General features: G+C 70.3%; 53 protein-coding genes (2 of these 53 running past the window's edge). 24 read left to right on the forward strand and 29 right to left on the reverse strand.

Features of this window, described 5'->3' with window-relative positions:
- On the reverse strand, positions 1-206 hold the beginning of the coding sequence (locus F8566_RS15190; RefSeq protein WP_151560843.1) for a cupredoxin domain-containing protein. The gene continues 226 nt to the left of window position 1, outside the view; 206 of the gene's 432 nt are visible here — the first part of the coding sequence; its start codon is at positions 204-206; the stop codon falls past the left edge of the window.
- Between the two features lie 165 nt (positions 207-371).
- Between F8566_RS15190 and F8566_RS15195 the strand changes: the two genes are divergently transcribed.
- Both F8566_RS15195 and F8566_RS15200 read left to right on the forward strand, forming a co-directional pair.
- Entirely contained in the window at positions 372-2,222 is a 1,851-nt protein-coding gene (locus tag F8566_RS15195; protein WP_151560844.1) for a hypothetical protein, read from the forward strand.
- Positions 2,219-2,401, forward strand: a complete 183-nt coding sequence (locus F8566_RS15200) for a hypothetical protein (protein ID WP_151560845.1) — start codon at positions 2,219-2,221, stop codon at positions 2,399-2,401. Before F8566_RS15195 ends, F8566_RS15200 begins: the two co-directional genes overlap by 4 nt.
- Positions 2,402-2,517: 116 nt before the next feature.
- Here F8566_RS15200 and sbnA read toward each other — a convergent pair whose 3' ends face one another.
- From sbnA to F8566_RS15230, 5 genes are read right to left on the reverse strand one after another with little or no spacing between them, the layout of a single operon-like run.
- Positions 2,518-3,516, reverse strand: a complete 999-nt coding sequence (gene sbnA, locus F8566_RS15210) for a 2,3-diaminopropionate biosynthesis protein SbnA (protein WP_151560846.1) — start codon at positions 3,514-3,516, stop codon at positions 2,518-2,520.
- A gap of 36 nt (positions 3,517-3,552) precedes the next feature.
- The gene (sbnB, locus tag F8566_RS15215; protein WP_151560847.1) at positions 3,553-4,623 is read right to left on the reverse strand and encodes a 2,3-diaminopropionate biosynthesis protein SbnB; all 1,071 of its coding nucleotides are present in this window, start codon (positions 4,621-4,623) and stop codon (positions 3,553-3,555) included.
- Entirely contained in the window at positions 4,620-5,624 is a 1,005-nt protein-coding gene (locus tag F8566_RS15220; RefSeq protein WP_151560848.1) for a TauD/TfdA family dioxygenase, read from the reverse strand. The genes sbnB and F8566_RS15220 overlap by 4 nt, the downstream gene beginning before the upstream one ends.
- Before the next feature lie 11 nt (positions 5,625-5,635).
- On the reverse strand, positions 5,636-8,209 hold the full coding sequence (locus tag F8566_RS15225) for a non-ribosomal peptide synthetase (protein ID WP_151560849.1): 2,574 nt from the start codon (positions 8,207-8,209) through the stop codon (positions 5,636-5,638).
- Positions 8,206-10,830 carry a Pls/PosA family non-ribosomal peptide synthetase gene (locus tag F8566_RS15230; protein ID WP_225993194.1) on the reverse strand — a complete coding sequence of 875 codons (2,625 nt, stop codon included), beginning with the start codon at positions 10,828-10,830 and terminating at the stop codon, positions 8,206-8,208. The genes F8566_RS15225 and F8566_RS15230 overlap by 4 nt, the downstream gene beginning before the upstream one ends.
- 610 nt (positions 10,831-11,440) lie before the next feature.
- Between F8566_RS15230 and F8566_RS15235 the strand changes: the two genes are divergently transcribed.
- On the forward strand, positions 11,441-12,136 hold the full coding sequence (locus F8566_RS15235; protein WP_151560850.1) for a response regulator transcription factor: 696 nt from the start codon (positions 11,441-11,443) through the stop codon (positions 12,134-12,136).
- Here F8566_RS15235 and F8566_RS15240 read toward each other — a convergent pair.
- A complete protein-coding gene (locus F8566_RS15240; RefSeq protein ID WP_151560851.1) occupies positions 12,118-12,624 on the reverse strand; it encodes an Hpt domain-containing protein in 507 nt (168 codons plus the stop codon). The genes F8566_RS15235 and F8566_RS15240 overlap by 19 nt on opposite strands.
- An 83-nt stretch (positions 12,625-12,707) precedes the next feature.
- Between F8566_RS15240 and F8566_RS15245 the strand changes: the two genes are divergently transcribed.
- The 5 genes from F8566_RS15245 (at position 12,708) to F8566_RS15265 (ending at position 18,661) form a co-directional block, all read left to right on the forward strand.
- Complete coding sequence (locus tag F8566_RS15245; RefSeq protein ID WP_151560852.1) at positions 12,708-14,039, forward strand: hypothetical protein; 1,332 nt, start codon at positions 12,708-12,710, stop codon at positions 14,037-14,039.
- Positions 14,036-15,415: a sensor histidine kinase gene (locus F8566_RS15250; protein WP_151560853.1), complete on the forward strand. Its 1,380-nt coding sequence runs from the start codon at positions 14,036-14,038 to the stop codon at positions 15,413-15,415. The genes F8566_RS15245 and F8566_RS15250 overlap by 4 nt, the downstream gene beginning before the upstream one ends.
- Entirely contained in the window at positions 15,412-15,852 is a 441-nt protein-coding gene (locus F8566_RS15255) for a response regulator (RefSeq protein WP_151560854.1), read from the forward strand. The genes F8566_RS15250 and F8566_RS15255 overlap by 4 nt, the downstream gene beginning before the upstream one ends.
- The gene (locus F8566_RS15260; protein WP_225993195.1) at positions 15,825-17,765 is read left to right on the forward strand and encodes a response regulator; all 1,941 of its coding nucleotides are present in this window, start codon (positions 15,825-15,827) and stop codon (positions 17,763-17,765) included. The genes F8566_RS15255 and F8566_RS15260 overlap by 28 nt, the downstream gene beginning before the upstream one ends.
- Positions 17,766-17,869: 104 nt before the next feature.
- Positions 17,870-18,661: an SDR family NAD(P)-dependent oxidoreductase gene (locus tag F8566_RS15265; protein WP_151560855.1), complete on the forward strand. Its 792-nt coding sequence runs from the start codon at positions 17,870-17,872 to the stop codon at positions 18,659-18,661.
- Between the two features lie 24 nt (positions 18,662-18,685).
- Here F8566_RS15265 and F8566_RS15270 read toward each other — a convergent pair whose 3' ends face one another.
- From F8566_RS15270 to F8566_RS15305, 8 genes are all read right to left on the reverse strand, one after another.
- Positions 18,686-19,159: a TIGR00725 family protein gene (locus F8566_RS15270; RefSeq protein WP_151560856.1), complete on the reverse strand. Its 474-nt coding sequence runs from the start codon at positions 19,157-19,159 to the stop codon at positions 18,686-18,688.
- Positions 19,159-19,458: a 4a-hydroxytetrahydrobiopterin dehydratase gene (locus F8566_RS15275; RefSeq protein WP_151560857.1), complete on the reverse strand. Its 300-nt coding sequence runs from the start codon at positions 19,456-19,458 to the stop codon at positions 19,159-19,161. Before F8566_RS15275 ends, F8566_RS15270 begins: the two co-directional genes overlap by 1 nt.
- A gap of 37 nt (positions 19,459-19,495) precedes the next feature.
- Positions 19,496-21,484: a glycosyltransferase family 39 protein gene (locus F8566_RS15280; RefSeq protein ID WP_151560858.1), complete on the reverse strand. Its 1,989-nt coding sequence runs from the start codon at positions 21,482-21,484 to the stop codon at positions 19,496-19,498.
- A 6-nt stretch (positions 21,485-21,490) separates the two neighbouring features.
- On the reverse strand, positions 21,491-23,578 hold the full coding sequence (locus tag F8566_RS15285) for a glycosyltransferase family 39 protein (protein WP_151560859.1): 2,088 nt from the start codon (positions 23,576-23,578) through the stop codon (positions 21,491-21,493).
- Positions 23,575-24,906 carry a bifunctional glycosyltransferase family 2/GtrA family protein gene (locus F8566_RS15290; RefSeq protein WP_151560860.1) on the reverse strand — a complete coding sequence of 444 codons (1,332 nt, stop codon included), beginning with the start codon at positions 24,904-24,906 and terminating at the stop codon, positions 23,575-23,577. The genes F8566_RS15285 and F8566_RS15290 overlap by 4 nt, the downstream gene beginning before the upstream one ends.
- An 81-nt stretch (positions 24,907-24,987) precedes the next feature.
- On the reverse strand, positions 24,988-26,430 hold the full coding sequence (locus F8566_RS15295; protein WP_151560861.1) for a HAMP domain-containing sensor histidine kinase: 1,443 nt from the start codon (positions 26,428-26,430) through the stop codon (positions 24,988-24,990).
- A 4-nt stretch (positions 26,431-26,434) separates the two neighbouring features.
- Complete coding sequence (locus F8566_RS15300) at positions 26,435-27,160, reverse strand: response regulator transcription factor (protein ID WP_151560862.1); 726 nt, start codon at positions 27,158-27,160, stop codon at positions 26,435-26,437.
- A gap of 85 nt (positions 27,161-27,245) precedes the next feature.
- Positions 27,246-28,733, reverse strand: coding sequence for a hypothetical protein (locus tag F8566_RS15305; protein ID WP_151560863.1), 1,488 nt, complete (start codon positions 28,731-28,733; stop codon positions 27,246-27,248).
- A gap of 404 nt (positions 28,734-29,137) precedes the next feature.
- On the opposite strand from F8566_RS15305, the gene rsgA reads away from it, so the two are divergent.
- Together rsgA and F8566_RS15315 are read left to right on the forward strand one after the other, a co-directional pair.
- Entirely contained in the window at positions 29,138-30,100 is a 963-nt protein-coding gene (gene rsgA, locus F8566_RS15310) for a ribosome small subunit-dependent GTPase A (RefSeq protein WP_225993196.1), read from the forward strand.
- A gap of 9 nt (positions 30,101-30,109) precedes the next feature.
- Positions 30,110-30,616, forward strand: coding sequence for a GNAT family N-acetyltransferase (locus F8566_RS15315; protein ID WP_151560865.1), 507 nt, complete (start codon positions 30,110-30,112; stop codon positions 30,614-30,616).
- A 58-nt stretch (positions 30,617-30,674) separates the two neighbouring features.
- On the opposite strand, the gene F8566_RS15320 is transcribed toward F8566_RS15315, so the two are convergent.
- Positions 30,675-31,529, reverse strand: coding sequence for an ABC transporter permease (locus F8566_RS15320; protein WP_151560866.1), 855 nt, complete (start codon positions 31,527-31,529; stop codon positions 30,675-30,677).
- On the reverse strand, positions 31,526-32,509 hold the full coding sequence (locus tag F8566_RS15325; RefSeq protein ID WP_151560867.1) for an ATP-binding cassette domain-containing protein: 984 nt from the start codon (positions 32,507-32,509) through the stop codon (positions 31,526-31,528). The genes F8566_RS15320 and F8566_RS15325 overlap by 4 nt, the downstream gene beginning before the upstream one ends.
- A 97-nt stretch (positions 32,510-32,606) precedes the next feature.
- On the opposite strand from F8566_RS15325, the gene F8566_RS15330 reads away from it, so the two are divergent.
- Positions 32,607-33,401, forward strand: a complete 795-nt coding sequence (locus F8566_RS15330) for a TetR/AcrR family transcriptional regulator (protein WP_151560868.1) — start codon at positions 32,607-32,609, stop codon at positions 33,399-33,401.
- Here F8566_RS15330 and F8566_RS15335 read toward each other — a convergent pair.
- Complete coding sequence (locus F8566_RS15335) at positions 33,346-33,750, reverse strand: ABC transporter permease (protein WP_151560869.1); 405 nt, start codon at positions 33,748-33,750, stop codon at positions 33,346-33,348. The two genes, F8566_RS15330 and F8566_RS15335, sit on opposite strands and share 56 nt — an antisense overlap.
- Positions 33,751-33,797: 47 nt before the next feature.
- Here F8566_RS15335 and F8566_RS15340 point away from each other — a divergent pair, with 47 nt between their 5' ends.
- The gene (locus tag F8566_RS15340; RefSeq protein WP_151560870.1) at positions 33,798-34,277 is read left to right on the forward strand and encodes a TetR/AcrR family transcriptional regulator; all 480 of its coding nucleotides are present in this window, start codon (positions 33,798-33,800) and stop codon (positions 34,275-34,277) included.
- Here F8566_RS15340 and F8566_RS15345 read toward each other — a convergent pair.
- A complete protein-coding gene (locus tag F8566_RS15345) occupies positions 34,267-35,256 on the reverse strand; it encodes a helix-turn-helix transcriptional regulator (protein WP_151560871.1) in 990 nt (329 codons plus the stop codon). The genes F8566_RS15340 and F8566_RS15345 overlap by 11 nt on opposite strands.
- A 62-nt stretch (positions 35,257-35,318) precedes the next feature.
- Between F8566_RS15345 and F8566_RS15350 the strand changes: the two genes are divergently transcribed.
- The 3 genes from F8566_RS15350 (at position 35,319) to F8566_RS15360 (ending at position 37,950) form a co-directional block, all read left to right on the forward strand.
- Complete coding sequence (locus tag F8566_RS15350) at positions 35,319-36,473, forward strand: winged helix DNA-binding domain-containing protein (RefSeq protein ID WP_192809682.1); 1,155 nt, start codon at positions 35,319-35,321, stop codon at positions 36,471-36,473.
- 78 nt (positions 36,474-36,551) lie between these two features.
- A complete protein-coding gene (locus F8566_RS15355; RefSeq protein WP_151560873.1) occupies positions 36,552-37,193 on the forward strand; it encodes an ArsR/SmtB family transcription factor in 642 nt (213 codons plus the stop codon).
- A 1-nt stretch (position 37,194) separates the two neighbouring features.
- On the forward strand, positions 37,195-37,950 hold the full coding sequence (locus F8566_RS15360) for an SRPBCC family protein (RefSeq protein WP_151560874.1): 756 nt from the start codon (positions 37,195-37,197) through the stop codon (positions 37,948-37,950).
- A gap of 80 nt (positions 37,951-38,030) precedes the next feature.
- On the opposite strand, the gene F8566_RS15365 is transcribed toward F8566_RS15360, so the two are convergent.
- Positions 38,031-38,864 carry an NAD(P)H-binding protein gene (locus tag F8566_RS15365; RefSeq protein ID WP_151560875.1) on the reverse strand — a complete coding sequence of 278 codons (834 nt, stop codon included), beginning with the start codon at positions 38,862-38,864 and terminating at the stop codon, positions 38,031-38,033.
- Positions 38,865-38,961: 97 nt separating this feature from the next.
- Between F8566_RS15365 and F8566_RS15370 the strand changes: the two genes are divergently transcribed.
- A complete protein-coding gene (locus F8566_RS15370; RefSeq protein WP_151560876.1) occupies positions 38,962-39,345 on the forward strand; it encodes a winged helix-turn-helix transcriptional regulator in 384 nt (127 codons plus the stop codon).
- Between the two features lie 15 nt (positions 39,346-39,360).
- On the opposite strand, the gene F8566_RS15375 is transcribed toward F8566_RS15370, so the two are convergent.
- Together F8566_RS15375 and F8566_RS15380 are read right to left on the reverse strand one after the other, a co-directional pair.
- The gene (locus F8566_RS15375) at positions 39,361-40,395 is read right to left on the reverse strand and encodes a tyrosine-type recombinase/integrase (RefSeq protein WP_225993197.1); all 1,035 of its coding nucleotides are present in this window, start codon (positions 40,393-40,395) and stop codon (positions 39,361-39,363) included.
- A gap of 202 nt (positions 40,396-40,597) precedes the next feature.
- The gene (locus tag F8566_RS15380) at positions 40,598-41,293 is read right to left on the reverse strand and encodes a TetR/AcrR family transcriptional regulator (protein ID WP_151560877.1); all 696 of its coding nucleotides are present in this window, start codon (positions 41,291-41,293) and stop codon (positions 40,598-40,600) included.
- A gap of 126 nt (positions 41,294-41,419) precedes the next feature.
- Between F8566_RS15380 and F8566_RS15385 the strand changes: the two genes are divergently transcribed.
- From F8566_RS15385 to F8566_RS15395, 3 genes are read left to right on the forward strand one after another with little or no spacing between them, the layout of a single operon-like run.
- Positions 41,420-42,874, forward strand: a complete 1,455-nt coding sequence (locus F8566_RS15385; protein WP_151560878.1) for an MFS transporter — start codon at positions 41,420-41,422, stop codon at positions 42,872-42,874.
- A gap of 57 nt (positions 42,875-42,931) precedes the next feature.
- Positions 42,932-44,773 carry an ABC transporter ATP-binding protein gene (locus F8566_RS15390; RefSeq protein ID WP_151560879.1) on the forward strand — a complete coding sequence of 614 codons (1,842 nt, stop codon included), beginning with the start codon at positions 42,932-42,934 and terminating at the stop codon, positions 44,771-44,773.
- A complete protein-coding gene (locus tag F8566_RS15395; RefSeq protein ID WP_151560880.1) occupies positions 44,770-46,485 on the forward strand; it encodes an ABC transporter ATP-binding protein in 1,716 nt (571 codons plus the stop codon). Before F8566_RS15390 ends, F8566_RS15395 begins: the two co-directional genes overlap by 4 nt.
- A 69-nt stretch (positions 46,486-46,554) precedes the next feature.
- Here the strand turns inward: F8566_RS15395 and F8566_RS15400 are convergent, their stop codons facing one another.
- On the reverse strand, positions 46,555-47,025 hold the full coding sequence (locus F8566_RS15400) for a winged helix-turn-helix transcriptional regulator (RefSeq protein WP_151560881.1): 471 nt from the start codon (positions 47,023-47,025) through the stop codon (positions 46,555-46,557).
- A gap of 58 nt (positions 47,026-47,083) precedes the next feature.
- Between F8566_RS15400 and F8566_RS15405 the strand changes: the two genes are divergently transcribed.
- The 4 genes from F8566_RS15405 to F8566_RS15420 all read left to right on the forward strand — a co-directional run bounded on the left by F8566_RS15405 (position 47,084) and on the right by F8566_RS15420 (position 49,364).
- Positions 47,084-47,632 (forward strand): SRPBCC family protein, encoded by a 549-nt coding sequence (locus F8566_RS15405; RefSeq protein WP_151560882.1) that lies wholly within the window; start codon positions 47,084-47,086, stop codon positions 47,630-47,632.
- Position 47,633: 1 nt separating this feature from the next.
- Positions 47,634-48,329, forward strand: a complete 696-nt coding sequence (locus F8566_RS15410) for an SDR family NAD(P)-dependent oxidoreductase (RefSeq protein ID WP_151560883.1) — start codon at positions 47,634-47,636, stop codon at positions 48,327-48,329.
- Positions 48,330-48,683, forward strand: a complete 354-nt coding sequence (locus tag F8566_RS15415; protein WP_151560884.1) for a VOC family protein — start codon at positions 48,330-48,332, stop codon at positions 48,681-48,683.
- 267 nt (positions 48,684-48,950) lie between these two features.
- Positions 48,951-49,364, forward strand: coding sequence for a VOC family protein (locus F8566_RS15420; RefSeq protein ID WP_151560885.1), 414 nt, complete (start codon positions 48,951-48,953; stop codon positions 49,362-49,364).
- Between the two features lie 197 nt (positions 49,365-49,561).
- Here the strand turns inward: F8566_RS15420 and helR are convergent, their stop codons facing one another.
- From helR to F8566_RS15445, 5 genes are all read right to left on the reverse strand, one after another.
- The gene (gene helR / locus F8566_RS15425; RefSeq protein WP_151560886.1) at positions 49,562-51,709 is read right to left on the reverse strand and encodes an RNA polymerase recycling motor ATPase HelR; all 2,148 of its coding nucleotides are present in this window, start codon (positions 51,707-51,709) and stop codon (positions 49,562-49,564) included.
- Positions 51,710-52,004: 295 nt separating this feature from the next.
- A complete protein-coding gene (locus F8566_RS15430; RefSeq protein WP_151560887.1) occupies positions 52,005-52,598 on the reverse strand; it encodes a dihydrofolate reductase family protein in 594 nt (197 codons plus the stop codon).
- A 33-nt stretch (positions 52,599-52,631) separates the two neighbouring features.
- The gene (locus F8566_RS15435) at positions 52,632-53,582 is read right to left on the reverse strand and encodes an NAD-dependent epimerase/dehydratase family protein (protein WP_151560888.1); all 951 of its coding nucleotides are present in this window, start codon (positions 53,580-53,582) and stop codon (positions 52,632-52,634) included.
- Between the two features lie 90 nt (positions 53,583-53,672).
- On the reverse strand, positions 53,673-55,010 hold the full coding sequence (locus F8566_RS15440; RefSeq protein WP_151560889.1) for an FAD-binding oxidoreductase: 1,338 nt from the start codon (positions 55,008-55,010) through the stop codon (positions 53,673-53,675).
- 55 nt (positions 55,011-55,065) lie between these two features.
- Positions 55,066-55,908 carry a helix-turn-helix domain-containing protein gene (locus F8566_RS15445; protein WP_151560890.1) on the reverse strand — a complete coding sequence of 281 codons (843 nt, stop codon included), beginning with the start codon at positions 55,906-55,908 and terminating at the stop codon, positions 55,066-55,068.
- Between the two features lie 91 nt (positions 55,909-55,999).
- On the opposite strand from F8566_RS15445, the gene F8566_RS15450 reads away from it, so the two are divergent.
- Positions 56,000-56,626: a formylglycine-generating enzyme family protein gene (locus F8566_RS15450; RefSeq protein WP_151560891.1), complete on the forward strand. Its 627-nt coding sequence runs from the start codon at positions 56,000-56,002 to the stop codon at positions 56,624-56,626.
- Between the two features lie 8 nt (positions 56,627-56,634).
- Here F8566_RS15450 and F8566_RS15455 read toward each other — a convergent pair whose 3' ends face one another.
- Positions 56,635-57,060: the 3' portion of an FBP domain-containing protein gene (locus F8566_RS15455; RefSeq protein ID WP_151560892.1), read on the reverse strand. The gene runs 69 nt beyond the window's last position; only the last 426 of its 495 coding nucleotides appear in the window; its start codon lies beyond the right edge, outside the window; the stop codon is at positions 56,635-56,637.

Raw genomic sequence — 57,060 nt, forward strand, 5'->3', positions numbered from 1 at the left:
TTCTGCGCGATCTCGACCTTGCCCCGGGAGACGGTCGCGCTGACGACGGTGACATCGGGCTTACGCGAAGGACCGGTGAATGTGGCGGGTGCAGACTTCGCCGTCCCCGTCCCGCTCGTGCCGCCGGAACCGCCTGTACCGCCGGACGGCGCAGCGGGCTCGCCGCACCCGGCGAGCGTCACAGCAACCCCTATGGCCACTGCCATCACCACTGTCCTCAGCCGTACGCCCCTCATGCCACTCCTTCCGAACAGGTGTTTCATCCCACAAACCGTGACACTAGACAATGACACATAGTGAAATGACATACTCCGGCCGGGATGGGTTTGTACCCCGTTTTGTCGGCTATGGGAGCACCCGTGTTGGATCGAGTGAGTGACACAGGACTGACCGTCGTGCTGCGGCTGGCCGCCCCCGAGGAGAAGCCCGCGGGCGGCGCGGCCCTGGATCAGATCGTCATCGCCACTGGCGGTGCCGCGCTCCTGACGGCGTTCCTGCTGGTGTTCGGATGGGGGCACCGCACCGGCCGGATCACGCTGCTGACACGGCTGGCCGGGTTCGCCCAGCGCGGCCCCGGCCGTGGCCTGCCCGGCTGGGCCGCGCTGCCGAGCGTGGTGGCGTTCCTCTCGCTGATCACCGCCCTGCTCGGCATGTACTGGGACATCTCCCTGCACATCTCGCACGGCCGTGACGAGGGCCCGCTGGCCAACATCGCGCACTACCCGATCCTCATCGGGCTGTTCGGCATCTTCACCGCCGGCGTCCTGGCGGTGGCGCTGCCCAAGGGCGAGCGGCCCGGCCCGGCCGCCGTCCGGGTCACCCGCGACTGGTACGCCCCGGTCGGCGGGGTCCTGCTGGCCGGCGCCGGGTTCTACGCCCTGCTGGGCTTCCCCCTCGACGACGTCTGGCACCGCATCTTCGGCCAGGACGTCACGCTGTGGGGCCCGACCCACCTCATGCTCATCGGCGGCGCGGGCCTGTCGCTGGTCGCCATGATGATCCTCGAACGCGAGGGCCGCCAGGCCGGACCGGCCGCCGGACAGGCGGCCGCGGTGCAGCCACCGGCCTGGGCACGCTGGATACGCCGAGGCATGATCGCGGGCGGGCTGCTGATCGGGCTGTCGGTCTTCCAGGCCGAGTACGACTTCGGCGTGCCCCAGTTCCGCCTCGTTCACCAGCCCCTGCTGATCGCGCTCGCCGCAGGCTGCGCGCTGGTCGCCGCCCGGCTGTGGGTCGGCCGCGGCGGAGCGATCTTCGCCGTCGTGTTCTACATGCTGGTCCGCGGAGGCGTTTCCGTCGTCGTCGGCCCCGTCATCGGCGAGCTGTGGGCGTCGGTGCCGCTCTACTTCGCCGAGGCCCTGTGCGTCGAGCTGGCCGCGCTCGTCCTCGCCCGGCGCCCGATCGCACTCGGCGCGGTCAGCGGCCTGCTCATCGGCACCGCCGGCTTCGCCGCCGAGTTCGGCTGGAGCCAGGTCGCCATGCGACTGCCCTGGACCGGCGACATCCTCGCCGAAGGCATGATCATGGCCGTGGTCGGCGGTGTCGCGGGCGGCCTGTGCGGTGCGCTGCTGGCCGAAGGGCTGGAAGGCAGGCTGCCGCGCCCGGCGGTCTCACGCGCGCTGTTCGCCGCAGCGCTCGCCGCCGTCGCCGCCGCCGTCGCGAACGGCCTGGTGATCTCCGTTCCCACCGACCAGAAGGCCACCGTCACCCTCACCAACGTCCAGGGCGGTCCCGCCAGCCGCACCGCGCACGCCCGCGTCGAGCTGGCACCCGACGGCGCCGTCGACGACCCGGCCTGGATCGCCATGACCGGCTGGCAGGGCCAGGGCCTGCACGTCGAACCGCTGATCCGCGAGCGCCAGGGCGTCTACCGGACGAGCAAGCCCATGCCGCTGCACGGCGACTGGAAGACGCTGATCCGCCTCCATGACGGCCGGACCCTGGCAGGCGTGCCCATCTACATGCCCGCCGACCCCGCCATCGGCGCCAAGGAACTCCCGGCGCCGCAGAGCTTCACCCGCGACGTTCAGAGCGAGAAGAGGATCCTGCAGCGCGAGCTCAAGTCCGACGTGCCCGGCTGGCTCTGGCTGGCCTCCTCCTCGGTGGTCCTGGTCTGCACGGTGATCCTGGTGATCGCGCTCGGGTGGGGCGTCTCCCGCGTCTCGCGCGTGATCCCGGCGCCCGCCGCCCGGACCGGCGACCGGCAGAAGGTCACCGCATGACAGTGGCCCAGATCCTCGCGGCCCATGTCTCGGTGGCAGACGGCGTGCTCGCCGCTCATCCGCTCATCAGCGCCGTGCCGTTCTTCGTGCCCACGTTCATCGTGGTCGCGGTGATCGCCGTCGTGGTCTGGCGCGACCGCCGCCGGGGCGACGACGAGGAGACCCGCGACCCCACCTAGGTTCTGTTGCTGCAGGTGCTGGCTCGCCGGCCACGCAGACCACATCGCCGCTGTGAACGTACGCGACCGCGCACGCTCGGCCTGGGTGTTCGACCCGAGCCCAAGCTCTCGGTCCTTCAGGACCGGGAGGGTGACAAAGACGCTGATGAGGTCGGCTCCTCGGAGCCGAGCACGTCCTCACCGTAGAGCGCCTGCACCCAGTTGAGCTGGTAGATGGTGTCGAGGTAGCGCTCGCCGAGGTCCGGGGCGATGGCCACCGCGGTGGGTTCGCTCTCGTCATGCTGGGCCAGCCAGTGCGTCGCGGCACTGACCACCGTGCCGGTGGAGCCGCCGAACAGAAACCCCTTTCTGGCCAGACGATGGCAGGCACGGATGGTGTCCGCCTCCTCGACACGTATCACCTCGTCCACGTAGGACTCGACGAGCAGCGGCGGAGGGACGCTCGTGCCCAGACCGGGAATCATCCGGCGGCCCGGGGCTCCACCGAAGGTCACCGACCCGACGCTGTCCACCGCGACGATCCGCACCCGGCGATGCCAGTTCCAGAAGTAGCGCGCACAGCCCATCAGGGTCCCGGTGGTGCCGGCCCCGACGAACAGCACGTCCAGTCGCGGGAAGCTGCGGGCGATCGCCGGCGCCGTCGTGCGGTAATGCGCCGTCCAGTTGCCCGGATTGGTGTACTGGTTGAGCCACACGTACCGGTCGTCGGAGGCGCACAGCGCACGGACGTAGTTGATCCGCGCGCCCAGGAAGCCGCCGTCGGCGTCCGGATCGGCGATGATGTGCACCTGGCTGCCCAACGCCTCCATCAGCCGCCTGGTCCCCAGGTTGCAGCGGGAGTCGGTCACGCACAGGAACTGGTAGCCCTTGCTCGCCGCGATCATGCTCAGTGCCACGCCCAGGTTTCCGGACGAGGACTCGACCAGGATCGACCGCGGCGTCAGGCTTCCGTCCCGCTCTGCGGCCTCCACCATCTCGGTCGCGGCCTTCAGCTTGATCGAACCGGCGAAATTGAAGCCCTCACACTTCAGGAAGAGCGACTGCCCGAAGATCGGCCGAAGGTCGATGTAGAGGTCTTCCTCATTGAAGTCCTGCGGAAAGCAAATGACTGACACGATGGCCCCCTGAATCTGCGTCAATGCACTAGCCGCTCATCCGTACCGGCTCAGCTCGTGGAAGAAGCCATCCACGACGTGCAGTTCGCCGGAGCGGGCCACCTCGTCGTAGACGTACTTGCCGACCGCGAGGTCGAGCACTCCGAGGCCGAAGGGCGAGAACACCAGCGGCCGGTCCGCCGGCACCGTCACCCGCCCGGCCATCACGTCGTCCAACGTGCCGTGCACGAAGTCCCGGTTGCCCGCGAGCTGTTCGGCCAGATGCGCGGAAGTTCCGGCCTTGAGGCAGTGTTCGATGTCGTCGACGATGTTGGCCGAGGCGAGCAGGATCTCCGGCGCGAGGTCGCGCAGCGACACGTGCAGCACCAGCGGATCGTGTTCGAACCACGACAGGTCCCTGACGTGCGGCTGACCGGCGACGGTGGCGAAGACCACCAGGTCGCTGGAGCGGATCAGCTGCTCGGCGCCGTCGTGCACGGTGATCCGGCCGGCGGTGCCCGACCGCTCCAGGTAACCGCGGAAGCCGGCCGCGTTGTCGGCGGACAGATCGTGCACGCCGATCTCGTCGAACGACCAGCCGGTGGCGTCCAGGAAGGTGTGGATGTAGCGGGCGATCAGGCCCGCCCCGAAGAACCCCACGCGCGTCGGGCGCCGCCGGCCGCGGCTGAGCCGGTCGGCCGCCGACGCTGCCGACGCGGCCGTCCTGGTGGCGCTGATGATGGAACTTTCCAGGCAGGCGAACGGGTAGCCGGTGTCGTGGTCGTTGAGGATCAGCACGGCCGAGGCCCGCGGGATGCCGGCCGTCACGTTCTCCGGGAAGCTGGAGATCCACTTCAGGCCGTCCACCCGCACCTGCCCGCCGATCGAGGCGGGCAGCGCGATGATCCGGGCGGACGGGCGGTCGGGGAAGCGCAGGAAGTAGGACGGCGGGTTCACCGAATCACCGGCGCCGTGCAACCGGTAGGCGGCCTCGACCAACTCCACGATCTGCTTCTCGCGGCCCTGGAGCGCCCGTTGGACCTGGGCACCGGAGATCACCGCGAACGGTGGCACGATGATGGGCTCGGGGATCGCGGATTCCGTTGCGATGGAACGGACGGAAGTCATCTGGAGATCACCTCGGTGGTCGGTGAGCAGTCGGCCAGACGCACCGGGTCGGCCATGGCGACGAGCACTTCCCGCGGTCCCTCGAAGGGCTCCCTGCTGTGCGCGGTGCGGACGTTGTCGACGAGCATCAGGTCGCCGGCCTGCCACGGCTCGCGTGCGGTGTTGGCCTCGTAGGCCTGGTTGAGCAGGTCCACGACGTTCTCGCCGACCGGGTCGCCGTTGCCGAAGCGGGTGTTGAACGGCAGCGCGTCGGCCCCGTAGGCGTCCACGAGGAACTCGTGGACCTCGGGGTCCATCGTCCACTCGTTGAGGAACGCGATCTGGTTGAACCAGCAGCGCCGGCCGGTGACCGGGTGGCGCACCACGGCGCTGCGGCGCTGCCTGGTACGCAGTCCGCCGTCGGGCTGCCATTCGAACTCGATCCCGTTGGCGCGGCAGTAGCTCTCGACGGCGCCACGGTCCTCGGTGCCGAACGACTCGGCGACGGACGCCCCGATCTCGTCGTTGTAGGTGCGGGTGAGCAGCCAGCCTTCCCGCTCGAACCGCTCGACAAGCGCAGCCGGCAGCGCGTCGAGCACGGTCGGCGAGTCGGCCACCGCGGTCGCCCCGCCGACGGTGGGCGCCCTGAGGCACGCGAACATCATCAGGCCGGGGAAATCAAGCCTGTAGCTCAGTTCGTGATGCATGCACATCTGCTGGTTCGGGGGCCACTTCGGCGCGGAGTACACCCCGTCGGAGTAGATCCGCCGGGACGCGAAGGACTCCTTCTCGACCATCAGGCTGGTGGCCAGCCGCCGGAAGACGGCGCCGGTCTCGGCCGCGTCGCTCAGCCCCAGGCCGCGGACCAGGACCGAACCGTGCTCGGCGACGACGGCGCGCAACGCGTCCCGATGCCCGGCCGCCCAGTTCGGCGCGTCACCCGTGGCCTCGGCCCGCAGCATCGCAGGCCTGCCGGGTCGCAGATCCAGGTCGAGCAGTGACGCGGTGAATGAGGAGATCATCTTGATTCCCTTCAGTTGCCACTCGAAGAGGAAGCCAACGGCTCGGCGGCGCCCGGGGAGCGCCGCTCGATGTCACCGACCCCGTCCCTGCCGTCGACCAGCCCGGCCAGCTCGGCGAGGATCGGATGCCGGGTGATGTCCTTGAGGGACACCGCACGGTCCAGGGTGATCGCCAGCTTCACCGCCGCCAGCGACGTGCCGCCCCGGTCAAAGAAGTGGTCCCGCCGTCCGATCTGGTCCTGCGGGATGCCGAGCACCTTCGCCCATGCGGCCGCCAGCCGCCGCTCGGTCGGCGTGCTCGGCGCGAGGGGATCCTCCCCGGCGGCGTCGAGCTCTCCGGCGAGAGCCGTCAGGGCCTTCCTATCGATCTTGCTGTTGCCGGTCAGCGGCAGACCTTCCCGCCAGTGGAAGGCCGAGGGGACCATGTACTCGGGCAGCGACTCGCCCAGCCGGTCCCGCAGGAAGCCGACCTTGAGCGGCCGCTGACCGGAGTAGAAGGCCACCAGATGCCTGCTCTGGCCGGCACGCTCGGCGACCACCACGGCGCCGTCGCGGACACCGGGCACCCGCAGCAGGGCATTCTCGATCTCGCCGATCTCGATCCGGAAGCCACGGATCTTGACCTGGGTGTCCCTGCGGCCGAGGTACTCCAGCTTGCCGTCGGGCCGCCAGCGGCCGTGATCGCCGCTGCGGTAGAGCCGCCGGCTTTCGCGGTGCGGATCGGTCATGAAGGCCGACCGGGTGCGCTCGGGGTCGTTGACGTACCCGCGGCCGACGCAGATCCCCGAGAAGACGATCTCGCCGGGGGCGCCCAGCGGCACCGGTGCCAGGTGCTCGTCGACGACGTAGGCGTACACGTTGTTGACGCAGCGACCGAGCGGGACCCGTTCGCCGTCCGGTGCCCGGTCCATGACCTCGTGGTTGGTGTCGTCCGAGGTCTCGGTCAGCCCGTAGGCGTTGACCAGCCTGATCCCGGGCTCGGCCGCGAACCAGCGCTGCGTGAGCTCCTGCTTCAGGGCCTCGCCGGTGACCGACACGCACCGCAGGTCCGGCAGCTCGCGGGGGTGCCGCCCCGAACGGTCGTGCCGCTCCAGGTACGACAGCACGGCTTCGAGGTACGACGGCACGACCTGGAGCACCGAGACCCGGCCACGGGCGATCGTGTCGACGAACCGCTGGACGTCCAGGATCACCTCCTGCCCGACCAGCAGGGTCCGCCCCCCGACCAGGAGCGCGGAGACCAGTTGCCACAGCGAGATGTCGAAGCACTGGGGTGCGGTCTGGGCGACCACCTGGCCCTCGCCGATCTCCAGGTCGTCGATCTTGGCGTAGAGGTGGTTGAGCATGCCCGCGTGCTCGCACATCGCGCCCTTGGGCTCACCGGTGGAACCGGAGGTGAAGTAGATGTAGGCGAGCTGGTCCGGCGCGACGTGGACACCGAGATCGTCATCGGCATGGTTGTCGTAGGCCGCGTCGACGAAGAGCGTCTGAACTCGGGGCAGCGATCCGAGGGCCGCCTTGAGCGTGGTGGCGCTGCCGGCTTCGGTGAGCACGAGGCCGCAACCGGCGCGAGAGACCGCGGTCGCGATGCGCTCGGCCGGGAAATGCGGCTCGATGGGCAGGTACACGCCACCGGCCTTGAAGATCGCGAGGACGGCGGCCATCCAGTCCAGGTTGCGCTCGGTCACCACCGCGACGACACCTTCGCGGCGCAACCCCCGCGCCAGCAGGGCTCGTCCCAGCCGGTTGGCACGGGCGTTGAGCTCCCGGTAGGTCCACCGCCGATCGCCGTGCACGGCCGCGACGGCGTCCGGGTGTGCCCGCACCCGCTGCTCGAACAGCTCGTGGAAACGGCGGTCCGGCAGCTCCCGGCGCGGTCCGGCGAGCCCGTCGAGCTGGAAGCGGAGTTCCTCGGCGGACAGCAGGCTCTGCCGCCCATGGTCGGCATCCGGATCGGCGGCGATCAGCGCGAGCGCGGTGAGGTGGTAACCGGCCACCCTGGCGGCGCCGTCAGCGTCGAGCACGTCGGTCCGGTACCGCAGCCGCAGGGCGAGCCCGCCGCCGTGTGGATCGTGTGGATCGTGTGGCGAGACCCCCACCGACAGCACGGTGTCCTCGGCGAGGTCGCCGCCGTCGCCGGTCGGATCGAACACGGTCTCGAACGATGGTCCGGTCAGGCCCAGCTCGCGCCTGAGATCGGCGACCGGAAAGTCCTTGCGCGACTGCAGCTCCGACTCGACGCGACGGGTGTCCAGCAGCAACGTCCGCCACGAGCCGGGTTCGGTCGTCACCCGGCAGGGCAACGGCCGGCCGCCCTCCACGGCGACGTAGCCGGTCAAGACCTCGCGCTCGCCGGACAGCGCGGCCAGCACCTTGGCGTGCGCGGCCAGCAGCACCGAGCTGAGCGGCATCGCCGGCTCGTCCACCGGCCTGCGCAACGCCGCCACGAGGTCGTCGGGGATCGTCGCCTCGTGCTCGGCGATGCCCGGCACAGGATCAAGGGTCCATCGCGGGATCGCAGTGCGGCCGCCGGCGACGAGCACGCCGCGCCAGAACTCGCGGTCGGCCTGCCCTAGCTCTTTCATTGGACCTTCCCTCCACTCACCGTTGCCGAGGGGCCGTTCGCCTCTGGTCGTCCAGCCGGTTGAGCGCGCTGGGCGAGATGGTTCCGCTGCCCGTTCAGCGCTGCCGGGGCCTGGTTGTGGGCATCTCGCATCCCCCTGGCTGGGTTTCCGCCCCACCGTTCGTGCGGTGGGACTTCTTCGCCCTTCATCAGGAAGCAGCCGGCGGTGAGCACGGCGCAGTCGCCGATCGTCACGCCGTAGTGGACATGGGCGCCGATCCCGAGGGTGACCTGGGAGCCGAGGGTGGAGTGGTCGGATTTGAAGGTGCCGTCCTCCTGCGAGTGGCACTGGATCGTGCTCATCTCGTTGAGCGTGCAGCCGTCCCCGATGGCGACCAGCGCCCGCTCCGGCATGCCGCAGCCGTCGTTGAAGACCCTGCGGCCGACCCTGGCACCCAGCCGCCGCAGGATCACGTTGATGAACGGAGTACCGACGAAGGCCGCGAGGTAGGACATCGAAGGCACTTTCCAGTACCGTTCGTGCCGCCACATGGCGGGTTCGTAGATCGAGCAGAGCAGCACAGGCAGGGGCTTGAACCCCGTGACGACGCGTTCGACCAGAACCCAGTAGGCGGCGCCGGACAGGAGGGTGGAGACGATCCCCAGCGCGATCACCGCCGCTCCGAGCGCGTGGTAGAGGTCCGCGGCGATGCCCGCAAGCAGGATGGTCACGAAGACGAACATCCACCGCGTCAGCAGGCACAGCCCGATGCTGGCGATGTTGTGCCTGTTCTTGGCGGCGAGGCGGCGGCGGAACTCCTCCCCGGTCTTCAGATGGTCGAAGCTGCTGTCACGCTCGACCGACCGCGGAATCTCGAAAGCAGGTGAGCCCAGGAGCCCGACGTTCTCCCGGACCTTCCCGTCGATGGGTACCATGACCTTCGTCGCGAGCAGGCAGTTGTCGCCGGTCTTGCCCTTCGAGGGATAGGCGACGCCGTTTCCGAGGAAGTTGTGTGCCCCGATCGACGCCCGGGACACCCGGAAGGACGTGCTTGAGAAATCGGCGTTCATCATCGACAGCGCGTCGGCGACCATCGTTCCGCTGCCGACCGAGCTCAGGTACGGGCTCTCGTGCTTGACGTTGCCGCCGAAGTTCGCCCCGGTCTGGACGACCTTTCCGAGGTCGTATCCGATGCCGCGCAGATAGTGGACGATGTAGGAGCTGTCGCCGAACAGGTTGCTCAAGAACTTGACATTGGTCAGCCGCACGATCGTCCGGTGGACCCCGTAGTGGAAGCCGTACAGGGGATAGACCTTGTCCGCCTTGATCGCGAGATTGAGCACGCGAGGGACGGTGCAGACGACGACGAGGCCGACGAGCACTGAGCCGAAGAACAGCACGAAGGACATGGCCAGGGCGTCGAGGTAGAACCTCCAGCCTGTGAGTGCCAGGGCCCCCTCGCCCATGAGCGCGTTGAGCTTCGGGACCTCAGCCAACAGCATGGCCAGGCCGCCGATCCCCAGCGGAACATACACAAGGATCACGCTCAGCAGCTGTGAGACGGTGTAGACGGCTCTCCGCAGGGTGCCGCAGCCGGTGGGATCGCACTCCAGGAAGTCCACGTCGGTCCGCTGCCCAGGGGTTCCGTGCCAGTGCTCGCCGTCGGGCACGGCCTGCCCGGCGAGCAGCGAAGAGGCATGGCCGAGTTGCGCCCCGTCGCCCATCGAGGTCTCGATGTCGATCACCGTCGACTCGCTGACCACCACGTCGCTCCCGAGGGTGACCGCGCCGGTCTGGATGAGCCCGGCGTGGGCTCGGTAGCCGTTGAAGTAGGAGTCCTTACGGATGACCGTGCCGTCGCCGACGGTCAGCAGGTCGGTGCACACCGGCACGTGCCTGGAGAAGATCGCGACGCCTCGCCCGACTTTCGCGCCCAGCGCCCTTATATAGAGCACGTAGAGCGGCGAACCGGCGAACAGGGCCAGCGGGTTCGACCGGACCAGCGTCTTGACGGTCCAGAAGCGCACGTACGCCAGGCTCCAGATGCGGATCTGCCGGGGCTTCCACCGGCCAATGAGAATCCATTTCGCCAGGATCGGCAGGATGCACACACCGAGGAAGCTCGCGCCACCGAAGACGACCGACCGCAAGTAGATCCCGATCGAACCCGAGCCGGCGGAGATCCATTCGTAGCCTCGAGCGGCGACAAGTGCGGCAAGGTAGGAATATCCGAGGAAAATCAGGAACTGCAGCGTCCCGCAGAGGACGTACGGCAACGTGCCGACCGGTGCAGCCACCTCAATCGGCGCCGGGGCCGGCGACTTGACAGGGGTGGGCCCGGCGTCCGCGAGGGCCGTCGCCAGGCTTCTGACCGTCGGGTACCGGTAGATGTCCCTCATCGACACCGACGGCAGGTCCGCCTGCTTCCTGACCCGTGCACAGAAATGGGCCATCACCAATGAGTCAGCACCCAGGTCATCGAAGAAGTGGCCATCGACCGGCACCTGCTCGACGCGCACGACGTCGGCCAGCACCTCGGCGAGGATCCGCTCGGTGCGGGTCGCCGCGCCCGCGTGGCCGCTCTGGCTGGTTGAGGGTCCCCCCAGATCGGCTGTCGAGATCTCGCCGGATTTCCCCAACACCTCAGCTCCTTGACAGTAATTGCCAATGCCTATGTGTCCACACTCGGAACCGGATGTTCAGCGCTCCTCAACGACTCGTCAGCATTGGCTCATCTTGCCAAGATGGCCACGTCCAGCCTTGATCATCATCAGGAGGGCATGACCATCCGATCGAACTCCTCATCGGCTATCGAGCCATGGCAGCCATGATTTAAGACGAGCCCGGTCACTTTTGGTAAGAACGTCCTCGCCGGGCGAGATACCGTGCTCGACATCAACACCGCACGGCCACGTAAAATCACGGCCACGTAAAATGGAGACCTCGGCACCTGGCCTTCCAGGGATGCCCTGGCGATGCCCCTCGTGCTGTTCTTCGGCGGCGGCCTGCCCGCCGGGCTCGTCTCGTGCTCACCGTGCCTCGCCTGGCGCACCTCGCACGGTGTTCGACGCCCGGAAGCGAATGTTCAGCGATCCTCAACTGCCCCTCATTGGTGCCTCAAACTTCCCTGCCACGGGTGGTCGGGGGCAGGCCGCCGGGGGACGATTGGACTGGTCAGGGATTGTTTTCGCTACGCCGTGGTGTGGCAAGTGACGCTGAGGCGCAGTCCATGGCCCGGTTGGGGGGCGGATTGTGGAACCGCATCGGGCGCTGGTGATCGAGGACGCGGCGGACGTCCGGCTGCTGCTGTGCGAGGTGCTGCAGAAGTCCGGCTTCGAGGTATGGGAGGCCGCGACAGGACAGCGGGGCCTCGACCGCGTCGACGAGGTGGAGCCCGATCTGATCACGCTTGACCTCACGCTGCCGGACCTGGACGGGATCGAGGTGTGCCGGCGGCTTCGCACCATGACCACCGCCTACATCGTCGTGCTGACCGCCCGGCTGGAGGAGGCCGACCGGCTAGTGGGCCTGGAGGTGGGCGCCGACGACTACGTCACCAAGCCTTTCTCGGTGCTGGAGTTCCGGGCGCGTGTGGCGGCGATGTTCCGTCGGCCCCGCACTGCGGCGACGTCGGAGGGCCGCAAGCCCAAGACCCTCCGGTTCGGCGAGCTCGCGATCGACGAGGAGAGCCGGGAGGTGCGCCTGTCCGGCCGGCTCGTGGACCTTACAAAGATCGAGTTCGAGCTGCTGGCGATCCTGGCCTCGAATCCGCGGCGGGTGTGGGAGCGGGAGACACTGACCCGGCTGGTCTGGCGGACCGAGTGGCCGGGAAACGACCACGTCATCGACGTCCACATCGCCAACCTGCGGCGCAAGCTGGGCGACGACGCCCGGTCGGGCCGTTGGATACGCACGGTGCACGGCGTGGGCTACAGATTGGGGGAATGATCGCCCATGTGCTCGCGCGGCCCTTCGTTCTCGCCCACCACGGCGGCCACGTCCACCGCCTCACGCCGCATCTGGCCGAGGAGGCCGGCGGCGTCGGCGGTCCGGCCCCGCCGGACGAGCGCCTCCATCTCGCCCATCAGCGCGGCCAGGCGGGCGGCCCCCATCATGGCGCTGCCCGACCGGAGATCGAGCATGACGCGGCGCGCGTCCGCGGCGTCGCCGCGTTCGAGGGCCAGCTCGATCTCGGCGAGCCGCCGGGGCAGCAGGTCCAGGTACGTCCGGATGAACGCCTTCAGGATGTTCTCTCCGACGTCCCGGCGCAGGCTGTCCAGCACGCAGCGGTCGATCGGGGGATCGCCCCGCCGCCCCACCGGGTTCAACGGTCCCGCCTCGCCGCGATCCCGGCCCGCCGGGCTGCCCGCGGTCTCATCGGCGGCCTGGGATCCATCGGGTACCTCTCCGCAGGCTCGGCGCGTGAGTACCACCACAGGCTCAGATGCCGACGTTCACCGAACGTCTCGCCAGAATCATGCTTCCGTCAAGAAGCCGAGGCCATAAGAGGGGATCCACGGTGTTGCTCGAACCACTGAACCACTGGGTCCTGACCGAGCTGCCGCGGCTCAACCGGTCGATCCTGGCGGGAGCGAAGCCGCCCGGGACACTGGTCGCGGAATTCTCACGGTCGGTCCTGGCCGACCTTCCGCCGCCGGAGGAGCTCGACCCCGCGGACGCACGGCGGCTCACGGTGCTGCTGGGGCTGTCGGGATCGTGCGTGGCGCGGCACTTCCAGGAGGAGGACCTGTCGCGCAAGGCCAGGCCGCGCGAGTCGTTCGCGGCCCTGCGCGCGGGGTCGTGCGGCATCCCGTTCCCCGACTACTTCGCCCGGCTGACCAGGACGACGCGCACCGGGCATCCGGCGCGGGACTGCTACGCCTCGCTCGTCCGCTGGAACGTTCCGACCATCGAGGTCAGGATCGGCGGCGGCCCGGTCGTCTCCGTCCTCCCGGGGTGCTTCGCCGACCTGCGCGTCAGGACTTACACCGGCGATCCCAGTGAGGTCTCGTTCTTCGAGCTGCTGAAGAAGTCGGAGGCGCTCGAACTCGCCGCCAACCAGGCGCTCGCCCCCATCGCCGACGGCGACGTGCACATCCTGTCAGCCGAGGCGGAGCGGCGGACCAGGCTGGCCACGGCCCTGCTGCTGGACGTCGCCCACCTGAACCACGACTTCGCCAAGCGGCCTCCCGACCGGGGCGGGCTGCGTCCCGGCCACTTCATGGACGTCTTCCGGCAGTTCGCCGTGCACTGGGAGCGCGGCGACGTCCCGCCCAGCGGCGCCCAGGACCCCGAGTTCCACCGCCGCGACTTCCTCCTCGGGATCGCGTTCCCGGACTATGACACGCACATCAGGCGCAACTTCCCGGCGATGCTCGACGAAGAGCGCAGGACCCTCACCGCCCTCATGGGCCGCCCGTCGCTGACGGCGGCCCTGCTGGAGGCGCTCGGGCTGGACGACGCGACGCTGGAGGCGATGACGTTCGAGCAGACCCGCGCCGCCCTCCGCCGCCACCCGATGCTCGGCGCGTGGTACTGCCTGCTCAACGCCAACGCCAAGGTCGGCGCCGTCCACCTCATGCTCGCCGAGAAGTACCTCTTCAAACCGCAGCACATCCGGGACACGACCGGCGTCGGTGACCGGCCCCTGGTGTCGAACCGGACGGGCACGACGGGCATGGACGAGCCGATGCTCGTCCGCCTGGCCAGAGCGCGCCAGCGCCACGCGCTGCGCCGGTTCGGTCCCCCGACGGTCCGCAGGCCCGACCGTTCCCTGCTGAACGCGCCGGACCTGGAGGACACCCGGCCGGGGTTCACCGCGGACGTCACGCTCGTGGGATCGCGATCATGATGGGCGCGAGCCACCGGGTCGTCGCGATGGTGACATTGGTCGTGACCGTCGCCATCGCCGTGCTGGCCGCCGGGTTGGTCATCGGCGACGCCGCGGCGCTCGGGCTCGGGCTGCCGGCCGTGGCGGTGCTCGGCGGGGCCGGGCTGCTGATTGCGCGCACCGCGGCTCGCGACGAGCACGCCCTGGCCCACGCCCGAGCGGTAGAGCGGGAGGCGCGCGCCGACGCCGACCGGCTGCTCAAGGTGATCGACAACACCTCGGCCGTCATCTACATGCGCGACGTCCGCGGCCGCTACCTCCTGGTCAACCGCCAGTACGAGCAGCTGTTCGGCGTCCGGCGGGAGGACCTGGTGGGCCTGACCGACCACGACCTGTTCGCCAAACCGGTCGCCGACGCCTTCCGTGCCAACGACCTCAAGGCGCTGGCCCAGGAGACGCCGACCGTGATGGAGGAGGCCGCGCCCCAGCCCGACGGGACCCACACCTACATCACCGTGAAGTACCCGATCACCGACGTCGACGGCCACCCGTACGCGGTCTGCGGCATCTCCACCGACATCACCGACCGCAAGCGCGCGGAAGAGCAGGTGCGGCGGCTCAACGCCGAGCTTGAGCACCGGGTCAGGGAGCGGACCGTGGAGCTCGAGGCCTCGACGCGCGAGCTGGACGCCTTCGCCTACTCGGTGTCGCACGATCTCAGGGCGCCGCTGCGCACGCTCAACGGGTTCAGCGAGGCGCTGCTGGAGGACTACAGCGCCCGCCTCGACCAGACGGGCCGGGACTATCTGCGCCGGATCGGGGCCGCCGCCGACCGCATGGGCGGGCTGATCGACGATCTCCTCAATCTGTCCCGCGCGTCGCGGGCCGAACTGCGCCGCCGGCCGGTGGACCTGACCGCGCTGGCCGAACAGATCGCCGACGAGCTCAGCCACGCCGATCCCGACCGGAAGGTCGAGCTGACGGTCCAGCGGGGACTGGCCTGCATGGGCGACTCCGCGCTGCTCGAACTCGTGCTGCGCAACCTGCTCTCCAACGCCTGGAAGTTCACCTCCAGGCGCGCGACCGCGCGGATCGACGTCGGCGCGGTCCGCGACCGCAGCGCGGACGACGGAGCCGTCAGCGATGACGGCGCGTCCGGTGTCTTCTACGTGCGCGACAACGGCGTGGGCTTCGACGAAGCCTACGCGCACAAGCTGTTCGTCCCGTTCCAGCGCCTCCACCCCGCGATCGACTTCAGCGGCAACGGCGTCGGGCTCGCGATCGTGGCCCGCGTCGTGGCCCGCCACCACGGCCGGATCTGGGCCGAGGGCACGCCTGGTCAGGGTGCGGCGTTCTACTTCACGGTGGACGCCCGGCCCGGAACGGACGGGTCATGAGAGACGCGCCGATCCTGCTGGTCGAGGACAATCCCGACGACATCACGCTGACCCTGCGGGCGTTCGCCAAGAACGGCGTCGGCAACGAGATCGTCGTGCTGACCGACGGGGAGCTGCTGCTCACCCGGCTGCTGCCCGCGGACGGCACCAGCCCGCTGCGGCCCGCGATCATCCTCATGGACATCCACCTGCCCAAGTTCAGCGGGCTCGAGCTGCTCCAGCGGATCCGGTCGGACGAACGCACCCGGTACGTCCCGGTGATCATGCTCACCACGTCCACGGAGGAGCGCGACGTCGTCGCGAGCTACCAGCTGGGCGCCAACAGCTTCGTGTGCAAGCCGGTCGCCTACGACGAGTTCCTCCGGACTGTGCGGACGCTCAGCGCGTACTGGCTCGACATCAACAAAAGGTGCCCGTCGTCGGAGTGCCCGCCATGACGGCCCCGGTCCGCCTCCTGCTCTGCGAGGACGACGACGACGACGCGGTCCTCATCGTCACCCACCTCCGGCGCGACGGCCTGGACGTGACGTACGAGCGGGTGGAGACGGCCGAGGCCGCGGCGCGCGCACTGCGCGGCCACCCACCCGACATCATCATCTCCGACTACCGCATGCCCGCCTTCACCGCGGAGGACGCGCTGCGGCTGCTCCACGAGACCGGCCTCGACATCCCGTTCATCCTGGTCTCCGGGCAGATCGGCGACGAGCACGCCGCAGCGCTCATGAGGGACGGCGCGCACGACTTCATCAGCAAGGACCATCTGACCGGGATCGCCCCCGCGGTCCGCAGAGAGCTCCAGGACGCGCAGGTGCGGCGCCGCCGGCGAGAGGCGGAGAACGCCCTGCGCAAGAGCGAGCAACGCTTCCGGCTGTTCGCCGAGAACGCGCCGGACATCATCTTCCGCTACCGGTTGCTGCCCAGTGAGGAGCTCGAGTACGTCAGCCCGGCGGCGGCCCTCATCCTCGGCCACCGTCCGGACGAGTTGTGCGGCGACCCCGGCCATGTGCTGTCCTTCGTGGATCCGGCCGACCGGCCCGCTCTGGAGAGGTCCTGGCACTCCGCGGCGCCCGAGCCGCTCGTCGTCCGCTGGCACCGCCCCGACGGGACGACCGTCTGGACCGAGCAGCGGGCCGTCGCCGTCCGGGATGAGCACGGGCGGCCGGCAGCGGTCGAGGGCATTCTGCGCGACATCACCGCGCAGGTGGCCGCGCAGCGGGAACGGGAACGGCTGGAGCACCGGCTGCGCCAGGTGGAGCGGCTCGACTCCCTCGGCAAGCTCGGCGGCGGCGTCGCCCACGACTTCAACAACCTGCTCATGGTCATCCTCGGCCACGCGGAACTGGCGCTGGAGTCCGCGCCGGACGACAGCGCCGTCCGGGACGATCTCGAACGCATCCAGCGGGCGGCCGAGCGCGGCGCCTCGCTCACCCGCCAGCTCCTCATCTTCAGCCGCCTGGAGCCCTCGCGGCCGGAGATCCTCGACCTCAACGCGGTGGTCGAGGACACCGGGCAGCTGCTGCGCCGCACGATCGGCGAGGACGTCGAGCTGATCGCCGAGCTCGAACCCGGTCTCAACACGGTCAGGATGGACCGCAGCAAGCTGGAGCAGATCTTGCTCAACGTCCTGCTCAACGCCCGCGCCGCGATGCCCGAGGGCGGCCGCGTGACGATCCGCACGGCCGGCGTGGAGGCCGCGGGCGTGCCGCCCATCGTGCGCCTCAGCCTCACCGACACCGGCTTCGGCATGTCGCCCGAGGTGGCCGAACGCGCCTTCGAGCCGTTCTTCACCACCAAGCGACGGGGCCAGGGCACCGGGCTCGGCCTGTCCACCGTCTACGGCGCCGTGAAGGAGGCGGGAGGCGAGATCGGCATCGAGTCCGAACCAGGTGAGGGCACGACCGTCACCATCGACCTGCCCGCCACGCGCGAGCCCGCGCCCGCGGCGGTTGATTCCGGTCCCGCGCGGCCGCATCGCCGGGACGCGACTGCCCTCGTGGTGGAGGACGACGGCGAAGTCCGCGACCTCGTGGAGACCATGCTGGCCCAGTCGGGCTACCAGGTGATCGACACCGCCTCGCCCATCGAGGCGCTCCGGATCGCGGATGCCGGCGAGCCCTGGATCGACGTCCTGCTCGCGGACGTCGTGATGCCCGGGATGTCGGGCGTCGAGCTCGCGGAGCGGATCAGGCGCGCGCGCCCGGCCGTCCCCGTGCTGCTGATGTCCGGGCACACCACCGGCTCCCTGCCGAGCGGCGTCGTCCTGCCGCCGCGCACCGCCCTCATCCGCAAGCCGTTCACCTCCGCCGACCTGCTGGCCCAGCTCGACGCCATCCTCGGACCCGGAGGATGAGTCACGAGCTGATCAGGCGCGAGCAACACGGCCGCCCGCAGTTCGCACGGCCCGCGACCACTACCACTGACTTCGTACTACTCCGTCTCGTCTAGGGTGCGGGCATGACATCGCAGCCCGGCTCCCCCGGCTATCTCACGGAGCTGTTCTCCCTGAAAGGCCGGGTGGCCCTCGTGACCGGCGGCAGCTCGGGCATCGGCCGCGCCATCGCCGAGGCGCTGGCGCGGGCGGGGGCGAGCGTCGTGGTGGTGGCGCGGCGTGAGGCCGAGCTCGCCGCCACGGTCTCGGCGCTGGAGGACCACGGCTGCCGGGCCGCGTGGGTCAGCGCCGACCTGGGCTCCCGCGACGGTGTCCGCGGCGCCGCCGAGGAGGCCGTCAAGCCGTTCGGCGAACCCGACATCCTCGTCAACTCGGCGGGTATCAACCTGCGGCCCCCGATGGGCGAGATAGGCGACGAGGTCTGGGACGCCACGATGGCGGTCAACCTGCAGGCCCCGTTCCTGCTGGGTGAACGGTTCGGGCCCGGCATGGCGCGACGCGGCTTCGGCCGGATCATCCACGTCTCCTCCCAGCAGGCCTTCCGAGCGTTCGTGCAAAGCGGCGCGTACGGGGTGTCCAAGGCCGGGCTGGAGGGCCTCGCCCGTTCCCAGGCCGAGGCCTGGTCACCGCACGGTGTCACCTGCAACACGCTCGTGCCCGGGTTCGTGATGACACCGCTGAACGCCCGGCTGTCCAGCGACCCCGAGAAGGTGGCCGCGCTGGCCGCCCGCACGATGGCCGGCCGCAACGGCCTGGCCGAGGACTTCGCAGGCGCGGCGGTGTTCCTGGCCAGCCGCGCGTCCGCGTACGTCACGGGCCAGGCGCTCTTCGTCGACGGCGGGCTCTCCAGCCATTGAGCTGCCGGACGAGCCGCGCTTGTGTCAGGACCACAGGCCGGTCAGCTCGAGCGCCTGCCGCGGCGTGCTCGCATGGCAGATGCCCGACAGCGGGCGGCCCTGCTCGTCCAGGACGTGCCACCCGCCGAGCTGGACGACGGGCACCCGGCCCGACCGCATCGCCAGCGCCAGCTCCGACAACGTCCCCCACGACCCGCCGATGACGATGACGGCGTCCGCGGCGTTGACGATCACGTTGTTGCGCGCCTCGCCGAGACCGGTGGGGATCGCGACCGTGAGCGCGGGATCGGCGGAGGAACGGTCTGCGGCGGGCAGCACGCCCACGACGATGCCGCCCGCCGACCGCGCGCCACCGGCCACGGCGGCCATCACGCCGCCCTGCCCGCCGCAGATCACGACGGCCCCCCGTTCGGCCAGCAGCCGGCCCGTCGTGCACGCGTCCTGCCATTCCTCCTCCGAGCACATCCGCGGCCCGCACACCGCCACCTGGAGCGGCACTACTGGGCCGCGTGCTCGGTGGCGATCCGGTCGATCCGCCGGGCCAGATCGAAGTCCTTGACGGTCAGCCCGCCGGCGCTGTGGGTGCTCAGCGCGAACGTGACGGTGCGCCAGCGGATGTCGATGTCGGGATGGTGGTCGGCCTCCTCGGCGGCCCGCGCGACCTCGACCACCAGATCGATGCCCGCCAGGAACGAGGGAGCCGTCAGCTCCCGGCGGATCTCGTCCCCGGCGCGGGACCAGTCGGGCAGCTCCTTGAGATGGGTGGTGATGGCGTCGTCGTCGAGAGTGCCGGCCATCGCTCTCTCCTTTCGGTATGCCTCGCTCCCGAGTACATCACCCCGAGCTCGTGAGGTCATAGATCGTCACGCCTCCGACGGTCCTGGGCGTGAAGTTGGCCGTGACCCAGGTGCTGATCTGCTGCGCGGCGTCGCTGCCGCCCGAGGACCGCCCCATCCCGCCGCCCAGGCCCCAGCCCGTGCCGCCGCCGATGAAGTAGTGGATCTTCTTCTCCCGGACGTACTGCTGGAACCGGGCGAGCGTGGGCGCCGGGTCGGTGCCGTTGAACCCGCCGACCGCCATCACCGGCTCACCGGTCGCCAGCTGGTACCCGGCCGCGTTGTTCGACCGGACGGCCGCCGCCACCCAGGTGTAGGAGCCCGCGTCGGCCTTCAGCAGGGCCGTCAGCTCCGCGCTCGGCGTCGTGGCGTTCAGCAGGCCGCCCGGACCGCCGCCCATGCCGCCTCCGCGGGCCCCGCCCAGGCCGCCCGGCCGTTGACCCCGGGCCTGACCTGCGCCGCCGCCGAAACCATCGCCGTCCTGCCTTGGCGCGAAGCCTGTTTGCATGCCCGGCGGCCGGCCGCCGGGGAAGCCGCCCCGAGGCCCGCCGGGTCCACCGCCCGGACCGCCGCCCGTCGACGGCCCGGCCGTGACGATCGCTCCGCGCTTCGGCGTGGTCACCGTGTCCACGGCGTACGCGGCCGGGCCGGCGAACGCCGTGACCATCGCCAGCACCGCGGCGCCCGCCACCACCACGCGCGGCAGCCACACCGTGGCGAGCAGGAGCCCGGCGGCGACCAGTCCGCCGAGCAACACGACCGGTCCCAGCCACGGGTGCCAGTCCTGCGTGCGGCCGAGCAGCACGTACGACCACACCGCCGTCACCGCCAGCGTGCCCGTGAGGACGGCGGTGGCCGCCGTGGTGCGCCGTCGCTGCCACAGCAGAGCCGCGCCCATGCCCACCAGCGCCGCCACCGCCGGGGCGAGCGCGACCGTGTAGTACTCGTGGAAGATCCCCTGCATGAAGCTGAAGATCAGCGCGGTGACGAGCAGCCAGCCGCCCCACAGGGCGAACGCCGCACGCGCCGGATCGGGACGCGGCGCGCGCCGGGTGATCCACAGCCCGGCCGCCAGCAGGATCAGGGCGGCGGGAAGCAGCCAGGAGATCTGGCCCCCGATCGTGTCCCCGAACATGCGCAGCCAGCCCGCGTCCTGGTTGAGGTTGCCCAGCCCGCCGGTCTCGTCGCCGTTCAGCCGTCCGAGCCCGTTGTAGCCCAGCGCCAGCTCCATCACGCTGTTGTGCTGCGAGCCGCCGATGTACGGGCGAGACCCGGCGGGGACGAGCGCGACGACCGCCACCCACCAGCCCGCTGACACCACCATCGCGGCACCCGCCAGGAGCAGTTGCCAGATCCGGCGCCGCACCGGGGTCGGCGCCACCGCCAGATAGACGAGCGCGAACACCGGAACGACCAGGAACGCCTGCAACATCTTGGCCAGGAACGCGAACCCCACGCACGAACCCGCCAGTACCAGCCAGCCGGTGCGCGCGTTCTCCTGGGCCCGCACCAGCGCGTACGCCGCCACCGTGAGCAGTAGGACGAGCAGCGCGTCGGGATTGTTGAAGCGGAACATCAGGGCGGCGACCGGCGTGAGCGCCAGCGCGGCGCCCGCCAGCAGCCCGGCGCCCGCGCCGAAGCCCCGGCGGACGGTCGCGTACAGCGTGCCGACGGTGGCCACGCCCATCAGCGCCTGCGGGACGAGGATGCTCCAGGAGTTGACCCCGAACACGCGCGCCGTCAGGGCCATCGGCCACAGCGCGGCCGGTGTCTTGTCGACCGTGATGGCGTTGGACGCGTCGGAGGAGCCGAAGAAGAACGCCTTCCAGTCCGACGCCCCGGCCTGGACCGCGGCCGAGTAAAAGGAGTTCGCCCAGCCCGACGAACCCAGATCCCACACGTACAGGACCGCCGTCAGCGCGAGCAGGGCCAGCAGCGCGGGCTTGGCCCAGCGTGCGTCATGTGTCGATGTCGTAGTCGATGTCATGTGAGATCAGCCCAGGTGGTAGAGCTGCGCGCCGTCGCCCGACGTGGACGAGGTCGAGCTGCCGTAGGTGGCCGGATCGACGAGGGTGCCGTTCTTCTTCACCCATGCGGTGACCTCGGTGCCGCCCCCGCCACCGGGCCCGCTGCGGCCCTCACCGTTGATGAGGATGTAGCGCAGCTTGCCTTCCTTCACGTACTCCTGCAGCTTGGCGACCGTCATCGCCGGATCGCTGCCGGAGAAGCCGCCCATCGCGATGACCGGCTCGCCCGTCTGGAGGATCAGCGACGCCGCCTGCTGCGCGCTGCCGACAGCGACCAGCCACTGCGCGCTCCCGCGGTGCTGCTCCAGGTAGGAGACCAGTTTCGAGTCGACCTGGCCGCGCATGCCGCCTCTGAAACCGCCGCCGTCCGGCCTTTGACCGTTGGACGCCTGACCGTTCGGCGCCTGAACGCCACTGGGCGCCTGGCCCGACCTCAGGCCGGGTGGCATCCCGCCGGGCATTCCATCCGGGCCACCGCGCATGCCGCCCGGTCCGCCGAAGCCAGATCCGCTGCTCGGGCCGGCCAGCGGGTTGGTGCCGTTCGCGGGCTCGGACGCCGCCGACACGGCGTACGCACCCGGCCCGGCCAGCCCCGCGACGAGCGCGACCACAAGCGCGGCCATGGCCGTCCTGCTCTTTGTGGCTGGACGACGCACCCGCCCGGCCACGAGGAGCAGAACGGCCGCCACGGTGAACCCCACGACGACCCAGCGCAGCCACGGGTTCCAGTCCGGAGTGCGGTTGAGCAACACGAAGGACCACGCACCCGTGACGGCGACCCCGGCCGGCAGGGCAAAAGCCCAGGCCGCCGAACGCTTGCCGGCCTCGTACAGCAGGACCACGCCCGCACCGGTCAGCGCGGCGATGGCGGGCGCCATCGCGGTCGAGTAGTAGGGGTGGAAGGTGCCCTCGGCCAGGCTGAACACCAGGTAGTGCACGGCCAGCCAGCCGCCCCAGATCAGCAGGCTCGCCCGCGCCAGATCGGCACGCGGCCGCCTCCACACCAGGATCAGGCCCGCCACCAGCGCGATCGCGGCGAACGGCAGCAGCCATGAGATCTGACCGCCCAGGATGTCGTTGAACAGACGCCCGACTCCGGACTCGCCGCCGAAGTTCGCGCCCCCTCCCCCGCCTCCGCCCCCGCCTCCGCCGCCGCCGCGACCGCCGTCGCCCTGGCCGAAGATCCGGCCGAGGCCGTTGTATCCGATGACCAGGTCCCACACCGTGTTGTCGGTGCTGCCGCCGACGTACGGGCGCTTCGACGCGGGGATCAGGTCGATGACGAGCATCCACCAGAAGCTGGACGCCGCGAGCACGACACCGGCGCCGACGAGGTGCGCGATCCGTCGCGGCAGGCCGGACTTCGCCGCGATCAGATAGGCGAGCGCCAGCGCGGGCACGACGAGGTAGGCCTGGAGCATCTTGGTGTTGAAGCCGCAGCCGACGAAGAACGCCGAGGCCAGCAGCCAGCGCACCCGGCCCGACTCGATGGAACGCTGGACCGCCCAGGCCGCCAGGACGAGGAACAGCACCAGCAGTGTGTCGGGGTTGTTGTCCCGGTTGATCGCCACGGTGATGGGCGTCAGCGTGAGGACGGCCGCCGCGACCAGCCCGGCCTTGTAGCCGAATGCGCGCCGGACGGTGGTGTAGAGCATGGCGACCGCCGCGACCCCCATCAGCACCTCGGGGAACAGCAGGCTGAACGTGGAGAACCCGAAGACCCGCCCGAACAGCGCCTGCGCCCACAACGCCATCGGGGGCTTGTCGACGGTGATGAAGTTGCCGGTGTCCAGCGAGCCGTAGAAGAACGCGCTCCAGCTCTGAGTGCCGCTCTTCACAGCCGCGGAATAGTAGGAGTTGGCGTGGCCGCTCGCCGACATCCCCCACGCGTACAGCACGCCCGCGACCAGCAGGACTCCCCACAGCGCGGGCCGGACCCAGGCCGGATCCTCAGGCCGCCCCAGGAACAGCCGGACGCCCCGGCTCCTCCTCGGCACCTCGGCGGGCGGCGCCTCCGCCACCTGCGGCGTGGCGATCGTTCGGAAGGTGGTCATCGGTTCTGGCCCCCGGTCATGTTCGGCTGCGTGGTGTTGGGCTGTGTGAAGTCGGCTTGCATGGAGTTCGGCTGAACGTGGTGGGCCTGCCGGGTCTGCCGTGCCTCCACCCGGCGGGGATGGAAGACCCAGGCACGCATAAGAAGGAAGCGGACCAGCGTGGCGACGCCGTTGGCGCAAATCAGCGCGGCGAGTTCGACGACCCGCGAGGAGCCGGGCGCGACGGCGTGGAGCAGCGCGAGGCCACCGGTGCTGAGGGTGAGGCCGAGCAGGAACGCCACGCCGCCCTCGATCTGCTGCCGGAAGGCGCCCTGCGTGCCGGTGACCCCGAAGGTGAACCGGCGGTTGGCGGCGGTGTTCCCGATCGCGGTGATCACAAGGGACAGCGCGTTGGCGGCGAACGGCCCGGTGACCGTGCGCAGCAGCACGTACAGCAGCAGCTGCGCGAGCGTGCTGATGACGCCGACGATGGCGAAGCTCGGCAGCTGCCGGGCCATGCCGTTCGGCAGCTTCGGCCGCTGCCGGCCGCCGACGGGCGCGCGGAACGCGCCGGTCAGCATTCGCCGCCCGACCCGGGCCATGCCCTTCAGGTCGTCCAGCGCGGTGTGCAGGACGTCGACGCGGCTGTCGGGGTCGTCGACCCAGTCGACCGGCACCTCGTGGATGCGCAGCCCGTTGCGCTCGGCGAGCAGCAGCAGCTCGGTGTCGAAGAACCATTCCTCGTCCTCGACCGAGGGCAGCAGCGCCTGCACGATCTCGGTCCGCGCGGCCTTGAAGCCGCACTGCGCGTCGGAGAAGCGCGCCGCGAGCGTGGTGCGCAGCAGCAGGTTGTAGCAGCGGGAGATGATCTCACGCTTGGGCCCGCGCACCACCGCCGAGCCGCGCGACAGCCTGCTGCCGATCGCCAGGTCGCTGTGGCCGGAGATCAGCGGCGCGACCAGCGGCAGGAACGCGTTCAGGTCGGTGGACAGGTCCACGTCCATGTACGCGACCACGTCGGCGTCGCTGCCGCTCCACACATGGCGCAGCGCGCGGCCGCGGCCCTTGCGGTCCAGTCGCACCGCCCGCACCCGCGGGAGTTCGGCCATCAGTTCCTCGGCGACGTGCCAGGTCGAGTCGGTGCTGGCGTTGTCGGCGATCGTGACGCGGAACGGGTAGGGGAACGTCTCGGTCAGGTAGGCGTACAGCCGCCTGACGCTGGCTTCGAGGACGTGCTCCTCGTTGTGGACGGGCACGACGACCTCCACCAGGCGCTGCCGTCCGCCGTTGTCCGGGCGGCCGGGTTGCGTCGCGGCGGGAGGTGCCGTGTCGGTGACCAGTTGGCTCATGGGACAACCGTCGCCAGCCGGTGTGGGAGTGGCCTGAGCCGATCATTAAGCGCGGATGAGAAAGCCCCAGAGGGGAGAGCGTCAGGCGGTCGGCGCCACGGCGCCGGGGAGGCGGACGCGCGCGAGGGTCCCGCCGCCGTCGGCGGGGTCGAGCCGCACCTCTCCCCCGCTCTCGTGCACGATCCGCGAGACGATCGACAACCCGAGCCCGGAGCCGGGCAGGCTGCGCGCCGATGTCGAACGCCAGAACCGCTCGAAGACGTGCGGCAGGTCCTCCGGGTCGATGCCGGGGCCGTGGTCGCGCACCGTCAGCTCGCCGTCGGCCAGCCGCACCTCGACGGTGCCGTCCGGCGGGCTGAACTTCACCGCGTTGTCGAGCAGGTTGACCACGGCGCGCTCCAGCGAGCCGGAATCGCCGTGCACGTACCACGGCTTGGTCTCGGCCTGGATGTGCAGGCCCGGGCCGCGCAGCCGCGCACGCTCCACCGCGCGCTCGACGACCTCGTGCAGGCCGACCTCCTCCTGGACCGGCTCCTCCTGCTCGGGCCGCGCCAGTTCGAGCAGGTCACCGACGAGGCTGGAGAGCTCCTGCATCTGCGCCTTGACGCTCACCAGCATCCGGTGCCGGGTCTCGGGCGGCAGCGGCCTGCCGGTGTCCTCCGACCGCATCAGCAGGTCGATGTTGGTGCGCAGGCTGGTCAGCGGGGTGCGCAGCTCGTGCCCGGCGTCGGCGATCAGCTGCTGCTGCCGTTCGCGTGAGGCGGCCAGCGCCGCCGTCATCGTGTTGAACGAACGGCTCAGCCGCGCGATCTCATCGACGCCCTCCGCCGGGATCGTGGTGTCCAGGTCCTCGGTCCGCGCGATGTGCTCGACCACGTCGGTCAGTTCGTCCACCGGCCGCAGCGAGGCCCGCGCGATCACCAGGCCGGCGGCCGCCGAGACCAGGACGCCCAGCGCCGAGACGGCGATGAGGAGCCACGCGAGCGTGCTGAGCGGTCCTTCGACCTCGTCGAGAGGAAGGGCGTAGGACACCGCGGCCCGCGTGCCGTCGTCCGCCTCGAACTGCACGGTGTAGACGCGCACGCTGACCTGCTCGCCGTACTTGTCGATGCCCGTGCAGTCGTGCAGCGAGTCACGCCGCTGTCCCTTCGCCACCTCGACGTCCGCGTCGGTCACCGCGAGCGAACCGGCATAGGGCACCGCGCAGGGGCGGCCGTCGGCGGTCACCAACTGCAGGATCTGGTACGGCCCGGGCGGAGGAGGTTTGCTCCCCTGGTTGGTCGCCGTCGGCTGGCAGTTTTGCAGGTCGGAGGTGAGCTGCTGGGTGAAGCGCCAGAAGCGCGGTGGCGCCTCGCCCGGGGGACTCGGCGGGCCCGCGGCGCTCTTGAGCCGCCGGTCGAGTTCGGCGTAGAGCTGGCCGCGCACCAGGAACCAGCTGGTGATCGCGCACGCCGCGACCGCCAGCGCCACGGCCGTGGCCGTCAGCAGCGCCAGGCGGGCGCGGAGCGTGAGGCGTTTCGTCACGTGATCACGCCGCGGAGCGCAGCACGTAGCCGACGCCGCGGACGGTGTGCACGAGCCGCGGCAGCTCGTCGACCTCGGTCTTGCGGCGCAGGTACATCACGTACACGTCGAGGGAGTTGGAGGCGGGCTCGAAGTCGAAGCCCCACACCGTCTCCAGGATCTGCTCGCGCGTGAGGACCTGGCGCGGGTGCAGCAGGAACATCTCCAGCAGCATGTACTCGGTGCGGGTGAGTTCCAGCGGCTTGCCGGCCCGGGTGACCTCCCGGGTGAGGGTGTCCATCCGCAGGTCGTCGAAGGTGAGGATCTCCTCGGCCGGCCCGCCTCCGGCCGGCGCCGCCATCGCGCTGCGCCGCAGCAGGGCGCGGATCCGCGCCAGCAGCTCGTCCAGCTCGAACGGCTTGACCAGGTAGTCGTCGGCGCCGGCGTCCAGGCCGGTCACGCGGTCGCCGACCATGTCCCGGGCGGTCAGCATGAGCACCGGCATCGTCGCCCCCTGGGCGCGCATGCGGCGGCACGCGGTCAGGCCGTCCATCCGGGGCATCAGCACGTCCAGCACGACGAGATCGGGCTCGTCCCGGGAGACCCGGTCGAGCGCCATCGCCCCGTCGGCGGCCTCGGTCACCGCGTAGCCCTCGAACTCAAGGCTCCTGACCAACGACTCCCGTACGGCGGGTTCGTCGTCCACGATCAAGATGCGGGCCGGTGCCGCCCCTTGCGTTCCAGGCTCCATGCACCCACCGTATCCAGCGGATACCGCGGCTCGGCACGCCCCGGCCCGTTTCTCATCGATCTCTCACGAAGTTCTGAGCGGCCGCTTACGAGGCGCGATCGGTGCGATCGGTGCGAGAGGCACGGTCCGTGCCGATCGTGGTGCGGACGACGGCCGTGGTGGCGTCGCCGGCGGCGCCGGCGACGACAGTTATGATCGCCGCGGGCAGCGCAGGGGCGGTTTCCAGCCGGTTGCGGCGGGACCCCATCCGGTACCGCGAGGCGTTCTGGAGCGTGCTGACCGCGATCTTCGGCATCGCGCGCGGCGCCGTCCGGGTCGTGGCCCGCACGGCGATGCCGGTGGCCGAGCTCACCGCGCCGCTCGTGGCGGGATTGTCGGCCACCAGGGTCGCGGTGGCGCGGGCAGCGCGGGCGACCAGGTCGGTGACCGAGACGCCGCCGGGCTCGCGCTGGGCCGGGGCGGGCTGAGTCGCCGTCAGCCACGTCGTCTTCATGACGTCGACGACCACGTCCTTGGCGACATCGCGCATCAGGTCGCGCAGCGCGTCCTTCATCGCCAGCTTGAGGGCCTCGCGCATCAGCTCGGCCATCACCCTCTGGATGGCGTAGACGGTGGCACGGTGGGCCGCCTGCGTGAGCAGCCCACGGGCCGTGCGGGCCACGGCGCTGCCCGCGGCGGCGGCCACCAGGCCGGAGGCCGAGCGGGCGGCCTCGCTGCGGGCCGCCTGGCGGGCGACGTCGGTCGCGATCTCGGCGGCGACCGACGTCACCGGGGTGAGCTCGGCCAGCGCCACGGCCTCCTGGGCGCGGCTGCGGACTCCACGGCCCAGATCGCGGGCGGCCTCACGTGCCGCCTGCTGGACGACGGTCACGACGATGTCGCGGCCCACGTCCAGCGCGACCTCGACCGCGACGTCGGCCACCGCGTCCAGCGCCGTGTCGACCACGGCCTTGGTGGCGGCCTGCACGATCGGGGCGGAGACGGTGCGGTCGACCATGTCCAGGGCGGTGGCGGTGGCCGCGCGGGCGAAGGGATTGCGCGCGGCGAGCCTGGCCGCGGCGATCGCCATCGGATGCTGGGCGGCCTGGCCGGCGAGCGTGAGGGCGCTGGTGGTGACCTCCAGGGCGGCGCCGGTGACGGCGTTGGACTCGGCCGCGGCGCGGGCCTCGGCCACCGCCTTCTCGGCCGCCGCGCTCGCCACCTTGACCGCGGCGTCCCGAGCGGCCTGCTCAACGAGATCCATCACGGGGGTGCCGGACACCTGCTCCACGATCTGGACGGCGGCCCGGGCGGCCGCCTCGCGCGCCGCCTGCCGTACCGGCTCGCTGATCGTCGCCGCCGCCCGCGCGGCGCCGGCCGCGGCAGGGGTGAGGGCGTTCCAGATGTCCTCGATCCGGTCGGCGGCGGCCTGATCGAGCTTGGCCAGCTGTGCCCTGTCCGTCTGGTCGAGCTTCGCCGGCTCGGCCCTGTCGGTGCCGCCCGCGGAAGGGAGGCCCGCCGCGGCTTCGCCGCGTTGCCTGGACCGTTCCCCGGGCGCCTGAGCGCCTTCTTCGACCCTGTCGTCCACCACCATGCCCCTGTCCCGGTGAGGTTTCCGCCCTCATTCACCATAACCGCCCAAGGGGACCACAACGAGATATGTCGTGGTTGCTACCGTCCGCACGAGCGGAACATGTATATTTGTCGGCGAACTCTAGGGAGGTGAGGTGTATGGCCGTCGCGGTGATGGCTGCTGCGTGCAGCACTCCGGCCCACCTCATGTCCCGGGCCCTCGGCTGACCCCGTCTTTTTTGACACTGTCCTTCTTGACGATCTGCCGGCCTTCGCCGGCGCCGGGGCCCCTTCACGCAAGGGTTCAATCCGTTGTCTTCATCTGCGTTTCCGCAGGCTCTCACTGCCTATGGCTGGGATGAGAGCCTGGAGCAAGAATTCTCCGCTCATCGCGAGGCAGGGCTGATCCCTGCCCGCATCGCCGCCGTGGACCGCGGGCAGTGCGACGTCATCACCGAGCACGGCCTCATGCGCGCCGACACCACGCCGGTCGCCTCACCCGACGACCCCGTCCAGGGTCCCTGCACCGGAGACTGGGCGGCACTGCGGACCGGGGAACACCCCGCCGTGGCCGCCCTGCTCCCCCGGCGGACGGCCATCGTCCGTTCGTCCGCCTCGCAGCAGTCACACGGCCAGGTCCTGGCCGCCAACGTCGACACCATCGCGATCGCGGTCTCCCTCGCCGCGCGCCTGGCCCTCGGCCGCGTCGAGCGGCTGCTGGCCCTGGCGTGGGAGAGCGGGGCCCGGCCGGTGATCGTCCTCACCAAGGCCGACCGGAGCGACAACCCGGCCGCCGCCGAGGCCGAGGTCGCCACCGCCGCGCCCGGCGTCGACATCGTCACGGTCAGCGCCACGACCGGCGACGGCGTGGACGTCGCCGCCGCCGTGCTCACCGGCACCGTGGTGCTGATCGGCCCGTCCGGCGCGGGCAAGTCCACCCTCGGCAACGCCCTGCTGGGCGCCGAACTCCTCGCCACCGGCGCGGTCCGGGACCAGGACGGGAAGGGCCGCCACACGACGGTCCGCCGGGAACTGCTCCCGCTGCCGCATGGCGGCGTGCTCATCGACACCCCCGGGCTTCGCGGGGTCGGTCTGTTCGATGCCGAGGAGGGACTGCAGCAGACCTTCGCCGAGATCGAGGAGCTCGCGGCGGAGTGCCGCTTCGCCGATTGCGCCCACGAGACCGAGCCGGGCTGCGCGGTGGTGGCCGCCATCGAGGACGGCACCCTGCAGCAACGACGCCTCGACAGTTACCGGAAACTGCTCCGGGAGAACGATTGGGCCGCCTCGCGCAACGACGCCCGGCTGCGTGCCGAGCGCGAGAACAACCGCAAGGCCATCACCAAGTGGCAACGCCAGCACTACAAGGTCCACGGCCGGGACCGGTGAGGGGAAGCCATGACCGACTGGAAGACCAGGCCCGAGACCGATCAGGATGTGCCGGCCGTACGCCGCGTCGTCGAGGCGGCTTTTCCCACCTTGGAGGAGGCCGACCTCGTGGACGCCCTCCGCAAGGACGCGGCATGGCTGCCCGACCTGTCGTGGGTGGCGCAGTCGCCGGACGGCCAGGTGGCCGGCTACGCGCTGCTCACCCGGTGCAAGGTCGGCGACGAGGACGCCCTGGCGCTCGCGCCGGTCGCCGTTCTGCCGGAGTACCAGCGTCAGGGCGCGGGCGGCGCGGCCGTCCGGGCCGTGCTGGAGGCCGCTCGCGAGCGGGGTGAACGGCTCGTCGTCGTGCTCGGGCATCCCGGGTACTACCCGAAGTTCGGCTTCGGGCGGGCGTCGGCGATGGGCATCCGGACCTCGTTCGAGGTACCGGATGAGGCGCTGATGGCACTCGTCCTCGGCGGGTCCGGCCCGGTGCCCGCCGGGACGATCCGTTACGCGGCGCCGTTCGGAGTCTGAGTCGCAACGGTGGCCGGCGGGGTGCCTCCCCGCCGGCCATCACCGTTCACCCGCCTCTTCAGCGGCCCTTGCGCTGGTAGGTGCGGATCGTCAGTGGCACGAACACCACCAGCAGGAACACCGACCACAACAGCGTCGCCGTCACCGGGTGCGCGATCGGCCAGGCGGCGTCACCCGCGGGCGCACCCGGATTGCCGAACAGCTCCCGGCAGGCGGCGGTGAGCGCGCTGACCGGGTTCCAGTCGGCCAGTGTCCGCAGCCAGGCGGGCATGCCGGCCGTGGGCACGAAGGAGTTGGACACCATCGTGAACGGCAGGAACAGCGGCACGAGCTGGTCGGCGGTCTGCTCGTTCTTGACCACCATGCCGAGGTAGCAGCCCACCCAGCTCACCGCGTACCGCATCACCATGAGCAGCAGGAACGCCTGCACGGTCGGCACCAGGCCGCGGTGCGACTGCCAGCCGACCAGCAGTCCCGCCACCGCCATGATCCCTAGTCCGAGCACGCCGCCGAGCAGCGTGTCGGCGCCGGTCTGCCCGAACGGCACCGCCGAGCGGGCCATCGGCATCGAGCGGAACCGGTCCATCACACCACGGGACGCGTCGGTGGCCACCTTCAGCGTCGTGGCCATGATCGAGCTGAAGGTCACCATGGCGAACAGGCCCGGCATCAGGTACTCGCGGTAGTTCCCCCCGCCGGGCACCTGGATCGCGCTCCCGAACACGTACCCGAACAGCACCACCATGACCGCCGGGAAGATCAGGGCGACGACGATCTCGCCGGGCTCCTGCCGCAGCCGGCTGAGCTCACGCCCCACCAGCGTCAGCCCGTCGGTGAACGACCAGCGCAGGCGGGCGGCGAACGAGGAGATCAGGATTGGGGCGGCGGGGGTGGCGGCGCGCGTCGTGGTCATCGGACGACCTCCTTCTCCAAGCCGGACACGCGGCCGGAGCCGGGATCGGCGTCGCGGTCGGTCAGGCGCAGGAACACCTCGTCGAGCGTGGGGCGGCGCAGGCTGACGTCGGCCGCGGCCACTCCGGCCCGGTCCAGTTCCCGTACGACGTCGGCGAGCCGGACACCGCCACGCGTCAACGGCACGCTGAGCGCCTCGGCTCCGGTCATCGTCGGGTCCGTACCGGCCAGCCGGTGCATGACCGTCGAGGCCTCGCGCACCATCGAGGAGTCCGCCAGAACGACGTCGAGACGGTCGCCGATGGTGGCCTTGAGCTCGTCGGGCGTGCCGGACGCGACGACCCGGCCGTGGTCGATGACGGCGATGTCGTCGGCGAGCCGGTCGGCCTCGTCCAGGTACTGCGTGGTCAGCAGGACCGTGGTGCCGTCCGCGACGAGTTCGCGGATGTTGTCCCAGATCTCGCCGCGGCTGCGCGGGTCCAGGCCGGTCGTCGGCTCGTCCAGGAACAGCACCGGGGGCCGCAGGATGAGGCTGGTGATGAGGTCGAGGCGGCGCCGCATGCCTCCCGAGTAGCCGCTGACCTGCCGGTCGGCCGCCTCCATCAGGCCGAACCGCTCGAGCAGCTCGTCGGCCCGGCGGTGCGCCTCCCGGCGCGGCAGGTGGTAGAGCCGGCCGAACATGCGCAGGTTGCCGCGGCCGGTGAGCTTCTCGTCCACGGCGGCGTACTGGCCGGCCAGCCCGATGCGCGCCCGCACCTGGTCGGCCTCCCGGACGACGTCGTACCCCGCGATCCGCGCGTGCCCGGCGTCCGGTCTGGACAGGGTCGCCAGGATGCGCACCGCCGTCGTCTTGCCCGCGCCGTTCGGGCCGAGGACGCCGCAGACGGTGCCCGCCGGCACCCGCAGGTCCAGTCCTCGCAAGGCGTGGGTGCGGCCGAAGTGCTTGTGCAGCCCCTCGGCGACCACCACCGGCTCCTCCATGTTCCCTCCACTGGGTACGTCGTACGCAATTGAGGGCCTCAGAGTAGGTTACTGGGTACGATGTACGCAACTAGACTTCCGGTGAGGAGGTGGGCCGGTGGCCGACGAGGAGTACCCGAACATCTGGATGCGCCCCGAGCGCCCGACCCGGGGGCCTCGCCCCGCTTACAGCCGCGCGCAGATCACCGAGGCCGCCGTCCGGATCGCCGACGCCGAGGGCGTGGAGGCCGCGACGATGCGGCGAATCGCGGCCGAGATCGGCGCGGGTGCCATGTCGCTCTACCGGTACGTGCCGAGCCGCGACGACCTGATCGAGCTGATGGTGGACCGGATCGAGGGCGAGCAGAACCTGCCCGCCAGGCCGACGGGCGACTGGCGGGCCGACCTGGCGCTCTTGGCAGAGGAGACCCGGGCGATGTGGCTGCGCCACCCGTGGGTCGCCACGCTGCAACGTGCCCGGCCCGCCGTCGGCCCCAACCAGCTCCGGATCATCGAGTTCGCGATGGGCACGCTGGACGTGGGGCTTCCCATCGACGAGGTGCTCGGGCTCATCAACATCCTCAACGGCTACATCGAACGGACCGTCCGGGGCGAGCTCATGTGGGTGGAGGAGTCACGCCGGTCGGGCATCGGGGAGTCCGACTGGATGGCGCGCAACGGGCCGTACGTGCGGCAGCTCATGGCCAGCGGCGACTACCCGATGTTCACGCGGATCGTGCTCGATGCACGCCAGCCCCACATGGATCCCGAGGAACGGTTCCGGTACGGGCTGGAACGCGTCCTGGACTGCATCGCCGTCGCGGTGGAGGCCGCTCCCCTGCCGCCGGAGGTGGCGTTCACCCCTCAGGACGGCGATAGCGGCGAACGGCCAGCGGCAGGAAGACCACGATGATCGCCAGCGGCGATGCGACCGCCAGCAGGACAGGGTGCTGCGCCGGCCATGAATCACCACCGGTCCCGGGATTGCCGAACAACTCCCGGGTCGCGCCCACCGTGGCCGACAGCGGGTTCCACGCCGCGATCGCGCCCAGCCAGGCGGGCAGCTGAGACGGCGACACGAACGTGTTGGCCAGGAACGTCAACGGCATCAGCAACATCCACGACGCCCCCGCGGCCTCCGGCGTGATGAGCAGCCCGACGTAGATGCCGACCCAGATCATCGCGAAGCGCAGCAGCATCAGGAGCCCGACCGCCGCCAGCGCGCGCCCCGGTCCCTCGTACCAGCTCCACCCGACCACCAAGCCGCAGCGCCGCCGCGGCCGTCCTCGCCCGCGACCGGTCCGCGACGCTGGCCGACATCGCCGAGGCGGCCGACGTCGGCCGCAGCACGCTCCACCGCTACTACCCCGACCGCGACGTGCTGATCAAAGCCGTCGTCGAGGACTCGCTCGCCGTGGTCCAGGAGGCGACCGAAGGGGCCGCGCTCGACGACGGCTCGCCGCAGGAGGCGATGCGGCGCCTGGTCGCGGCCATGGTGGACGCGGGCGACCGGCTGCTGTTCCTGTGGGGCGACCCGAAGGTCTTCGAGGGCCATCCCACGGTGGACGATCCCGACTGTGACCCTCCGGACGACCCGGTGCTTCGCCTCATCGAGCGCGGGCAGGCCGAGGGCGTGTTCGATCCGGAGCTGAGCCCCGTCTGGATCCAGCATGTGCTGTGGGCGCTGGTCTATACGGCGGTCGAGGAGGCCGACCAGGGGCGCATGCCCCGGCACGGGATCACCTCCACCGTGATCCGCACCCTGGAGAAAGGCGTGCTCAGCCGCTGACCGGCCCGGGCGCGGTCACCCCGCCCGAGGCGCGGGCGGCGCGGGCGCTGAGTTCCCGCAGGTAGTCGATGAGCTCCGGGGGCTCGTGCACCTCGAACTCGCATTCGAGCATCACCAGCGACTGGGCCAGCCACGGCAGCGTGTCGGTGTGGCTGCGGAGCCGGCAGGTGCGGTCGTCGATGGGTTCGATGTCGCCGGGCCGGTCGCCCACGCGTCCCCGGACCTGTTCCACCGGGGCGTGCAGGGTGGCGACGGCGCTGTAGGTGGGTGCGAGCGAATAGAGCTTGCTGGTGACGAACGCGGCGGCGTCCTCCTCGGGGAGCTCGCGCGGCGCGTACCGCTGCCCGATGGGGCGTGGTTCTTGAACGCGGTCGACGCGGAAGATGCGCCATCCGTCCCGTTCGACGTCGTAGGCCACCAGGTACCAGCGCTGATGGGCGGGGACCAGATGGTACGGCTCCACCAGCCGCCGGGTCTCGCCGCCGTCGGCCGCCTCGTACCTGAACCGCAGCCGTTCGTGATTGGTGGCGGCCGCGGCGAGCACGGTCAGGTCCTGCGGGTTCACGCTGGGCCTGCCCGCGTCCGCCGCCACCGGCACCGTCGCGGCGCTCAGCGCCCCGACCCGGTGCCGCAACCGCGACGGCAGCACCTGCTCCAGCTTCGCCATCGCGCGCACGGACGCCTCCCCGATGCCGTCCACGGGATGCCCGGCGGCCGTGCGCAAGCCGACCGCGATCGCCACCGCCTCCTCGTCGTCCAGCAGCAGCGGCGGCATCGCGGTCCCGGCCACCAGCCGGTAGCCGCCGACGGCCCCCCTCGACGCCTCCACCGGATAGCCCAGCTCGCGCAGCCGCTCGATGTCGCGGCGGATCGTGCGCGGGCTCACGCGCAGCCGCTCGGCCAGCTCGCTGCCGGGCCACTCGCGCGGCATCTGCAACAGGGACAGCAGGCTCAGCAACCGGGCCGGAGTGTCGCTCATGTTCCCATCATGCCGTGCAGTTAGGTCATGACCTGACCTAGATGGCCCCTAGAGTCGAGGACATGGACGACCCGCCGCGTTTCTCCTGGACCGACGTGTGCGCCCGGCGGCTGCACCGGCACGCGCTGACCACCCCGTCGACGAGCGCCACGCCCGCCGACATCGCGGCCGCCATGGCGAGCACCCACGCTCAGGTGATGTCGGCGGCCGAGCTGGGCATCGCCATGCGCATCGACGGCGCCACCCGGCTGGACGTCCGCGAGGCCCTGTGGACCGAACGGAGCCTCGTCAAGACGTTCGGGTTGCGCGGCACGGTCCATGTGATGCCGGCCCGTGATCTCTCGCTCTGGGTCGGCGCGCTGTCCGCGCTGCCGGCCTCGGCCAACGTCATGCCGAAGGACATCAGGCTCACCCCGGACCAGACCGAGCAGGTCGTCGCGGCCGTCGCCGCCGCGCTCGACGACGCGGAGCTGACGATCGACGAGCTCACCGAGGCGGTCGTCGACCATGCCGGCGCGTGGGCGGGGGATCTCGTCATGGAGGCGTTCCAGGGCAAGTGGCCGCGCTGGCGGCAGGCCATGCACCTGACGGGGATCCGCGGCGTCCTGTGTTTCGCCCCCAACCGGGGCCGCAAGGTCACCTACACCAATCCGCGGCGGTGGCTGCCCGGCTTCGAGCCGGCCGACGCCGACACCGCCCTCGCATGGCTCGTGCGGAGCTACCTCGGCGCGCACGGCCCGTCCACACCCCAGCGGTTCGCGCACTGGACGGGCACGCAGAGCACGTGGGCGAGGAGGCTTTTCGACTCTTTGGGCGACGAGCTCCAGCAGGTGGAGGTCGAAGGGGACCCGGCCTGGGTGGTGGCCGGCGACCTCGACGTGCCGGTCGTACGGCCCCGTGGTGTGCGGCTCCTGCCGTACTTCGACGGATACGCCTACCGCGTCGGCAACCAGCCGCCCGCGCTGCTCTACCCGGGCCGCGCCGCGGAACGCGTGCTGCCCGGCAACTTCCAGATTCTCCTCGTGGACGGTGTCGTCGCGGGCCTGTGGCACCAGCGCCGCTCCGGCAAGCGGATCGACATCACCGTCGAGCCGCTCGGCGAGCTCGGCGCCGCGCAGCTCGACGACCTGGACGGGCAGGTGGAACGAGTCGGGGAGATCCTTCAAGCACGGCCGCAGCTCACCATCGGACCGGTCACCGTCGGCAGCCACGCCTGACCTCCGGACGTCCGAGACCGATCACCGACAATTATATTTGTCTTGACGTCTCAGCTTGTCGGATGCCAGGCTGAGGCCATGGACGAAGTTGCGGTGATCGAGGACGCGGCGGCGGCCGAGGTGTCGCTCGATCCGATGCGTGCCCGGCTGCTGTCGGAGCTGTCGGAGCCGGCGTCGGCGACGATGCTGGCCGCGCGGGTCGGGCTCGCCCGCCAGAAGGTCAACTACCATCTCAAGGCACTGGAGAAGCACGGGCTCGTCGAGCTCGTCGAGGAGCGCCGCAAGGGCAACGTCACCGAGCGGATGATGCGGGCGACCGCGGTCTCCTTCGTCATCTCCCCCACTGCCCTGTCGGCGGTCCAGCCCGATCCGGGGCGCGCCCCCGACCAGCTGTCGGCCCGCTGGCTGCTGGCGGTCGCCGCCCGGCTGGTACGGGACGTCGGCGCCCTGATCACCGGCGCGGCCAAGGCTGACAAGCGGGTCGCCACGTTCGCCATCGACGGGCACGTCCGGTTCGCCTCGGCGGCCGACCGTGCCGCGTTCGCCGAGGAACTGGCCGCGACCGTCACCTCCCTTGTGTCCCGCTATCACGACGACACCGCTGCGGGCGGACGCGAGCACCGCGTCGTCGTCGCCCTCCATCCGAGCGTTCCCAACGCCACGCCCCAGACCGAGACCAAGCCCGAGACCGAGCAGTCGGGCGAGACCAAGGAGTCCTGACATGGGCCACGAGTTCGAGTTGCAGAAGGAGATCACGCTCGCCGCGAGCCCGGAGGACGTATGGGAGGCGATCGCCACCGGCCCGGGCGTGGACGCGTGGTTCATGGGGCGCAGCGAGTTCGAGCCGCGGGAGGGCGGCGCCGCCACGTTCACCATGGCCGGCCAGACCGAGACGTCCACCATCACCGGCTGGGAGCCGGCCAAACGCTTCGCGTACAACACCGAGCCCGGTGAGGACGGGAAGTTCATGGCCATCGAGTACCTCATCGAGGGCCGCGGCGGCGGGAGCACGGTGCTGCGGCTCGTGCACAGCGGCGTCCTGGGCGACGACTGGGAGAACGAGTTCGAGGCCATGAAGACCGGCTGGGACATGTACCTGCACACGCTGGGCCAGTACCTCGTGCACTTCCGCGGCCGCCACGCGGGCACGGTCACCGCCTTCCGGCCCGGCATCCCGGAAGAGGGTTTCTGGGCAGCGCTCAAGGAGCAGTTCGGACTAGGCGACTCGGTGACTGCGGGCGACCGTGTCAGCCTGTCCGCCGAAGGTCTGGCTCCCATCGAGGGGGTCGTCGACTACGTCGATCTCCCCTCGTTCCTGGGTGTGCGTACCGATGACGCGCTCTACCGGTTCATCTACTCCGGGGAGGAGCGCGGCAGCGTGGGAGTGTGCGGCCACCACCTGTTCGCGCCGGGCGTCGACGCCGGTCAGGCCGAGAAGAACTGGCAGGCCTGGCTCAACGAGCTCCCGGTCGGCTAGCGGACCCGCACCGGCGGGCGCCCGGCGACATGCCGCCGGGCGCCCGCTCGTGCATGTGCCTTCTTGCTTGAGCATGCGCCTTACTTGAAGGCCGCGATGTTCCGCTCCACCCATTCGGCGAACGTGCGGGCAGGACGGCCGAGCACCTTCTCCACGTCCGGGCTCACCTCCTGCTCGGCCGGCGTCGGCTCGCCCAGGATGTCAAGGGTCCCTTCGGCGACCTCCTCGGGCATGAGCTGCCGCAGCTGCGCGGCCGCATCGGCACGGCTCTGCTCGACGAACTCGATCCGCGTGCCCAGCGCGTCGGCGATCACCTGTGTGCGCTCGCGCACCGAGCTCAACTCCGGGCCCGTGAGGACGTAGGTGCGGCCGGAGTGCGACTCGTCCCGCAGGACGGCGGCCGCGACCTCCGCGATGTCGGCCGGGTCGATGACAGGCAGGCCCACGTCGGCGAACGGCGCGACGACCGTCCGGTGCTCCCGGATCGCCTCAGCCCACCAGAACGCGTTGGAGGCGAACCCGCCCGGCTGCAAGATGGTCCACTCCAGCCCCGACCGGCGGACGGCCTCCTCGAAGACTCTCGCCGGGCCGTGCGAGGCGCTGTGCGGCCTGGTGACGGCGCCCTGGGACGTCAACAGGACGATCCGGCGCGTTCCGCTCGCCTTCACGACATCGAGAACGGCGTACAGATCGATCTCGTTGTCGGGGATCATCAGAAAGATCGCCTCGGCGCCGTCGAGCGCGGGCTTGAGGCTCACGGCATCGGCCATGTCGGCCTGCAGATGGCGCACGCCCGCGGGGGCGTCCCCGTCCGCCGGACGGCGCGAGACCGCCGTCACCTTCTCACCGGCCGCCGCGAGTGCCTGGACCAGCGGCCGTCCGACGTTCCCCGTCGCTCCGGTTACGACAAACATGATGAGCTCCTCGTCATTCCATTGCTTGACGAAAGGAAGCTAACACGCTGGTTATAGTAGGTACCTAGGAGAAAGTGACTACCCCGGAGGAGACGCCATGCCGGAGACCGAGTCCTGGACGGCGGCCGCGTCGGCCGACCCGGAGAACGCCTGCCCGATCGCCCCGGTGGTCGAGATCGTCTTCAGCCGCTGGACCACCCCGATCCTCTGGACGCTCCATGCCCATGGCAAGCAGCGGTTCGTGGAGCTCGAACGCCGCATCGGCACGATCACGCCCAAGGTGCTGACCCAGCGGCTGCGCCAGCTGGAGCGGGACGGCCTCGTCGTGCGCACCTACCACCCCGAGGTCCCGCCGCGCGTGGAGTACGAGATCAGCGAGCTGGGCCTGAGCCTGGCGCCGCTGTTCGCGACGCTGAACGAGTGGTCGGCGGTCAATCTGCCCAAGGTGGAGCAGGCCCGCGCGGCGCACGACGCCGGTTGAGAGCCCGCTGGTCTCTCAGGACGTGGGCTCCTGGCTCGGAGCCGGGAAGCGGAGCTTGTCCACGGCGTTGCGCCGGCGACGTTCGGGACGGCGGTCGTAGCGGGCGGTGGTGGCGGGTGAGGAGTGCCCGACCAGCTGCTGCACGGTGACGAGGTCGACGCCCTCGTCGAGGAGGTCGCCGATGAAGGTGCGGCGGAAGTCGTGCGGCGTCATCGACGGCAGCCCCGCCTCGCGCCGCCGCTTGACGACGACGTTGCGCACCGCCGCGTCGGTGAGCGGGCGATGCTGCAGGGCACCCGACTTGTGCACGGGCTTGAACAGAGGACCGGCCAGCCGGTCGTCGAGGGAGAGCCACGTGCCCAGCAGGACGGCGGCCGACTCGTGGAGGTACTCCATGCGTTCCTTGTCGCCCTTGCCGACGATGCGGAGCGCACGTTCACCGGGGTCGTAGTGCTCTCGGCGCAGACCGGCGATCTCCGAACGCCGCGCACCGGTGGTGTAGAGGGTGGCGAGCAGCGCGGCGTCCCGGCGCCCGGCCGGACCGGGATCGAGCGCACAGGCCCGCAGCAGGGCGGCGAACTCGGCCACATGGATGCTGCGGCCGCTCGGCAATCTGGAGCCCGTGAAGTTCTTGACCGCCTTGGCGCGCTGGTAGTCGTCGGTGGACATCTCCCCCAGGCTCCACGCCGCCCGCAGCACGCCGCGCAACGCGGCCAGGTGCTGGTTGCGGTAGGCGGGCGACCAGGGGCGCTCGGCGCCGTCCGGCCCGGGCGACGTCTGCTGACCGAGAAGTGCGCGGATCGCGGCCGTGTGCTCGGAACGCAGGGCGGCCCAGGGGAAGCCGCGTCCGGCGCTCTTGTCCGCGTCTCCTCCCGAGGCCTCAAGGAGGAACGCGGCGATGCGGTCAAGGCAGGCTGCCATGGTCCGCCGGGAGCGAGGGCTTTCCAGGGACGCCACGTACACCAGGTAAGGATTGCGGGAGGCAGGCACCTCCGCGACCGGATGTGTCAGAGGCGCGGCCACCGGCACGACCTCACTCACATGATCCACGCGTAGACCTTAGTGCCGTTTCAGGCAACGTTTGCCCCCTCGTCGGGGGCGATGTTGGCGCCGCCGACAAGGTCGCGGTGCCCAGTGAACCCGCAAAGCGGGCAGTGAAGGGCGCGTCCCGACGTTTGGGGGCGCGCAGGCATCCGCCGAGCCGGCAGGCACGCTGATGCCGCCCGGCGCCGACGCCCTCTCCTGGCAGTGGCTAGTGCGTCTTCGATGTGGCCTGGGTGAGCAATCCGTCCACGAAGACCGGGAGCACCAGGGGATAGATGTCGAGGGAGGACCGGGCCGGCCACTGGTCGCCGAGGGCGGCCAGCTGCGGATACCGGGACGGGTCGAGCTTGCCAAGGCCGAACTCGAAGTCGGCGGCGCCGACGTCGCTTCTCCGGCGGTCGGTGTGGGCGCGGACGAGGATTTCGCCGACGGTGTAGTACCAGATGCTGCGGAAGAGGTCGACGGCTTGCAGCGGCGTGCATCCGTACTCGATGGCTCCGGCCACGATGGTCTCGACGAACCACAGCGCGGAATCGCCCAGGCGCCCGAGGAAGCCGTCGGCGGTGAGGACCTCCGCCCCCCATGGCCAGTCGGCGAGGGCGTCGTGGATCGTGGCCCACGCGACGATGATCCGGTCCCGGGGATTGTCGGGCAGATCTGGGCGTGCGACCTGGTCGACGTGCGCGTTGACGAGCTGAACCACCAGATCGTCCTTGTCTCGTACGTGGTGGTACAGGGTCGTCGGCCCGATATCGAGCTCGGCGGCCAGCCGTCGAATGGTCAGGCTCTCCCAGCCGTCCCGGTCGATGAGCAGGCGAGCGGCCGCGAGGATCTCGGCGCGTGAGGTCGCCGGTGGCCGGCCGGTGCGGCCGGTCGGCCGCGCGACGTCTCGTTGTCTGGGCACCGTCCCATCATGCTGCCCCGCGGTCCGCTCCGGTGAATCGGCGCTCCTCCCCGTGGGCGGACGGGCCCGGTGGTGCTACTTTAGGAACATGTTCCGAAAGTCGTCCATGAAGGGAGGCGCGTTGCGATGACCAACCGGGAAACAGCAAGCTCCGATGCCCGGCCGGGGCTCGTTCTCGCCACGGCGGCCGTGGTGCAGTTCCTGGTGTCGCTGGATCTGTCGGTGGTGAACGTCGGGCTCCCGCAGATCGGCAGTGCCCTCGGCTTCAGCGCGGTGGGCCTGACCTGGGTGATCCATGCCTACGCCCTCGCGTTCGGAGGGCTGCTGCTGCTGGGCGGCAAGCTGGCCGACCGGTACGGCCGCAAGCGGATGCTGCTGTTCGGGCTCGGCCTGTTCGGTCTCGCCTCCCTGCTCGGCGGCTTCGCAGCCGACCCCGGCCAGCTGGTCGCGGCTCGCGCGGCGCAGGGCGTCGGCGCCGCCGCTCTCGCACCGGCCGCGCTGGCGCTGCTGACCGCGACGTTCCCCGCCGGCAAGGCCAGGGTCCGGGCCTTCGGGATCTGGAGCGCGACCAACGCCGCGGGCGGCGCCCTTGGTGTGCTGGTCGGAGGCCTGCTCACCGAGTACGCCGGCTGGCGCTGGGTGATGTTGGTGAACGTTCCGATGGCGCTGATCGCACTTGCCATGGCCTGGTGGGGCGTCGCCGCCGACCACGCGAGAGAACGTGCCGGCCGTCCCGACGTCCTCGGCGGTGTCCTGGCCACGGCCGGCATGAGCCTGCTGGTGTTCGGCGTGGTCCGCACCGACCATTACGCGTGGACGTCCGCCGTCACGGTGACGACCCTGGCCATCGCCGTCGCGCTCCTGGCCGCCTTCGTCGTCGTCGAACGGACCACCAGCCGCGATCCGCTGGTCCGGCTCGGCCTGTTCGCCAACCGTTCCGTACTCGGCGCGATCACCTACGTCCTGCTGGTCGGCGCGGCCATGGCGTCGGCGTTCTATTTCATGTCGCTGTACCTGCAGCGGGTGCTCGGCACCGGATCGGCCCTGACCGGGATCCAGTTCCTGCCGTTCGCCTTCGGCGTGATCGCCGGTTCCGTGCTCGCCGTCAAACTCGGCTACCGGTTCGCGCCCCGGACCCTGCTGATCGGCGGCGGGCTGCTGACCGCGACCGGCTTCGCCTGGTTCGGTTTCGCCAGTCCGGACGGCACCTTCCTCACCGACGTCCTGGGGCCCTCGATCGTGGCCGGCGTCGGATTCGGGCTCTGCCTCGGGCCGGTCACCTCCATCGCCACCGCCGGCGTCGCGCCCCACGAGGCCGGCACCGCATCGGGCCTGCTCAACAGCGCGCGCCAGCTCGGTGCCGCAGTGGGACTGGCCGCCCTCGGCACCGCGGCCCACCGCCGCACCGGACCGACGGCGGCGCCCGAGGCCCTCAGCGACGGATATGCGTTCGGCCTGACGCTGTGCGCAGCGCTCCTCGTGGCGGCCGTCCTGATCGCCATCACCGTCCTGCGCCGCTCGGAAACGCCGGAGCCGGAAGTGCAGGCATTGACCCCTCAACCCATGACCGCCAGGCCATGACCACCGAACTTCGCCGGCCGCGCTCGGCAGATGCGGCCGGCGCGAAAGGAGCGAGCGATGACCACCGCTGACCTTGCCGAGGCGAGAGAGGCGCCCCCGCAGCGACCGGCCGATGGGGACTCCGCGGCGGGACAGAGCCTGTCAAGGCTGCTGCGCCCTTATCTCGGGAGGTTCGCCGCCGTCGTGATCCTTCAGATCATCGGTGCCGTCGCGGGGCTGGCGCCGCTGCTGGCGGTCGTCGAACTGGGCCGTACCTTGCTGTCGCCCGGCCCGATCGATCATGATCATGTCTGGCTCGTCGTCGGCGCGGGTGCGGCGGGCCTGTTCGCCCAGCTGCTGTTCACGGGTGCGTCGTCCGGGGTCGGGCATCTTCTGGACGACCAGGTACAGCTGTCGTTCCGCCGGCAGCTGGCCGCGCGGCTGGGGCGCGTGCCGATCGGCTGGTTCTCCCGGCGGCAGACGGGCGAGCTGGCGAAGGTCGTCGGTGAGGACGTGAGCGCCGTGCACCCGTTCATCGCCCACACCCCCGGCGAGCTCATCTCCGCGTTCGTGGTGCCGCTGGTGTCGCTGATCTATCTGTTCACCATCGACTGGCGGCTCACGCTGATCACGTTGATACCGGTGGCGCTGGCGGTGGCGCTGGTCCCCCTGATGATGACCCCGACCCGGCTGCGTGAGCAGAAGGAGTTCGACGCGGCCATGGGACGGATCGCGAGTTCGGTCGTCGAGTTCGTCCAGGGCATCGCGGTGGTCAAGGCGTTCGGCGGAGGCGAGCGCGCCCACCGGAGATTCCTCACGGCCGTGGACGACTTCGTCGGCTCGTTCTACCAGATGGTGCGCGGTCTCGCCGGGATCGCCGCGGGGATGCAGGTGGCGCTGTCGCCGCCGTTCGTGTTGCTGGCCGTGTTGATCGGCGGTACGACTCTGATCACCAGCGGCGGCATGGCCCCGGCCGACCTGCTGCCCTTCCTGGTGCTCGGGCTGGCCCTGACAGCGCCGGTGGCGGCCCTCGGCCACGGCTTCGACGACATGCAGGCCGCCAGGCGCGCGGTTGGCCGGATCCGGGACGTGCTCGAGGTGCCGTCGCTACCGGAGCCCGCCCACCCGGTCGCACCGCAGGGACACCGGGTCGAACTGCGGGAGGTCCGATTCGGCTACGAGGACGACCACGAGGTGCTGCGCGGAATCGACCTGGTGCTGGAGCCGGGGACGGTCACAGCGATCGTCGGGCCGTCAGGCAGCGGGAAGTCCACGCTGGTCCAGTTGTTGCCGCGGTTCTTCGACCCGACCCACGGTTCGGTGCTCCTGGGCGGTGTCGACCTGCGCGAGCTCGGCAGCAGGGAGCTCTACCGGAGGGTCTCCTTCGTCTTCCAGGACGTCCGCCTGCTGCGCGCCTCGGTCGCCGACAACATCGCGCTGGCGGTGCCGCACGCCGACCTCGACGAGGTGGTGCGCGCCGCCCGGCTGGCGAACGTTCACGACCGGATCCTCGAACTGCCGGACGGTTACGACACGGTGCTCGGCGAGGACGTCGGGCTGTCGGGTGGTGAGGCGCAGCGGATCTCGATCGCACGCGCCCTGCTGGCCGGCGCGCCCGTGCTGGTCCTCGACGAGGCGACCGCGTTCGCCGATCCGCAGACCGAACAGGCTGTGCGCCGCGCTCTGGCGACGCTGGAGGGCGATCGCACGATCCTGGTCATCGCCCATCGCCTGGAAACGATCGCCGACGCCGACACCGTCGTGGTGCTGGAGAACGGGTCGATCGTCGAGCGCGGCAGGCCCGCCGAGCTGCTGGCCCAGGACGGGCGGTTCGCCGCGTTCTGGCGATCCCAACGAACGGCGATCGCTGACGAGATCGAAGCCCACGGTGGCGTACTGCAAGGAGATGAGCCCCAATGATTCGAGTGTTGCTGCGCGTGCTGGGCCACGAGTACGCCCAGCCCGTACGACGCACCGTGGCCCTGATGACGATCACCGCGGTGGTCGAGGGCCTGTCCTACGCCCTGCTGGTTCCGGTGCTGCGGGCGCTGTTCGGAAACGATCCCGGCGACGCGCGCCCATGGCTGATCGCGTTCGGGGCCGCGGTCGCGGTCTACGCGGTGCTGCGCTATGTCAGCGATCTATCCGGCTTCCGCTCCGCGAGCACGCTGCTGCACGGCACGTATCACCGGATGGGCGAGCATCTCGCCCGCCTGCCCATCGGCTGGTACAGCGAGGCCCGCGTCGGGCAGGTGTCGGTGCTGGCGAGCCGCGGCGTCCTGCAGGCACTGGGAGTGATCGCGCACCTGCTGGCACCGCTCATCTCCGCCGCCGTGACCCCGCTGACGGTCGTCGTCGTGATGCTCGCCTTCAGCTGGCAGATGGGGCTGGCCGCGTTGATCGGCGTGCCGGTCGTGGCGGCCATCCAGGTCTGGACTGGCCGCGCGATGGCCGCGGCCGACGCCGAGCGAGCCGAACGTGACCACGAGGCCACCGGCCGGGTCATCGAGTATCTCCAGGCCCAGCCGGTGCTGCGCGCCGGTGGCCGGACCATCGAACGCTTCGGGCTGCTCGACGACTCGCTGCGCGGGCTCCAGCGGGCGTCCCGCCGTTCCACGCTGTCGGCTCTGCCCGGCGTATTGGGCTTGACGCTCACGGTGCAGGCGATGTTCACCGTGTTGCTGGTGCTGGGCGCCCACCTCGCACTCGGGGGGAACATCGGTGCGGCCGAGATTCTGGCGATCCTGGTGCTGGCCGCACGCTGCGCGGACCCGCTGCTGTCGCTGGCGGACATGGGCGGCCAGCTTCGCGGCGCCCGTTCCGAGCTGACCAGGCTCGACGCGTTGTTGCGCACCCAGCCGCTGCCGGAGCCCGGCGACCCGGTCCAGCCGCGACACCATGACCTGGAGTTGGAGTCCGTCACCTTCCGGCATGGCGACCGCACGGTGATCGACAATGTGTCGTTGTCCGTGCCGGAGGGGCAGCGGCTCGCCGTCGTCGGGCCGTCGGGCGCCGGCAAGAGCACACTGCTGCAGTTGCTCGCGCGCTTCTACGACGTGGACGCCGGCGCGGTGCGCATCGGAGGCGTCGACGTGCGTGCCATCAACACCTCAGAGTTGCTCGCGCAGTTCGCCATCGTCTTCCAGGACGTCTATCTCTTCGACGGCACGATCGAGGAGAACGTGCGTCTCGGCCGTCCCGACGCCGACCAGGCCGAGGTGCGGGCGGCGGTGACCGCGGCGCGGCTGGACGAGGTGATCGAGCGGCTCCCCGGCGGATGGGAGACGAATGTCGGCGAAGGCGGCGCACTGCTGTCGGGTGGTGAGCGCCAGCGCGTCTCGATCGCGCGGGCACTGCTGAAGAACGCGCCGATCGTGCTGCTGGACGAGGTGACCTCCGCGCTGGACCCGGTGAACGAGGCGGCCGTCCACGAAGGCATCGAGCGCCTGATGGCGGGCCGGACGGTGGTGATGGTGGCGCACCGGATGCGGACCATCCGGCGCGCTGATCGCATCGTCTTCCTGGACGGCGGCCGGGTCGTCGAGGAAGGCAGCCACGACGAGTTGCTTCACCGCGGCGGTCGCTATGCCGATTTCTGGGATGTCTCCCTGACGCCGGCAGGGAGTGAATGAGCCTGTAAGGAGTGAATGAGCCGGTATGCCGCATCCGTGGTGAACAACTGCGCTGAACTGTGCTGAAGATCAGGCCTTGATGCGTTCGGCGGGCATGCCGGGGCCGATCACGGCCTGGATCTCAGCCGCGTCGTCCACCTGACCGCAGTGGGCGCACACCGTACGCTGGCTGACTCCGGTGCCGCAGACCGAGTGGGTGTAGAGGATCGGCGGCTCCCCCTCGGTCGCCCACCGGTCGCCCCACTCGGAGAGCGCGACCAGCGCGGGCGCGAGCGCGCGCCCCTTGTCGGTCAGCAGGTACTCGTACAGTTCGGGCTGCTCGGAGTACCTGTGGCGCCGCATGAGCCCGGCCTCGACGAAACCGTCGAGCCGGGACTTGAGGATGTTGGTCGCGACGCCGAGGTTGCGCTGGAAGTCGCTGTAGCGGGTCGCTCCCCCGAACACGGCGTCGCGAACGATCAGCAGGCTCCAGCGCTCACCGATCAGCTCTAGGGCGCGGGCGATCGAACACACCTGTGAGTCGTACGTCTTTCCCAGCATGGCTTCAGTCTACCGAGGTGCTTGCGTCATGCAAGTGATATGGGCTACGGTCACTTGCATGACGCAAGCAGCCCAGAACTACACCACTGTCTTCTCGGTGGAGCGCACGCCCCAGGAAGCATTCGAGGCCATCACCAACGTCCGCGGCTGGTGGTCGGAAGGCGCCGAGGGCGTCACCGACCAGGTCGGCGGAGAGTTCGTCCACCGCTACAAGGACGTCCACCGCTGCACGGTCCGCGTCACGGAGCTCGTGCCCGGCCGCAAGGTCACCTGGCGCGTCCTGGACAACTACTTCAACTTCATCGAAGACCAGGCCGAATGGAAGGACACCGAGGTCGTCTTCGAGATCTCTGAAAAGGACGGCGGCGCCGAGGTCCGGTTCACGCACGTGGGCCTTGTCCCTCAGTACGAGTGCTACGACGTATGCACCAACGCGTGGGGCGGCTACATCAGCGGCAGCCTGCGCAACCTGATCAACACGGGCCAGGGCCAGCCCAACCCGAAGGAGGACGGGAACGCCCCGGACCACCAGCACGCCGCCACCGCGCACCGCGCCAAGCGTTCACCCCGGGCCACCAGCCTGGCCGACACCAAGGTGACTGCCTGAGATGACCGCGATCGAAGGCAAGATCGTCCTGATCACCGGCGCCAACCGAGGCATCGGGCGGGCGATGCTGGAGGAGGCGCTGAGCAGGGGCGCCCAGCAGGTGTACGCCGGCACGCGCGGATCCTTCACCCACCCGGACGAACGGGTCACACCCCTGATCCTTGACATCACCGACGAGGCGCAGACACAACAGGCCGTCCAGGCGGTCCCCTCACTCGACATTCTCGTCAACAACGCCGGCGTGGCACTCCCCGACGATCTCAACGACCATGCCGTGATCGAGCGCCACCTCGCCGTCAACCTCTTCGGCATCCACCGTGTGACTCAGGCCTTCCTGCCCCTGCTGGTCCGTTCGCGCGGCGCCATCGTCAACGCCCTGTCCACGGCGGCCCTCGTCCCGCTGTCGATCGTTCCGGCGTACTCGATCTCGAAGGCGGCCGCGCTCTCCCTGACGCAGTCGCAGCGAGCACTCCTCACCGACCAGGGCGTCAGGGTCCACGCCGTCTTCACCGGCCCGACCGACACCGACATGAACCGCGGGTTCGACATCCCGAAGGCCTCGCCGGAATCAGTCGCGCAAGCCATCTTCGACGGCGTGGAGAAGCAGGAGGAGGACATCTTCCCCGACCCCATGTCGCAGACCCTGGCCGACGGATGGCGGAACAGCCCCTTCGCCTACAACGACGAGGAGATCTGAATGACCACACTGAAACCCGGCAGCATCCTTCTTGGCACCACCCGGCCTGCGGAACTGCGTGACTGGTACCGCAAGGCGCTCGCGCCGGAACACGAGGGCGATGGGCCGATCGATCTCGGTGGCTTCCTGCTGGTCATCGAGGAGCGCGACGACGTCGACGCGAAGAACAACGAGCCGGGCCGGATGATCCTCAACTTCCACGTCGACGACTTCGACGCCGTCGAGGCGCAGTTGCGGGCGGCCGGCGTGGAATGGATCGTCCCCGTCGCCGACCGGCCCTCCGGCCGCTTCGGGACGTTCGAAGACCCTGATGGGAACTACCTCCAGATCATCCGGTTCAAGCAGGACTCCTGAGCCCAGGCGCCGTGCCCGGCCAGCGCGCACCGTGCGCTGGCCGGGCACGCCTGCTGTGGGGCGAGAGGCTGAGATCCGCGCCGGTCAACGCCGTTCCATGCCGCCGGCCTGACCAGAGCGAGCCGGCCATCTGTCACATTCCTCCATCCGGGTCCGTCATAGCAATTGACCGGCGAACCAATGCCGATGTGACATCCGGGCTCGGTCCGGATGGACCGCCGGCCGGTTCAGGCAGTTCACATACCTCGAGCACAGAGGAGACAAGGCATGAAAGCGCACGTCAGCTCGATCCTGCTCGGCGTCCGGGACATGGAGGAGGCCAAGCGGTTCTACACCGAGGGGCTCGGCTGGAAGATCAAGGACGACTACGGTGTCTCGGTGTTCTTCGAATCGGACGGGGCCTCGCCCGTCGGCTTCTACGGCCGTGACGGCCTGGCCGACCAGGTGGGCACGAGCCCGGAAGGCAGCGGCTTCAGCGGACTGGTCCTCACCTACGTCGTCCGCAGTGAGGCACGCGTGGACGAGATCATCTCCGAGGCCGAGAAGGCCGGTGCCACGATCCTCAAGCCCGCCGGCGCCCTGCCGTGGGGCGGTTACGGCGGCACCTTCGCAGACCCGGACGGCTACATCTGGAGTCTCGGCTACAGCGACCAGGGAACAGACCAGCCCTACGCTGAATAGCCGCAGAGGGGCATCCGTGGCAAGTGTGGGTTGACCGGCCATTGCCGGGCGCGCGCTGGCCCGATGCCCCCTCCGCATGAAGGACGTGATCGGTTCCAGGCGAGGAGGTTCGGCGCCGACGCGGAATCGTGTCGGCGCCGAACCACCGCTCTGTGTTGGACGTGACCACGGCCAAAGGGCAGCAGCCTTAGGCAGTGTCAGGAACTCGTGAGGATGACGAGCCGCTGGGTCGCTCGGGTCATCGCGACATAGCGGTCGACCGCTCCTTCGATGCCCGTGCCGAACGCCTCTGGGTCGATGAGAACGACCAGGTCGAACTCAAGGCCCTTTGCCAGCTCCGGGGTCAGCGACCGGACGCGCGGCGTCTCCTGGAACGTGGGATCGCCGATGACGCAGGCGACCCCGTCGGCGTTTGCGGCGCGCCAGGTGTCGAGGATCGATCCCAGCTCCGACACGGATCCATGGACCACGGGGATGTCGCTCTTGCGGATGGAGGCCGGCACGTTGGCGTCCGGGAGGACGGCCCGGATGACCGGCTCGGCTTCCGCCATGACCTCTGCCGGTGTCCGGTAGTTGACGCTCAGGGATGTGAGGGTGATGTGGCCGAGGCCGATTCGCTTGAGCCGTTCCTGCCACGACTCGGTGAAGCCGTGCCTGGCCTGGGCACGGTCCCCGACGATGGTGAAGCTCCGGGACGGGCAGCGGAGCAGCAACATCTGCCACTCCGCGTCGGTCAGTTCCTGAGCCTCGTCCACGACGATGTGGGCGAACGGGCCCGCGAGCAGGTCGGGGTCGGGGGTGGGCAGTTCGGTCTCGTCGACCAGCGTGTTCTTCGCGTCCTGGACTCGCAGCATCGTCACCAGGCCTTCACCGTCGTCGTCGGCCTCGATGAGGTTGTCGACGACCTGCGCCATGCGCTCGCGCTGGACGGCGACGGCGGCCTCGTGCCGGCGCCTGCGACGTGACGCCTCGGGGTCACCGAGCCGCTGCCGCGCCGCGTCCAGGAGCGGCAGGTCGGACACCGTCCAGGCGTGGACGTCGTCGCGCTGCAACTTCCGTACGTCGTCGGGACCGAGCCAGGGGGCGCACATCCGCAGGTAAGCGGGTACCGACCACAGATCCCCGACGAGATCGGCCGGTTCGATCATCGGCCATGCCCTGTTGAGGGCCATGAGCAGTTCTCTGTCCTGCCGCAGCGCTTTCCGGAGCAGATCAGCCGAGACGTCGCCGTCGTACTTGTCGATCAGGATCGCGAGCAGTTCCTCCAAGATCTGGTCGCGCGCCTCGTTGTGCGGGATGCCGGGGTCCGGCGCCCGGAACGCCTCGGCCCATTCATCGGCGCTCAACCAGATGTCGGCCCAGGGGGTGGTGACCGTCATCCCCTTGGCGGGCGGATTCTCGTAGAACCTGACGGCCTTCTCGATCGCCTTCACCATGACGGCCGAAGATTTCAGGAGGGCCACATCCGGGTCGGCCTCGACCGCCGCCGCGGCTCCTTCGGGGGCAAGGTCCCGCAGAGTGCAGGTCTGCACGCCTTCCTCTCCGAGGCTGGGGAGGACGGCGGCGACGTACGCCAGATAGGGCTGATGCGGACCGACGAACAGCACGCCGCCCCGGTTGTGACCGAGGCGGGGGTCGGAGTAGAGAAGGTAGGCGGAACGGTGCAGGGCGACGACGGTCTTGCCGGTGCCCGGGCCGCCGTCGACCACGAGAGCACCGCGGGACCCGGCGCGGATGATCGCGTCCTGGTCGGCCTGGATGGTGCCGAGAACGTCGCGCATCCGGGTCGACCGGTGGCCGCCCAGGCTGGCGATGAAGGCGGACTGGTCATCGAGCGCGGCGTGCCCTTCGAACCCGTCCGGGGTGAACACCTCGTCCCAGTAGTCGCTGATCCGGCCGCGGGTCCAGCGATACCGGCGGCGGCTCACCAATCCCATCGGGTTTCCGTGGGTCGCTCCGAAGAACGGCTCAGCCGCCGGGGAGCGCCAGTCGAGCAGCAACCGGCGACCCGTACCGTCCTTGAGGCCGAGCCGTCCGACGTACACGGGCTCGGGGTCGTCGGCACTGACGATGTGCCCGAGGCACAGGTCCATGCCGTAGCGGCGCAGGGTGCGCAGGCGAGCGGCGAGCCGATGGATCTCCATGTCCCGTTCCAGCGCCGCCTGGCCTTTGCCACCGGGCGCCTTGCGCTCGGCATCGAGGCGCTCGGACACCTCCGCGATCGACCGCTCAAGGCTCTCCGCGATCGCCGCGAAGTGCTGCTCGTCGCCCGCGATCAGCGCCGGGTCGGCCTTGGGGGCGAGGTGGCCGGGAAGGTCGAACACGCTGGTGGACAGAGGGGTCACTCGATCAACTCCGATCAGAGGTACGTATGGTGAGCGCACACGCCGTTTCCGCAGGTACTCGGCCTAGGCCGACGATTCTGCGGCATCACCCGGGGCTTGTGGCAAGCCCCCTGGTGCGCTATACGTTGAGAGTGGAAAGGAGCGGGACAACCCCTTTCCACCCTCGCCCGCCATGGACGGGCAACCTCCTTGCGAAGCGGCAGCGCGCCGCGTACGGCCATACCGTCGGCCCTACGCGGCGCGTTATTGCGCTGCTGAACGACAGGGAATCATCACCGGCGCGCGGTGACCAGGGTCATCGGACGACCCGGTAGTGGATGTGGGTGACGCCCGGCGCGGGCACGACCTTGACGAGCTCGAGGCCGATGTGGCCGGGCAGTGCCTGGAAGTACGGCCGGCCGCCGCCGAGCAGGACCGGCACCTGGTGGAGGACCAGCTCGTCGACGAGTCCCGCCTTCAGCGCCTCGGTGACGACGCCGCCGCCCTGGAGCCCGACATCCTTGCCATCAGCTTGTTTCCGCGCGACCGCGATCGCCTCTTCGATGCCGGTGGAGACGAAGGTCTGGGCCGGCCAGGAAGCGGGCGCCGGGCGATGGCTCAGCACGACCAGCGGTGCCGTCGGGTGCGGCTTGCCTCCGGCCGACCATCCCGAGTCGTCGTAGGTGTTCCGGCCGCAGACGATGGCACCGACCGAGCTTGCGAGCTCGTCGAAGACAGAGGCGCTCTCCGCCGACAGCCGGAAGCCCTCGAAACTCTTGCTCGGGGTGTCGCCGTCGCCGTACCAGTTGAAGAGCACGCCGCCGTCGCCGAGCCCGCGGCCGTGGCTCGGCTCGCGGCCGGTGATGTAGCCGTCAACGGAGACGGAGAGCGCGCTGAAGACCTTGCTCATCGGTAGCTTCCTTCTCGAGTTTCTTTATGCGGTCTAGCGGTCATGTCGCTTCAGCCAGTCGACGTAATCGGGTACGGCGCGTTCGACGTCGTACTCCGGCCGGAAGCCGGTGTCCGCCCGCAGCCGGGTGATGTCGAGGTAGTTGTCCGGGGGCCGGTCGGGATTGCGACCCTCCGGCAGGGTGATGTCCGCGTCCGGAATAACGGCGTTGATAGCGTCGGCGACCTCGCCGTACCGCACCAGCCGCCCGGACGAGACGTTGTAGACGCGGTGGTTCAGCCGCTCAGCGAGCATGAGCAGCGCGATCGCCCGGCCGCAGTCCTTCACGTAGCAGAGGTCTGTGCCGTCCTCGGCGTACGCGGGCGGGCGAGGCGGGGTGAGATCGGGGTCCTCCCCCCACACCGCCGCGCTGAGCAGGCGGGGAAGCGGAGTGAACGGATTGTCGGGCACGCCGAGGGGCCCCCAGATGGTGCCGATCCGCAGGCTCACCGTGTCGAACCCGGCGCTGTCTCCGGCCAGCGAGGCGAACAACTCCGCGGTCTTCTTGAACACCGGAATCTGATGTGCTGCCACCACCGGCAGCGGGGTGTCCTCGCGCCACGGCACCTCGTCCACCCCTGCGTACACGCCGATGGTGCTGGCGACGGAGAACCGCCGCACGCCCCACGCCGTCGCCGCCTTGAGCGCGTTGAGCAGGCCGAGGGTGTCGGCGCGGAGGTACTCGACCGGATCGGGCAAGTCGTAGCGGGCCGCCGCGAGGTGCACGATGCCGGTGATCTCATGGCGCCTCCCGATGCCGAGGAAGGCCGCCTCGTCGGCGGTGTCCAGCGGCTCGACGACGACCCGGCCGCCGGGCTCGTCGGCGACGTACTCAGGCAGCCGGGTGGACCTGTGTGCGGTGAGCACGACGGATTCACCCAGGTCAAGCAGGGCCCGTGCGGTGTGCGACCCGATGGAGCCCAGGCCGCCGGTAATGAGGATCATCTGCGCCCCTCCGTCGCGGATCCGTCCAGGGACGTCGACACGTACAGGGTCAGGGGAGGCATTTCACTCCAAGGTTTCGCGGGTCGGATGTCAGATGCATTGCGGGAAGTCCAAAAGCCGGTCGGGGTCGTAGGCCTTCTTGGCCGCCGCCAGCCGGGAATGGTTGCCCGCGTGGTAGGCGCCGGCCCAGTCGTCCAGCCGCGAATCGGGGAAGTTCGGATAGACGCGCCCGGACCCGTCGGCGTGAGCGATGTCCCAGGACCGATCGATCCACGCGTCGGGCGCCTCCGCGGTGTGCTGAAGCATGAAGAGTTCACTTCGATGGGCGAAGGCGGTCGCGGTTTCCGGGACGCGGTTGTAGGCGCCGCCCATCGCCGTGAACGCGAGTTGCCTGCGCCCCTCGGGCTTGCCGCTGAAGAGCGTGGAGAGCAACGCATCGGTTGTTGAGGGACGCATCGGTCGTTCGAACAACTCCGAACGCATGCGAAGAACCGAGGCGCCCCGCTCCCCGCACGGGTCGAGGTCGTCGAACGACGCCTTCAGGCGGTGAAAGGGCAGCCCACCGCGCACATCGACCACGGGATCCGCTCCCGCCGCACCGCGGAATTCCTCCAGCAACCCACGGGTGACGGCCTCCTCCCGCAGCGAGGCTCCGAAAAGGACGGCCTTGGGAGGCTCGCCGGGTTCGGCGGTCAAGGTGAGGTTGGCGGTGATCCCATCGGGTGTGCCCGGCGCCCAGTGCTGCCAGGCCGCGACCGTGTGCGCGGCGTGGTCCGGGGACAGGGACCAGCGCAGCTCGAAGCGGGTCGCCATCGGCTCGGGGACGGTGTCGAAGACCAGTGAGGTGACCACGCCGAACTGGCCGCCGCCGGCGCCGCGCAAGGCCCAGAACAGCTCCGGCTCCCGGTCGGCGTCGCAGTCGATGACGCGTCCGTCCACGAGGACGATCCGGGCGCCGACGAGGCGATCGCAAGTGAGCCCGTGGCTGCGTCCGAGCAGGCCGATCCCGCCGCCGAGAGTGAGGCCTGCGATGCCCACGGTCGCGCCGCAGCCTGCGGGAATGGTCCGTCCGTGCAGGTGCAGCGTGGTGTAGACGTCTGCCAGCCTGGCTCCGGCGCCGATCGTCGCGTGCCCGCCGCCGGTCACCGTGATCGCGTCGAGTCCGGCCAGGTCGAGGACGATGCCGTCGGTGGACGACCGTCCCGCGAAGCAGTGGCCACCGCCGCGCGGGACGATGGGGATGCCGGCCTCCCGGGCGTACCGGATCCCGCGTGCCACGTCCGCGACGGAGGAGCACCGGATCACCGTCCGGGGACGCGCATCACGGTAGGCGGGGTTGGCGGGGCCCCGGACGTCCTCATAGCCAGGCGATCCGGGAACGAAGAGCTCCCCGTCGAGCTCGTCCCGCAGCCCGTCCAAGTTGATCACGGTGGAGAGAGTAGGAAGGGCGCGGCCTCACGGGCTTGAACGAAACGAGCATCCTTTACGGCCGCAGGGGTGCCGTGGCGCGTCTGGCCAGGAACGGTTTGTAGGAGGCCGAGTGGTCATGGCCGCAGCCGCACTGATTGGTGCCGCCCCTGAGGAGTTCGCTGGGGCTGACCCCGGTCAGGCGCACGCACTCACGGGTGAGGTGAGCGTGGTCGGCGTATCCGACGTCCACTGCAAGGCCGACCAGTCCGTCCGCGCCCATCCGTCCGCTGGGCGTCGCGCCCGCCTGGGCGAGAGCCAGGAATCCTTGGAATCGCAGCGTCCGTTGAAGAACCTTCGGGCCGACGCCCACCAGATGCAGGCAGCGGCGGCGCAACTGGCTGGTGGAGATCGCCAGGTGCCCGGCGAGCGCGCCGATCTCGATCGGGTGCCACGGCATCAACCGCCGCACCGCCTCTCCCACCAGGGGATCGAGATGACCTGCGGACCGGAAGATCTGGAGGAGATGAGCTTGGACGACATCCAGCGCCGCCTCCGGCCCCCTGGGGGCGGAGGCCACCGCCTCCGCCAGTCTTTCGGCCGTGCAGCCCCACAATTCATCAAGTCCCACCCGCTCGTCCAACAGATCATCGAGAACGGCGGGGAACGGCGGCGCCATCCCCGGGTGGAAACGCACCCCCACAAGCGTCGTGTTCGGCGGGATGACTTCGACTTTCGGGCCTGTCAGCGGCCCGAGCAATTGCGGCGGTCCACCGACCGGAAAGTGGAGTTCCGCCCCTCCTGTCGGCAGATGCCGCTGAACGTACGGCGCCTCACCCGTTCGCTGAATCCAGACGGTACGCACCGCACCGCGCAATTCGGCGATGGGTAAACGCTCAACATAGGACTCCGCCGCCACATCGACAGGCTATCGGTCGGCCCAGCTCCCCGGTCTTTCCTCAACCCTGTAGTGCGTGGGGTCTGCTCCCGGCCAGGTCTAGCCTGGGCTCATGATCGAAATCCCTGCGGGGGAGATCGTGCTGCGGGACGAGGGCACGAGGACGAACTGGACGGTCAAGGTCGACGCCTTCCGCCTGGCACCTCATGCCGTGACTCACGAGCTTTACGGCACGACGGCGACGGCGAGCACTCCGGTGACTGAGGTCTCATGGCTGGACGCCGTTCGGTTCTGCAATCAGCTCTCGCTCAGGGAAGGCCTCGCCCTTTGCTATTCGATGGGCGATGATCCCGACGGGCAGGACGTGGTGTGCGACTGGGCCGCCGACGGCTACCGGCTTCCGTCGGAGGCGGAATGGGAGTACGCGTGCCGGGCCGGGACCTCCGGCGTTCGCTACGGAGAGCTGGGCGAGATCGCCTGGTACCGCGAGAACTCAGGCGGCCGGGTGCACGAGGTCGGCACCAGGGCGCCGAACGCGTGGGGCCTCTACGACATGATCGGCAACGTCTGGGAATGGTGCTGGGACGTCTACGATCCCGAGGTCTACGGCCCGTACCGCGTGTTCCGTGGCGGCGGCGCGCACGACCGGCCCCGCGGATGCCGGGCGTCCTGCCGCCGCAAGAGCCACCCGACCTTCCGCATCGACGACCTGGGGTTCCGGCTCGCCCGATCGCTCTGACCGCCGGCTCAGCGGCCCACCTTGTCCAGGAAGTCGGCCAGGTTGTCCGTGGTCCGGTCGATCTGTTCCTGAAGGGTGAGCGACTCCTGGATCCGGGCGTCGGGCCCGGCCTTCTTCTTCCCGCGCAGGTAGAGCGAGCAGGCCAGATCGGCGCAGAAGTAGGCCCCGACCGAGTTGCCCTCCTGGCCGTTCCGGCCCGCTCTGCGCGCGGTCATCAGCGAGACGCCGCCTCCGGTGTGGGTGGTCAGGCACAACGAGCACATGCTGCGCCGGGCGAGCCCGGCATTTGACGCGGTCAGGCGCAACGCCACCCCCACCAGCCCGTCTCCAGCCTCCGTGACCAGGTAGGCCCGCTGCGGGGCGGCGGGGTCCCGCCATCCGAGGAAGTCCAGGTCGTCCCAGGGGCGGTCGGCCAGATCTCTGGGCACGGCCAG

This window comes from Actinomadura rudentiformis (genome assembly GCF_008923185.1).
In the GTDB taxonomy this organism is placed as follows: domain Bacteria; phylum Actinomycetota; class Actinomycetes; order Streptosporangiales; family Streptosporangiaceae; genus Spirillospora; species Spirillospora rudentiformis.

Coding starts and splice junctions, on each gene's coding strand:
- F8566_RS15200 (WP_151560845.1), top strand. CDS start 2,219: ATGACAGTGGCCCAGATCCTCGCGGCCCATGTCTCGGTGGCAGACGGC.
- sbnB (WP_151560847.1), bottom strand. CDS start 4,623: ATGACTTCCGTCCGTTCCATCGCAACGGAATCCGCGATCCCCGAGCCC.
- F8566_RS15220 (WP_151560848.1), bottom strand. CDS start 5,624: ATGATCTCCTCATTCACCGCGTCACTGCTCGACCTGGATCTGCGACCC.
- F8566_RS15225 (WP_151560849.1), bottom strand. CDS start 8,209: ATGAAAGAGCTAGGGCAGGCCGACCGCGAGTTCTGGCGCGGCGTGCTC.
- F8566_RS15250 (WP_151560853.1), top strand. CDS start 14,036: ATGATGGGCGCGAGCCACCGGGTCGTCGCGATGGTGACATTGGTCGTG.
- F8566_RS15255 (WP_151560854.1), top strand. CDS start 15,412: ATGAGAGACGCGCCGATCCTGCTGGTCGAGGACAATCCCGACGACATC.
- F8566_RS15265 (WP_151560855.1), top strand. CDS start 17,870: ATGACATCGCAGCCCGGCTCCCCCGGCTATCTCACGGAGCTGTTCTCC.
- F8566_RS15275 (WP_151560857.1), bottom strand. CDS start 19,458: ATGGCCGGCACTCTCGACGACGACGCCATCACCACCCATCTCAAGGAG.
- F8566_RS15280 (WP_151560858.1), bottom strand. CDS start 21,484: ATGACATCGACTACGACATCGACACATGACGCACGCTGGGCCAAGCCC.
- F8566_RS15285 (WP_151560859.1), bottom strand. CDS start 23,578: ATGACCACCTTCCGAACGATCGCCACGCCGCAGGTGGCGGAGGCGCCG.
- F8566_RS15290 (WP_151560860.1), bottom strand. CDS start 24,906: ATGAGCCAACTGGTCACCGACACGGCACCTCCCGCCGCGACGCAACCC.
- F8566_RS15300 (WP_151560862.1), bottom strand. CDS start 27,160: ATGGAGCCTGGAACGCAAGGGGCGGCACCGGCCCGCATCTTGATCGTG.
- F8566_RS15305 (WP_151560863.1), bottom strand. CDS start 28,733: ATGGTGGTGGACGACAGGGTCGAAGAAGGCGCTCAGGCGCCCGGGGAA.
- F8566_RS15315 (WP_151560865.1), top strand. CDS start 30,110: ATGACCGACTGGAAGACCAGGCCCGAGACCGATCAGGATGTGCCGGCC.
- F8566_RS15320 (WP_151560866.1), bottom strand. CDS start 31,529: ATGACCACGACGCGCGCCGCCACCCCCGCCGCCCCAATCCTGATCTCC.
- F8566_RS15325 (WP_151560867.1), bottom strand. CDS start 32,509: ATGGAGGAGCCGGTGGTGGTCGCCGAGGGGCTGCACAAGCACTTCGGC.
- F8566_RS15345 (WP_151560871.1), bottom strand. CDS start 35,256: ATGAGCGACACTCCGGCCCGGTTGCTGAGCCTGCTGTCCCTGTTGCAG.
- F8566_RS15350 (WP_192809682.1), top strand. CDS start 35,319: ATGGACGACCCGCCGCGTTTCTCCTGGACCGACGTGTGCGCCCGGCGG.
- F8566_RS15355 (WP_151560873.1), top strand. CDS start 36,552: ATGGACGAAGTTGCGGTGATCGAGGACGCGGCGGCGGCCGAGGTGTCG.
- F8566_RS15360 (WP_151560874.1), top strand. CDS start 37,195: ATGGGCCACGAGTTCGAGTTGCAGAAGGAGATCACGCTCGCCGCGAGC.
- F8566_RS15365 (WP_151560875.1), bottom strand. CDS start 38,864: ATGTTTGTCGTAACCGGAGCGACGGGGAACGTCGGACGGCCGCTGGTC.
- F8566_RS15370 (WP_151560876.1), top strand. CDS start 38,962: ATGCCGGAGACCGAGTCCTGGACGGCGGCCGCGTCGGCCGACCCGGAG.
- F8566_RS15385 (WP_151560878.1), top strand. CDS start 41,420: ATGACCAACCGGGAAACAGCAAGCTCCGATGCCCGGCCGGGGCTCGTT.
- F8566_RS15390 (WP_151560879.1), top strand. CDS start 42,932: ATGACCACCGCTGACCTTGCCGAGGCGAGAGAGGCGCCCCCGCAGCGA.
- F8566_RS15395 (WP_151560880.1), top strand. CDS start 44,770: ATGATTCGAGTGTTGCTGCGCGTGCTGGGCCACGAGTACGCCCAGCCC.
- F8566_RS15400 (WP_151560881.1), bottom strand. CDS start 47,025: ATGCTGGGAAAGACGTACGACTCACAGGTGTGTTCGATCGCCCGCGCC.
- F8566_RS15405 (WP_151560882.1), top strand. CDS start 47,084: ATGACGCAAGCAGCCCAGAACTACACCACTGTCTTCTCGGTGGAGCGC.
- F8566_RS15410 (WP_151560883.1), top strand. CDS start 47,634: ATGACCGCGATCGAAGGCAAGATCGTCCTGATCACCGGCGCCAACCGA.
- F8566_RS15415 (WP_151560884.1), top strand. CDS start 48,330: ATGACCACACTGAAACCCGGCAGCATCCTTCTTGGCACCACCCGGCCT.
- F8566_RS15420 (WP_151560885.1), top strand. CDS start 48,951: ATGAAAGCGCACGTCAGCTCGATCCTGCTCGGCGTCCGGGACATGGAG.
- F8566_RS15430 (WP_151560887.1), bottom strand. CDS start 52,598: ATGAGCAAGGTCTTCAGCGCGCTCTCCGTCTCCGTTGACGGCTACATC.
- F8566_RS15435 (WP_151560888.1), bottom strand. CDS start 53,582: ATGATCCTCATTACCGGCGGCCTGGGCTCCATCGGGTCGCACACCGCA.
- F8566_RS15450 (WP_151560891.1), top strand. CDS start 56,000: ATGATCGAAATCCCTGCGGGGGAGATCGTGCTGCGGGACGAGGGCACG.